The sequence below is a fragment of the Micrococcus sp. 116 genome, assembly GCF_902506395.1.
In the GTDB taxonomy this organism is placed as follows: domain Bacteria; phylum Actinomycetota; class Actinomycetes; order Actinomycetales; family Micrococcaceae; genus Micrococcus; species Micrococcus luteus.
This window is the reverse complement of record NZ_LR732370.1, coordinates 1770468-1827050: the sequence shown is the minus strand read 5'-3', so window position 1 is coordinate 1827050 and position 56583 is coordinate 1770468. Positions and strand designations below refer to the sequence as shown.

Genomic DNA, 56583 nt, shown 5'->3' with positions numbered 1-56583 from the left:
AGGTGTTCGTGCTCGTCCACGGAGGCCACCGCCCGGCCGGGCACGTACGCGAACGTGGAGGAGCGCAGCGCGGCCAGGCGGTTCCAGCCGCGGTGCACCAGGTCGTGCACGTGCTCGTTCTGGTGATGCTCGAACAGGATCGAGTGGAAGCGGCGGTTGAGCTCGGTGAACGCCACCGGGTCCCAGGCCGTCTCCGACTCCGTCATCGCGCGCATGGTCGCGTTCACCTCGCGGGCCGCCGCGAGGTCCTCGGCGGTCACGTGCGGGGCGCACTGGGCGGTGGAGAACCCCTCCACCAGCGCCAGCGTCTCCATGGTGTGGCGGTACTCGACCGGATCGATGCCGACCACGGTCGCGCCCACGTTGCGCTCGTAGGCCACCAGCTTCTCGGACTGCAGGCGGCGGATCGCCTCCCGCACGGGCACCACGGACATGCCCAGCTCCGCGGCGATCTGGGACAGCACCAGCCGGTCGCCCGGCTCGTGGCGCTGGTCCCGGATCCCCTCGAGGATCGCCTGGTAGGCGCGGTCCGCCTTGGAGACGGGGGCGCCTGCGAGGCCGACCGTTCCGATGTCCGTGCGGCGCATGCTCAGGCGTCGCCCTCCGGGGCCGGGGCGTCCGGCAGGGTCTTGCGGTACTCGGCGAACTTGGCCTTCCACTCGGCGTTCGGGGGGAACATCCCGTCCACCGGGTAGCCGGCCTTGACCTGCTCGTACGCCCAGGCGTCCTGGAGCTCCTGCTCGTAGGCGTCGTCCACAACCTCCTGGAGCAGGGACGGCGGGATGACCACCACACCGTCGTCGTCGCCGACGATGATGTCGCCGGGCTGCACGGTGGTGCCGCCGCAGGCGATGGTGCCGCCGACCTCCCACGGGATGTGACGGCGGCCCAGCACCGCCGGGTGCGTGGCGCCGGCGTACACCTGGAGGCCGACCTCGGCGACGGCGGCGGAGTCGCGGATGCCGCCGTCCGTGATCACGGCGTTCGCGCCGTTCACCTGGGCGCGCAGGGCCAGGACGTCCCCGAGGGTGCCGGTGCCGTGCTCGCCACGGGCCTCCATGACCACCACGTCGTCCGGCTGCACCGAATCGATGGCCCGCTTCTGGGCGTTGAAGCCGCCGCCGAACTCCTTGGCCAGGTCCTCGCGCTTGGGGATGTAGCGCAGGGTCTTCGCGTAGCCGAGGACGCGCCGGCCCCGGTGGATCGGGCGCGGGCCGTCGATGGTCGCGTTCTGGACGCCGCGCTTCTGCAGCTGGGCGGTGAGGGTGGCCACCGCGATGGCGTCGATCTTGGCGCGCAGCTCCGGGGTCAGCAGGGAGCGGTCCGGCTGCGGGGCGCTCGCGACCCAGTGGCCGTTCTCGTCCACCGCGGACGACGACGGCGCCGCGGCCTGCGGGGCCAGACCGGCGGCCTCGCGGGAGCCCCAGGCCTCCTCGCGCTGCACGTCGTCCACCTGCGGCTGCGCGCCGAACGGGGCCAGGGAGTGCTCCGAGTCGACGACCGTCGTCACCAAGCGGCCGGTGGTCGGTGCGCCGGGGGCGCTGGGGGCGTCCACCTCCACCTCGACGACGTCGCCCGGCTGGGCCACGGAGGAGCCGGCGGGGGTGCCGGTGAGGATGACGTCGCCCTCCTCGAGCGTCATGAGCTGCGAGAGGTCGGCCACGAGCTGGCCGAACGGGAAGACGAGGCCCTCGGTGGTGTCGTCCTGGACGATCTCGCCGTTGACCCAGGTGCGCACGCGCAGGGCGGCCGGGTCCAGGCCCGCGGCGGAGATCACCGCGGGGCCGAGCGGGGTGTAGCCGTCGCCGGACTTGTTCTTGACGTTGGAGCCCTTGTCCGCGTGGCGGAGGTCGTAGAGGCCCCAGTCGTTGGCGGCGGTGATGCCGGAGACGTGCGACCAGCCCTCCTTCGGGCTGACGCGCCGGGCGGTGCGGCCGATGATCAGCGCGATCTCGCCCTCGTAGGCGAGCAGCTCGGTGCCGGCGGGGCGCTCGATGGTGTCGCCGGTGCGGGCGAGGGAGGTGCCGGCCTTGAGGAAGTAGCCGGGGGCCTGCGGGGACCGGCCGCGCTGGGCGATGCGGGAGGGGTAGTTCAGGTGGACGGCGAGCACCTTGCCCGGCCGGTTCTCCCGGACGGTGAAGTCGTGCTCGGTGACGGTGGGCGTGGGATCCGGTGTGCTCTGCGTCATGGTCGAGATCGTATACGATCTCGCGGGCCCGGGGAAGAGGTCGCACGTCCGGCAGACGCGCCGGGCCGACGTCGTCGTGGGCGCCCGCCGCGGCTCAGCGGGCCCGGTCGATCGACTCGTTCACCGCCGGGGCCAGGCGTCGCACGCCCTCCACGAGCTTCTCGGCCGCCACGAACGAGTACGCCAGGCGCAGGGTGGAGTGCGTGCCCTCGACGGGGGTGAAGGCCGCCCCCGGCACGAACACCGCGCCCGCCTCGATGCCGCGGTGCATCACCTCGAGGGTGTCCACCCCGGCTGGCAGGGTGGCCCACAGGAAGAAGCCGCCCTGCGGGGTGATGAACTCGACCGCCGGGTCCCAGTGCTCACGCACCGCGTCCACGAGCGCCGCGGCCCGCTCGCGGTACAGCCCGGTCACGTGGCGGACGTGGCCCTGCCAGTCCAGCTGCGTGACGAAGGCGGTGGAGAGCATCTGCGAGTACGTGGACGCGTGGATGTAGGCGGACTCCGCGCACAGGTAGAACTCGCGCTTGAGCGCGGCCGGCACGAGCGCCCAGCCGATGCGCACGCCCGGGGAGAAGATCTTGGACATCGTGCCGAGGTGGACCACGTTGTCCCGGTGGTCGGCGGCGATCGGGGCGACGGGCTCGCCGTCGAACGCGATCTGCCCGTACGGGTTGTCCTCCACGATGAGCACGCCGTGCTTCTCGCAGATCGCGCCCACCTCGGCGCGGCGGCCCGGGGGCAGCAGGGCGCCCGAGGGGTTCGCGAACGAGGGGATCGTGTAGAGGAAGGCCACGCGGCGGCCCTCGGCGGCCAGGCGGGTCAGGGTCTCGTCGAGGGCCGCGGGCACCAGGCCGTGGTCGTCGGTGCCCGTGGCCACGGCCTCGAGCTGCCAGGTGGTGAAGGTGGTCAACGCGCCCACGAACGTGGGGTCCTCCACCACGACGACGTCGCCCGGGTTCGCGAACGCCCGGCAGGCGGTGTCGATCGCGGCCTGCGAGCCGGGGGTGATGACCACGAGGTCGGGATCCGCGTCCGGGATGCCGTCGGCGGCCATCACGGCGGTCGCGGCGGCACGCATCTCCTCGGTGCCCTGGCCCGGGCCGTACTGCAGGGACTCCGTGCCGAACCGGGTCATCAGGTCGGAGGCGATCCGGCCCAGCTCGTCGAGGGGCAGGTCCGCGAGCCACGGGTTCCCGCCCGCGAGCGAGACGAGGTTCGGGTCCATCGCGATGTCGAAGACGTCGCGGACCGCGGACTGCTTCACGCCGACGGCGCGCTGGGACAGGTGATCTCGGAGGTTCCGCACGCTCGGCACCCTATAGCACGGCGCGGCCGGGCCCGAAGGTCCGATGACGGGCGACGACGGCGGGTCGCCCGGTCAGGGGGCGCTCGGCTCCTGGCCGGGGGACCACGTGCCCTGGGTCGGCTCGGCGGGACCCCACGACGACTCCTCGTCCGGCGCCCACGTCTGCTCACCGGATCCGTCGCTCGGCTCCCCACTCGGCGCGGGGTCCCCCTGCGGGACGTCCACGGGCTCGCCGAGGCGGAGCGGCTCGAGCCCCAGCACGTCGTCGAGGTCCCGGCCGTCCACCTCGAGCCGGACCTGTCCCGCTGACGTGAAGGCGGCGGCGGTCGCCTGCAGCTGGGCGCGGATCCGCTCGGCCGTGCACTCGTCCTCCGGCGTCACGGTGCCGGTGAAGGTGAAGATCTCCACGTCGCCCTCGCGGCGGTGCCCGGTCGGGGTGAGGGTCTCGCGCACGTCGAACACGGCGTTCCACAGCGACGGGTCGCCGTGCCAGCCGCGCTCGTCCGCGAACAGGAAGTCCAGGGCGGCGTCCGCCTCGTCCTCGGTGTCCGTCGGCACGGTCTGCACGGGCACCAGCAGGTCGCCGCAGCCGAAGGGCCGGCCGCTCGTCCCCGGGACCGCCTCCGGTTCCGCGACGGCGAGGTAGACCGTCAGCGGCTGATACCCCTCCGTCGCGGGCAGGGGCACGCCGTCGTCGGACGCCGAATCCTCGGCCAGTCCGGGGTCGACCGCGCAGCCGGCCAGCAGGCACGCGGCGGCCACGGCACCCGTGATCCGCAGGGCGCGGGAAGGGGAGGGCGGGCGCATCGGGTACTCCTGGCGGTCGGGGGTCGGCGGCGTCGGACGGACCGACGGCCTCTCCATGCTACGGCCGTCCGTCTCGCCCGCCGCGAGCGGATGTGAGGCCTCCCGCGGGTGGGAAGGGGCCCGCGGGCGGACGGCCGCGGCGGGCTAGGCTGGAGGCCATGCCCGTGAGGAACCGTCGCGCCGCCGCCCTGCCCGCCAAGCTCAGCCGCTCCTGGCTGCTGGTCAACGCGGCCACCCCCGACGCGTTCGCCCCCGCCCTGGCCTCCGAGGCCGACTCCGTCATCTTCGACCTCGAGGCCGCCGTGCCGGAGGAGCAGAAGGACGCGGCCCGCCAGCACGTCGTGGACGCCCTCTCCGGCGGCATGACGGCGTGGGTGCGCATCTCCGCGACCTCCACGGACCACTGGCAGCGGGACCTCGAGGCGCTCGCGGGTCTCGACGGCGTGCGCGGCGTCGTGCTGGCCGAGACCGAGGAGCCGGAGCAGGTCACGTTCACCGCGATGCGTCTGCGCGCCGGCACCCCGGTGATCGCCCTGCTGGAGTCCGCCCTGGGCATCGAGAACGCCACGGCCGTGGCCAAGGCGCCGGGCACGTTCCGTCTCGCCTTCGGCGTGAACGACTTCCGCAAGGACGTCGGCGTCGGCGAGGACCCGCTGGCCATGGCCTACGCCCGCTCCCGCATGGTGATCGCCTCCCGCGTGGGCGGTCTGCCCGGGGCGATCGACGGACCGCCCGGCAACGCGGACGGTGAGGACGCGGTCGTCGACTCCAGCGCCGTCACCGCCTCGATGGGCATGACCGGCCGCCTCGTCCTGAACCGGGATCAGGTGGACTGGGTCAACCGGGCGATGTCCCCGTCCGAGGACGAGCTCGCGTGGGCCCGCGACCTGCTCGAGAAGCATGCTCAGGGCGCCGCCGTCGGCGACGGTTCGTACCTGCCCCGCGTGCTGCGCGCCCAGAAGATCGCGGACCTCGCGGACTCGTACGGGCTCTGGAACGCGTGAGCACGGCCGGGGCGCGCGCATGAGTCCCCGCACCGACGGGTGGCTCCGCCCATGATGGCGTGGATCGACGGGCTGCCGCTGCTGTGGTCCATCGGGTTCTTCTGGATGCTGGCGATCCTGCGCACCCTGATCGTGTTCTCGCTCGGGCGGGGGCTGGCCTCCGGCGTCGAGCGGACCCGCTGGTTCGCCCGCGTGATGGAGGGGCCCGTCTATGTCCGCGCCCAGCGCTTCATCCAGCGCCACGGGGTGTGGGCCATCCCGTTCTGCTACCTCACGGTGGGCATCCAGACGGCGGTGATCGGCTCCGCCGGCGTCGCCCGCATGCCCTGGCGCCGGTTCCTGCCGGCGGCCGCGCTCGGCACGTTCCTGTGGGGCGTGGTGTACGGGACCGTCGGGATGGCCGTGGTGTGGGCCGTCATCGGCGCGGCGCTCGGAGAGGGCCGGGGTGTCCTCGCCCTCGTGCTGATCCTCGCGGCCGTGGCTGCGTTCGTCGTGTGGCGCCGACGCCGCACGCTGCGCCGGCACGGGGCCGGGTGACGTCGTCGTCCGTGACGCGGGCCGGGCTGCGCCGCCGGGGGACTAGAGTTGACCGCGTCTTCGCCCCGGCCAGCCGCCCCGCGGCCGGGGCCGCCACCCCTTCGGAAGGACCACCATGAGCGACGAGCGCGCCCGCAGCTTCTCCGCCTCCACCGCCTCCGCCGCCGACGACGGCGCCCGCGGCACCGGCACGACCCGCGTCAAGCGCGGCCTGGCGGACATGATGAAGGGCGGCGTGATCATGGACGTCGTCAACGCGGAGCAGGCGCGCATCGCCGAGGACGCCGGCGCCGTGGCCGTCATGGCGCTCGAGCGGGTCCCGGCCGACATCCGCGCCCAGGGCGGCGTGGCCCGCATGTCCGACCCCGACCTGATCGACGGCATCGTCGAGGCCGTGTCCATCCCCGTGATGGCCAAGGCGCGCATCGGCCACTTCGTGGAGGCCCAGGTGCTGCAGGCGCTCAAGGTGGACTTCATCGACGAGTCCGAGGTGCTCTCCCCGGCGGACTACGTGAACCACATCGACAAGTGGGACTTCGACGTGCCCTTCGTGTGCGGCGCCACCAACCTCGGCGAGGCCCTGCGCCGCATCACCGAGGGCGCGGCCATGATCCGGTCCAAGGGCGAGGCCGGCACCGGCGACGTCTCCGAGGCCGTGAAGCACATCCGCACCATCCGCAAGGAGATCGCCCAGCTCCAGGGCCTGGCCCAGGATGAGCTGTACGTGGCCGCGAAGGAGCTGCAGGCACCGTACGAGCTGGTGCGCGAGGTCGCCGAGACCGGTGCCCTGCCCGTCGTGATGTTCACCGCCGGCGGCGTGGCCACCCCGGCCGACGCGGCCCTGATGATGCAGATGGGCGCCGACGGCGTGTTCGTGGGCTCCGGCATCTTCAAGTCCGGCAACCCGGCCGAGCGCGCCCGCGCCATCGTCAAGGCCACCGCCCAGTTCGACGACCCGATGGCGGTCGCCGAGGCCTCCCGCGGCCTGGGCGAGGCCATGGTGGGCATCAACGTGGGCGACCTGCCCGCCCCGCACCGCCTGGCCGAGCGCGGCTGGTGAGTCCACAGAAGACCGTCGGCGTGTTCGCCCTCCAGGGCGACGTGCGGGAGCACGCCCACGTGCTCGAGTCCCTCGGCGCGCGCACGCGCCCCGTGCGCCGCCCCGCGGACCTCGAGGGTCTGGACGGCATCGTGCTGCCCGGCGGCGAGTCCTCCGTGATGGACCGCCTCGCCCGGATCATGGGGCTCAAGGACCCGCTCATCGCCGCCCTCCGCGACGGGCTGCCCGCCTACGGCACGTGCGCGGGGCTGATCATGCTGGCCCGCGAGATCCGCAACCCGGCGCCGGATCAGGGCGGGCTCGGCGTGCTGGACGTGGCCGTGCGGCGCAACGCCTTCGGCGCGCAGGTGGACTCGTTCGAGGAGGACCTGGACATCCCCGCGGTCGCGGCGGAGCCGGTGCACGCCGTGTTCATCCGCGCCCCCGCCGTCCTCCAGGCGGGGGAGGGCGTCGAGGTCCTGGCGAGCGTGCCGGCGTCGCGTCTGTCCGTGCCCGCGGCGGACCCGGGGCTCGACGGCGACGCGCGGCTGCCCGTGGCCGTGCGGCAGGGCCACCTGCTCGCCACGGCCTTCCACCCCGAGGTGACCGGCGACTGGTCCTTCCACCGGGCGTTCCTCGCGGGGCTCAGGCCTCCGCGAGCACCTCGGAGGTGAGGCGGACGTCCTTCCGGGGGTCCAGGCCGAGCTCGTCGGCCACGGCCGTGGCGACGGAGGGCAGGGTGAGCACGCCGTCGTGGGCGTTAAGGCCCCCGGCGAAGCCCTCGTCCGCGGCCAGCGCCGCACGCCATCCGAGGTCGGCGATGCGCTTGATGTAGGGCAGCGTCGCGTTGGTCAGGGCCGAGGTGGAGGTCTGCGGCACGGCGCCGGGCATGTTGGAGACGCAGTAGTAGATCTTGTCCCCCACGAGGTACGTCGGATCCTGGTGGGTGGTGGCCCGCGAGTTCTCGAAGCAGCCGCCCTGGTCGATCGCGATGTCCACCAGCACGGAGCCGGGCCGCATGGATTCCACCATCTCGGCGGTCACCAGCTTCGGGGCCGCGGCGCCGGGGATCAGCACGGAGCCGATCACGAGGTCCGCGTCCGCCACGGTCTCGCCGATGTTCAGGTGGGACGAGGCCAGCGTGCGGATCCGACCCTGGTGGACGGCGTCCAGCTGCGCGAGCCGCTCGAGGGAGATGTCCAGGACGGTCACGTCCGCGCCCATGCCCGCGGCGATCACGGCCGCCGCCTCGCCGGCCACCCCTCCGCCGATCACGGCCACCCGGGCGCGGCGGGTGCCGGGCACGCCGCCCATCAGCACGCCCGAGCCGCCCTGCGGCTGGAGGAGGTGGTAGGCGCCCGCGGCGGGGGCCAGGCGGCCGGCCACCTGGCTCATGGGGGCCAGCAGCGGCAGGGAGCGGCCGCGGGTGACCGTCTCGTAGGCGATCGCCGTCGTGCCGGCGTCCAGGATCGCCCGCGTGCACGCGGGGGAGGCGGCCAGGTGCAGATAGGTGAAGAGGACCTGGCCGCGGCGCAGGCGGCCGTACTCCTCCGGCTGGGGCTCCTTGACCTTGAGGACCAGCTCGGCGCGCTGCCAGAGCTCGTCGACGTCATCGACCAGTTCGGCGCCGGCGTCGCGGTAGTCCTGGTCCGAGGCGCCGGAGCCGACGCCGGCCCCCGACTGCACGAGGACCTGGTGGCCCGCGCGCACCAGCTCCTGGACCCCGCCCTGCGTCAGGGCGACACGGAACTCGTTGTTCTTCACTTCGGTGGGCACGGCGACCAACATGCGGCGAATCTAGCCGATCCGGCCCGTTCCGGCGAGGGCGCGGGGGCCGCTGCGCGCTCGCCCGTGCATACGTCACCGCGGTGCCCGTCCCGTCATACTGGTGAGGTGACTCCCGCGCTGATCTCCCTCGTGGCCGTGCTCCTGCTCCTGGTGGGGCTGGTGGGCACCGTGTACCCCGTCCTGCCCGGCTCGCTGCTCAACCTCGTGACGGCTCTCGGGTGGGCCGCGCTGCTGGGTTCCCCCGCGTCCTGGACGTTCGGCGTCATCGCGGCCGGTCTCGCCGTGGCGGGGCTGAGCGCGTCCGCGGTGCTGACCGGCCGACGGCTGCGACGTGAACGCGTCACCCGCGGCCCGATCCTGTGGGGGGTGGCCGGCGCCGCCGTCGGGTTCTTCGTGATCCCGGTGGTGGGTCTGTTCCTCGGCTTCGCCGTCGGCCTGTTCGCCTCCCAGTGGGCCCGCACCCGGGACGCCCGGGCCGCGCTCAGCAGCTCGATCGGCGCGCTCACGGCCATGGGCATGGGCATGCTCGTGGAGTTCTGCTGTGCGCTGGGCTCGCTGACCGCCGTGGGCGTGGGCGCCCTGGTGCACGGCGTCACCGCCTGAACCGCCGGAGCCGTCCGTCCGGCGGGACCCCGCGCGCGCCGGACCCTTCGCCGGCTCAGCCGCCGGCGGGCACCCTGCCGGTCTGGGCGAGGGCGGCGAAGCCGAGGACGTGCTCCCGCAGCTCCTGCGCGGCCGCCCGGCCGTCCCCGGCGGCGGAGGCGGCCAGGATCCGCCGATGGTCGGCCTGCAGGCCGGCGCGCACGGCGGGCCAGTCGGACAGCCCGGCCACGGTCTCGGTCACGTAGCCGATGGTCGCCTGACGCAGGGAGTCCAGCATCATCGCCGTCACGACGTTCCCGCCCAGGGTGGCCAGCCGCACATGGAACTCGGTGTCGAGCAGGTGGAAGTCCTCTTCCGGCAGCGCGGGGTCGTCCATCCGGTCCAGCAGGGTTTCCACCTCGGCCAGGACGGCGACGCTCTCGGGGTCGCCGGAGGTGGCGGCGGCCGCCTGCGCCGCATCGGTCTCGAGGAGCACGCGCGCGGCGACGACGTCGGCCATCGGCAGGGACCGGGTGGCGATGTGCAGGCGCAGCGCCCAGCCCAGCGCCGCGGACGGCTCGGAGACGACGACGGCGCCCGAGTTCGGCCCGGAGCCGGCGCTGGCGCGGATCAGGCCCATGGCCTCGAGTATCCGGGTGGCCTCCCGCACGGACGCCCGGGAGATGCCGAAGCGTTCGGCCAGGGTGCGTTCGCCGGGCAGCTTGTCCCCCACGACCACGGCGCCGGAGCGCAGCTCGGCCTCGAGCCAGTCGAGCACGATGGTGTAGGCGGGGGCAGCGGTCATGGACGGACCTTCCGAGGGGGCGGGGCGGCGACCGTCCATCCTACCGATGGACGCCGCCCCGCTCGGGTGGTGCAGGCGGTCAGCCCGCCGCCGGCAGCATCCACGCCAGCACGTTGGACTGCAGGTACACGAGCGTGCACACCGCCAGCAGGAGCACGAGCGACCACACCACCACGCGGCGCAGGATCTCGGACTCCCGGCCCTCCATGCCGACCGCCGTCGCGGCGATCGCCAGGGACTGCGGGGAGATCATCTTGCCCACGACGCCGCCGGAGGTGTTGGCGGCCACCAGCAGGGCCGGATCGGCGCCGATGTTCGTGGCGGCGGTCTGCTGCAGGGTGGAGAACAGGGCGTTCGCGGAGGTGTCCGAGCCGGTCACGGCGGTGCCGAGCCAGCCGAGCACCGGGGACAGGAACACGAAGGCCGCGCCCAGGCCGGCCACCCACGTGCCCATGGCGACCGTCTGGCCCGAGAAGTTCATGACGTAGGCCAGGGAGAGCACGATCACGATCGTCAGGGCGGACCAGCGCATGCGGGCGAAGCAGCGGCCGATCTCGGCGAGCGCGTTCCCCACCGAGAGCGGGAACCGGCCGTCGTGGTCGAACCGGGAGTAGACCACGGCCATGATCAGGCCGGCGATCAGCAGCAGCGTGCCGGGGGAGGCCAGCCACTCGAACTTGTACACGGTGCTCGCCAGGGGCGCGCCGGAGGCGTCGACGAGGTGCCCGTCGAGCCCGGGCCACGGGATCTTGGCGGTGGCGGAGTTCAGGGCCGCGGTGATCGAGGGGACCAGCTTGGCCAGGGCGAACACGGCCACGACCACGATGTAGGGCAGCACGGCCATGAAGATCCGGCCGGGGGTGAGGTCCTGCGCCGCCGCGCGGGCGGGGGCGTCGAGGCGCTGGCGGGCCTCCTCGGCGCCCCGCGGCCGCCAGAAGCGCAGCAGCAGGACGGCGGCGGCGAGGGAGACCAGGGAGGCCACGACGTCGGTGAGCTCGTAGGAGAAGTAGGTCGAGGCCAGCCAGATGGCGACGGCGAAGCTCGCGCCGATCACGATCAGTGCCGGCCACGTCTGCCGCACGCCGCGCAGCCCGTCGATGATGAACACGAGCAGGAACGGCACGAACACGGCCACGAACGGGGCCTGGTGGCCGACGATCGCGCCGATGTGCGTGGCGGGGATGCCGGTGAGCGTGCCCGCGGTGGTGATGGGGGTGCCCACGGCGCCGAAGGCCACGGGCGCGGTGTTCGCCAGCAGCACGGCGGTGGCCGCCCGCAGCGGGGGCACACCCAGGCCGAGCACCATGGTGGCCGTGATGGCCACGGGGGCGCCGAAGCCGGCGAGGGCCTCGAGCAGGCCGCCGAAGCAGAACGCGATGAGCACGGCCTGGATGCGGATGTCTCCGCCGCCGAGCGAGTCGAAGATCGCGCGCATGTCGTCGAATCGCCCGGAGAGCACGGTGACCTGGTAGAACCACAGCGCCATCACGACGATCCAGACGATCGGGAACAGGCCGAAGGTCGCTCCCTGGGCGGCGGCCAGCGCCGCCAGGTGGGCCGGCATGTGGAAGCCCAGCACGGCCACGAGCAGGGCCACCACGAGCGCGGCGAGCCCCGACTGCCAGGCCTTGAGGCGCAGACCGAGGAGGGTGGCGAAGAACGTCAGCAGGGGCAGGACGCCGAGCGCGGCGGAGAGCGCGACGCTGCCGGCGGCATCGGGGGTGGGGGTGAAGGTGTGCACGGGGGTCTCCCGGTGGGCGAGGGGACGGGGCGGGATCCGGTCGGGCCGGTGATGGTCGGACCACTGTGGTCAGACCAAGGAGCGTACTGTGAGGGCGGTCACCTCGCAAGCAGCTGGCATGATATGGTCTGACCACTACGGCACCCGTGTGCTGCGGCACCGCACGGCGCCCCAGGCGCCCCGTCCGGAACGGAGACCGGCATGAGAATCGCCCTGTTCGCCACGTGCATCGTGGACGCGATGTACCCCAAGGTGGCCCTCGCCACCGTCCGCATCCTCGAGCGGCTCGGCCATGAGGTCGTCTTCCCGCCCGGCCAGGTCTGCTGCTCGCAGATGCACGTCAACAGCGGATACATGGAGGACGCCCTGCCCGTCGTGCGCAACCACGTCCGCACCTTCATGAAGGCCGACTACGACCTCGCCGTCGCCCCCTCCGCCTCCTGCGTGGCCTCGCTCGGCCACCAGCAGCCGGACGTCGCCCGCTCCGGCGGGGACGAGGGTCTGGCCCGCGACGCCGAGGTCGTCGCCTCCCGCACCCTCGAGCTGTCGCAGCTGCTCACGGACGTCCTCGGGGTGACGGACGCCGGGGCCCAGCTCGGCTCCTGGTTCCCGCACACCGTGACCTACCACCCCTCCTGCCACGGCATGCGCCTGCTGCGCCTGGGCTCGCGCCAGGAGGACCTGCTGCGCACCGTCGCGGACATCGACCTGCGACCGCTGCCGGACGCCGAGGAGTGCTGCGGCTTCGGCGGCACCTTCTCCCTGAAGAACCCGGACGTCTCCGCCGCCATCGCGGAGGAGAAGATCGAGAAGGTCACCGCGTCCGGCGCCTCCCTCTGCACGGGCGGCGACGCGTCCTGCCTGCTCCACCTGGACGGGGCCATGCACCGTCGAGAGGCGCGCGGCCAGGACGGCCGCCCGCTGCGCACCGTGCACCTCGCCGAGATCCTCGCGGCCACCCGGGAGAACCCGCTCGAGGTCGACGGCCCCGTCGAACTGTCCATCCCCGCGTCCGCCGGCGCCCGCCGCGGACCGTCCGCCCGTGTTGAGGAGGCCCGCCGATGAGCACCGCACCCACCCGCGTGCGCCTGGGAATGCCCACCGTCCGCCCCGTCCACGGCGAGGGCGAGATCCTGCTGAACACCCCGTTCCCCGAGTCTGCCCGCGAGCAGCTGGGGAACGGCCAGATGCGCGCCAACATCCGCCGGGCCACGCACACCATCCGTGCCAAGCGTGCCGGCGTCGTCGAGGAGCTGCCGGACTGGCAGGAGCTGCGCGCCGCCGGCTCCGCGCTGAAGCAGTCCGTCATGGCGGACCTGCCCGCGCTCCTGGAGCGGCTCGAGTCCGAGGTCACCGCGCGCGGCGGCGTCGTGCACTGGGCCCGGGACGCGGCCGAGGCCAACCGCATCATCACGGAGCTCGTCACCGCCAAGGGCGTGGACGAGGTGATCAAGGTCAAGTCCATGGCCACCCAGGAGATCGGCCTGGACGCCGCGCTCGAGCATGCCGGCGTGGCCGCCGTCGAGACGGACCTGGCCGAGCTCATCGTCCAGCTCGGCCACGACCGGCCCAGCCACATCCTCGTCCCGGCGATCCATCGCAATCGCCGGGAGATCCGGGACATCTTCCTCCGGGAGATGCCGGACACGGACGAGAGCCTCACCTCCGAGCCGGCCGATCTGGCCGAGGCCGCACGCCGGCACCTGCGCGAGAAGTTCCTGAGCACGAAGGTGGCGATCTCCGGGGCGAACTTCGGCGTCGCCGAGACGGGCACGCTCTCCGTCGTCGAGTCGGAGGGCAACGGCCGCATGTGCCTGACCCTGCCGGAGACGCTGATCACCGTGATGGGCATCGAGAAGCTCGTGCCCACCTTCGAGGACCTCGAGGTGTTCCTGCAGCTGCTGCCGCGCTCGTCCACGGGCGAGCGGATGAACCCGTACACCTCCATGTGGACGGGCGTCACCGAGGGCGACGGTCCTCAGGAGTTCCACCTGGTCCTGCTGGACAACGGCCGCTCCGCGGTGCTGTCCGACCCGAAGGGCCGTTCCGCGCTGCACTGCATCCGCTGCTCGGCGTGCATGAACGTGTGCCCCGTGTACGAGCAGACCGGCGGCCACGCCTACGGCTCGGTCTACCCGGGCCCGATCGGCGCGATCCTCTCCCCGCAGCTCACCGGTGTGGACGCGGGGGAGAACGGCACCCTGCCCTACGCCTCCACGCTGTGCGGCGCGTGCTACGACGTCTGCCCCGTGGCCATCGACATCCCCTCGATTCTCATCCACCTCCGGGACGAGGACGTGCAGGCCACCCACGCCGCCCGGAAGGCCCTGCGCACGGAGAAGGACGCCGCTGCCGGCCCCCTGGCCCGCGCCAAGGCGGCGGTGGAGTCCGTCACGCCCTCGCAGATGGACGTGGCGATGAAGGGCGCCTCCGTGGTGATGTCCTCGGGTCGGCGCATGTCGCTGGCCGAGCGGGGCCTGGGGCTGGGCCGGGTCGCGGCCGGGCCGGACCGGGTGCTCGGCTGGCTGCCGGGCATCGCCGGCGGGTGGACCGACGAGCGTGACGTGCCGGCGCCCCCGCGGGAGTCCTTCCGCAACTGGTGGGCCCGCCACAAGGATGAGACCGAGCACCGGACCGCCCTGGACGGCGTCGCCGGGCTGGACCGCCAGGAGGACGAGCACGTCGAGGAGGACGGACGATGAGCGAGGCGAAGGCCGAGATCCTGCGGCGCATCCGCGAGGCGACGGCGGACGGGCCGGTCGCGGACCCGGTGCAGCGCACCTACCGGCGGACCTCCTCCCGGGACCGGGCCGAGGTGGTGGAGATGCTGCGCGATCGGCTGATCGACTACCGGGCCTCCGTGCGGGACGAGACCGAGGAGACGGTGGCCGCGGCCATCGCCGAGCTGCTCGGCCCGGACGCCCGGTACGTGGTGCCGGCCGGCCTGGAGCCGGACTGGCTCCCCACGGACTCCCGCGGGGCAGGCCGGGAGCGCATCACGGAGCCCGCGGTGGGCCACACGGGGGAGCGGGCCGCGGTCCGCGGCGCCCACGACGGCGAGCGCGAGCCCCTCAGCGTGGACGCGCTGAACGAGGTGGACGCGGTGGTGACGTCCTCGACGGTCTCCTGCGCGGAGACCGGGACGATCTTCCTCAGCGGCCGCCCGGACGAGGGCCGCCGGGCGATCACCCTGGTCCCGGACCACCACGTGTGCATCGTGCCGCTGGACTCCGTGGTGGAGCTCTTCCCGGAGGCGCTGGCCCGCGTGGAGGCGACGGCGCCGATCACCATGATCTCCGGTCCCTCGGCCACGAGCGACATCGAGCTCGAGCGCGTCGAAGGCGTGCACGGGCCGCGCCGCCTGGACGTGATCCTGCTCGACCGCGCTCGCTGACGCGGGCGCGGTATAGCAGGGGATCGAGCGGGTCAGGCCCCCTCGACGACGGCGCCGCCGGCGCGGCCCGTCTCGAGGTGGGCCTGACGCTCCCGCACGCCGCCGTACAGGGCGACGAACAGCAGCGCGAGACCGGCGGTCACGAGCAAGTGTTCGAGCCCGGCGATGCCCGGGATGGCGGCCGAGGTCTCGGCGGGCGTCAGGCGGAAGACCGTGTCGAGGGCGAGGACCACCAGGGTCACGGGCCGCCCCCGGCGGAGGCCTCAGATGATCGAGCGGCCCTCGCGGCGGGCCGCGGCCCAGTCGGCGACGAAGCCGCGGGCGATCGCGACGAGGACGGCCAGCACGAGGACGGGCCACATCAGGACGTACAGGGTGAGACCGACGGTCATGCGGATGCTCCTTGTGAGTCGGTGGACGGGGGATCAGGACACGGGGGCCGAGGCGCGCTCGACCTGCGGCAGGTCCTCGGTCGCGGGGTCGAAGTCGCCGGTCACGCGCGCGATCCGGTCGAAGTCGAAGTCCTGCCCGGAGCGGACGGACAGCCCCCAGCACACGAGGAAGGACACGGCGTAGGCCACGAGCGAGCCCGTGAGGGTGGCGTAGTCCCGCAGGAAGCCGTAGCCGAGGAACAGCATCACGACCGAGGCGATCGCGCCGACCACGACCGCCGGACGCAGGCCGAAGAAGCCGAAGCACATGATGCCCAGCACGACGCCCACGCCGAGGATCGCGAGGGTCTCCACCACGAACGCCCAGACTCCCTCGATCGGGATCCACTCGAAGCGCACGGGCAGGAACACGGCCAGCGCGGCGAGCACGGACACCGTGAACGCGGCGTTGGTGATCCTGCCCCAGTAGAAGGACGCGATCACGGGGAACACGAGGCAGCCCCACAGGGCGCCCACGAAGACCAGCAGGTCGAGGATGTCGAACTTGGCGGTGGCGAAGTACAGGGCCGCCGCCGTCGCCACGATCATGGTGATGCGGCCGATCAGCAGCATGGTCTTCGGGTCGGCGTTCTTGCGGCCGACCGACTGGCCGTAGACGTCCGTCATCACGATCGACGAGAGGGCGGACAGGTCCGAGTCGGCGGTGGAGGACAGCGAGCCGATGATCATCAGGAACGCCAGGGCCACGAGCGCCAGCGGCAGGTGGTCGGCGACCATCTGCGGCAGGAGGTTGTTGACGTCGCCGTCGAGCGGCTCGACGCCCAGGTAGAGCGCCATGACGCCGAGCATGCCGACGCCGATCACGGTGCCGCCGTAGCCGAGGGTGGCCGTGACGAAGGTGGGCTTGATGAGGTCCTCACGCACGGCGAAGAGGCGCTGGGCGATGGTCTGGTTGCCGATCGCGTAGGCCAGCACGGCGGCGATGTACGGCGCCCCCTGGTTCATGAACGCCTCGGAGGAGAAGAAGCTCTGCTGCTGGGCCGTGACGTGGCCGGCCTCGACGCCGGCCTGGAACATGCCCGGGCCGCCCGCGGCGAAGAACACGGCGGGGATGATGATGACGGTCGCGCCGAGCATGGCCATCACCTGGGCGAAGTCGGTGAGCACGGAGGCGCGGAAGCCGGACCACAGGGTGTACAGCAGCACGCCCGCGGCCACGATCAGGATGCCCGCGCCGAAGGACAGCGGGGACAGCAGGGAGATCAGGGCGCCGCCGGCGATGAAGTTGGAGGTCAGGGAGATGACGGAGCCGAGCACGTTGGAACCGGCCAGCATGAGCTGCGACGAGCGGCCGTGCCGGGCGTACATCACCTCGGCGAGGGTGTGGGCGCGCGGCGCGACCGCGCGGATGCGGCGGCCGAACGGGTAGATGAACAGGATCATCAGGGCGCCCCAGAGGCCGTAGTGGAGGGGGCCGGAGACGCCGTACGTGTAGCCGGCGGTCACGGAGGCGTACATGGAGGCGGCCCAGATCCAGGTGGCCGTCATGGAGGCGGCGGACACGCCGAAGCCGATCTGATTGCCGGCCGTCATGTAGGCGTCGGCGTTCTCCTTCTTCTTGGAGATGGCCACGGACATGATCATGGTCCCGCCGTAGAACAGCGCGACGAGCAGGATCACCCCGATCACGCCGAGCTGGGTCAGGGATGCTGCGTCCTGGGAGGGCGGCATCGGACTTCCTTTCGCACGAGTGACTGTGGACGTCCCGGTCCCCCGGCGCGGTCCGGTCAGGGCACGGCTCCGCAGGGCGGAGGGTGGCGTACCGATCACGTCGCGGCCAGGGGGCCGGGGAGGTGGAGGGCATCCCGCCGGGTCCCGAGTCCACGAACGGCGAGCTCTCTGCTCAAGCCATCGCGGTCCCTCGGCCCTGGGCGGCGCTGTCAACACCGGCATCCTGGCGGAACGAGCCCACCCGGATGGCGCGATCATCACATGATCGGCGCAGAAATGGCAAAAACATAGAGCCTTTTCAGCAGGGCGGGGACCATGAGTGCCCGGCGCAGAAGCCGGACAGAATGGGCGGATGACCGTTCCTTCCGGCTCCCCGGCCGCTCCCTCCGCCCCCGCTTCCCCACGACGGCGCCGCGCCCTGGCGGCGGCGCTGGCCGTCGCCGTCGCGGTGCAGCTGGTGGTGCTGTACCTGCCGGGCGAGCAGGTGCCGGAGGCCGGGTTCACCGTGCCGGGACTGGACAAGGCGATCCACGTGGCCGTGTTCGCGCTGCCCGCGTTCCTCGCCGTGTGGCGGGGGCGGAGCGCGTGGTGGGCGCTGCCGTTCGCGGTGCACGCGCCGGTGAGCGAGCTCGTGCAGCACGCGTGGGTGCCGCTGCGGACGGGGGACCCGGTGGACGTCGTCGCGGACCTGGCGGGTGTGGTGCTCGGCGTGCTCGCCGCGTGGAGTCGCCGGATTGGAGGATCGGGGGCGGCGGGCGTATGATGTTCGGGTGCGCTCCCGCGGGAGGGCATGACCTGGGGCTATAGCTCAGTTGGTAGAGCGTTTCGTTCGCAATGAAAAGGTCAGGGGTTCAATTCCCCTTAGCTCCACGGGCCGTCCCGGTCCGCGATCCTCGAGGTCGCGGGCCGGGACTTTCTCGTGACGGGGGCGTGTGCGCCTGCCCTGCCCTCACCCCCGGGAGGGGGGCCGGCGCTTCCGGGGGGACCCGCCGGGTGTCTACAGTGCCGGGGTACGTCAGCGCGGACGTGATGCGGTCGTGTCACCGCAGGTCAGTCGCGCTTCTGCCGCCCCGCACGGGGCCGTTCGGCCCGGCCCGGGCCGGGAAGGGGACGCCGATGCGCATCAGCGTGCTCACCCACATGCTCCACCCCATTCGTTCGCCCTACGAGGGCGGGCTGGAGATGCACACGGCCATGACCGTGGAGCACCTCGTGCGCCGGGGCCACGACGTCACCGTCTACGCGCGGGAGGGCACCCGGCTGCCGGGCGACGTCGTCGCCGTGCTGCCCGCCGAGGGCGCCGGCCCGGGCCGCGCGGGCGCCCGCGTGCGCGAGGAGGCCGCCCGCCGGGCCTGCGCGCTGATCCTCGACGACGACTCCGACGCCGTCCTGAACAACTCCCTCTCCCCGGCGCCGCTCGAGCTGCTGCGCGCCCGCCCCATGGTCACCGTCCTGCACACGCCGGCCACGCTGGCGGAGGTGCTGGCCGTCGTCGACGCCCCGGACTGGACGGCCCCCCACCACCACCGGTGGGCCTCGGTGTCCGCGTCGAACGCGCTGGCCTGGCAGCACCGGCTGCCCCGGGTGGACGTGGTGCCCAACGGGATCGAGCTGCACCACTGGGTCTCCGACGCCGTCCCCGTGCGTGGCCGCGCCGTGTGGTCGGGCCGGATCACGGCGGAGAAGGGCCTGCACGTGGCGATCGACGCCGCCCGGATCGCGGGCATGGAGCTGCACTTCGCCGGGCCGATCTCGGACGAGGAGTACCACGCCCGCGAGGTCGTGCCGCGGCTCGGCCCGGACACCGTCTACCACGGCCACCTCGACCACCACGCGCTGCCGCACATGCTCGCCACGGGCGAGGTCTTCCTGGCCACGCCCCTGTGGGCCGAGCCGTTCGGGCTCGCCGTGGTGGAGGCCATGGCGCTCGGCGTGCCGGTGGCCGCGCTGCTCAGCGGCGCGATGGGGGAGATCGTCGCCCCGCAGGCCGGCGCACTGGCCGTGCACCACACGGCGCAGGAGCTCGCGGTCTCGATCCGTCACGCCCGCCGCAAGGACCGGGGACGCGTGCGCGCGTGGGCCTGCCGGTTCAGCGCGGAGACCATGGTGGAGGGCTACGTGGACCTGCTCGAGCAGGCCGCCGAGGACGCCCGTGACCTCGCCGCCGCCGAGGACGCGTACGGGTTCGACCCGCAGGGGGTCCCGCGCCCGTCCGCCGATGCGGCGGACCTGGAGTCCCTCTGATGGCTCCGGCCCGCAGGCGGGTCCTCTACTACGCCCACCAGCACGGGGCGGGGCACCTGCGGCACGCCGCCGGCCTGGCGTCGACCGGGGCGTTCGACGTGACGGTCGTGACCGCCCACCCCCGGGCGGCCGAACTGCTGCCCGCGGACGTCCCCGTCATCCCGCTGCCCTCGGACCTCGTGCCCGGCCACCAGCAGCCGGCCCGCTCACCCCTGCACTGGTCCCCGGTGGGGACCGAGATCCGGGCGCGCTTCGACGCCCTCCACGCGGCGGCGCAACGGGTGGACCCGGACGTGTGCGTGGTGGACGTGTCCGTGGAGGCGGCCCTGTTCCTGCGCCTGGCGGGCTGGCCCGTGCTGCACCGCCGCATGCACGGCGAGCGCACCGACCCCGCGCACGCCCTCGTCTACGCCGAGGCCGACGGCCTCTTCGCCCACTACGCCGCCGAGCTCGAGGTCCCCGCCTGGCGCGCCGTCCACGCGGACCGGGTCACCTACCTCGGGGTCGCGGACGTCACCGGCCGGCTCGGCACCCGCGCCACGACGACGGCGTCCGCGGGCGGCGCCCCGCGCGTCGCCGTGATCGCCGGGACAGGCGGCGGCGGGGTGCGGGCCGCGGACCTGGCCCGGGCGGCATCCGCCGTGCCGGAGGCGACGTGGGAGGTGTACGGCCCGATCGCCGGGGTGGGCGATCCGGAGGCGCCGGGCGGGCTCGCGGCGGAGGCGATGCCCGCCACCGTGACGCTGCACGGCTGGGTCCAGGCGCCGGCCCGCCGGGCCGCGGACGCCGACGTCGTGGTGGTCTCGGCCGGGCACAACGCCGTGGTGGACGCCGCCCGCTCCGGCCGCCCTGTGGTGCTCGCCCCCGAGCCGCGGCCGTTCGACGAGCAGCGCGTGTTCGTCCGCGAGATCCACCGGGCCGCGGGTGTGCCGTGGTGCGCGTGGGAGGACCCGGACGCGGACTGGGCCGGCGCGGTGCGCGGCGCCCTCGCGGACCCGGCCGCCGCCGACCGGCTCGCGGGCCTGCTGCTCGTGGCGCCGGGCGAGTACCGGCGGCGCTGGGAGGCGGCGATCGAGGGTGCCCTGGGCTGAGTCCGGCACGCCCCCGGCGCCTCGCCCCTCAGTACGCGGCGTCGTCGCGGCGGGCGGCCGTCAGCTCCGCCTCCGTGGGGTGACGCAGCAGCTCGAGCCGCTCGCCCTCGGGGTCCCACGCGATCAGCCCCGCGTCCGCGAACGCGCGCAGCCACCCCTCCATGGCCCATCGGCCGTGCACCTGCCGGAAGCGGCGGGCGTTGACCAGGATGTCCTCGAGGTGGTGCAGCGGCGGGGTCATCACGCCGTGGTGCTGGTGGAACGCCTCGGCGGGGCTGAACCGCAGCGTCAGGCCGGCGTCGCGGGCGCGGAAGGCCAGGTCCGTGTCCTCGGCGCCGTAGCCGGTGAAGCCCGCGTCGAAACCGCCGATGCGGGCCAGGTCCGCGCGCCGCAGTGCCAGGATCAGCGTCCACACGAGGTGCCACTCGTCCGAGGGGCCGGCGGTCAGGTGCGCGCGTGCCCGGTGGGGCAGGGAGAGGCGGCGCAGCAGGGCGTCGGCGCGGTGCGAGGTCAGGTCGGCCTCCCCGACGTCGCGGGTCCAGCCCGGCCGCAGGTAGCGGGGCCGGCCCATCACCACGGACCCGGGGTGGGCCGCGACCTCGGTGGCCAGCACGCCGACGGTCTCGGCGGCCGGGATGCAGTCCACGTCGAGGAAGACGAGGATCTCGCCGGTGGCGAGCTCGGCCGCGCGGTTGCGGGCCTGCGCCAGGGGCAGCCCGGCGTCGGCGGCCACGTGCCCCACGGTGACGGGCAGGTCCGTGGCCGGGACGCGCCCGTCCGGCTGGCCCATGAACACCACGACCACCTGGTCCGGGCGGCGGTGGGAGCGCTCCAGCCCGGCGATCACGCGGGCCAGGTGCTCGTCCCGGTGCCCCGTGATGACCAGCACGGACACGCTCGGCAACGCTCCGCGCGCCCGGGCGAGGGCCTCGCGGTAGACGGCCACGTGTGCGGCCGCCACGCGACGGCGCTGCCGGGCCCGGGCGGCGGGATCGGCGGGGGCCGTGCGCGCGCGGGCGCGCACCAGCGTCTCGAGCGCGTCGGCGAGGGAGTCGGGATCCTCCGGGTCGAACGCGGCGAGCGAGTCGGGGGTCAACCAGGCGCCGGACTGGTCCGCGATGTGCCCGATGTCCGCGACGGCCACCGGCACCCCCAGGTCCCGGCACATCTCCACCCAGCCCGAGTGGGTGCCGATGCGGTACGGCAGCACGGACACGTCCACGTCGCGCAGCAGCGCGTGCAGGGCGGGGTCGTCGAGCCGGTCGTGCTGCCACAGCTCGAAGCCGTGGTGGGCACAGCCCGCGCGCAGCGCGGCCAGGGCGTCCTCGTCCTGCACGGTGTCCTGGACCTCCACGGTCACCCGCGCGTCGACACCGCGCTCGGCCAGCGTCCCGACGGCGGCGGCGAGCACCGGCAGCAGCGCCACCGGGGCCACCTGGGCGCGCAGGTCCTTGGCGTGCACCAGCAGGCGGGCGGGGGCGGCCGCGCCGTCGCCGTCGTCGGACGCGTCGGGGGGCAGCGCGCCGGGGGCGTCGTCGTCGCCCTGCGCCACGAGGTCCTCGAGCGGGACGATGTGCGGGTGGGGGACCACGAGGGCGCGCACGCCGTAGTCGCGGGCGAGGGTCGCCGCGGCGCCGGGGGTGAGCGTGAGCACGGCGTCCGCGCGGCCCAGCAGCACGGCCAGGCGGTCTCGGTGGGGGCCCTGGTCCGTCAGGTGCGGGTTCTCGAGGTCGTGCACGGTCACGACGACGGCGCCCCCGTGCGCGTGCTGCGCGTCCAGGGCGGCGGCCAGCTGGGCGGGGCTGAAGTGCTCGAAGCCGAAGTGCACGTGCAGCACGTCCGGGCGGTGCTCGGCCAGCCACTCCGCGTGCAGGGCCCGGGGCGGCCACCACTGGTGCGCGGGCGCGCCCGGCACCGGCGGGTCCGGCAGGAACTCCACGTCCGGCGCGGCGCCCGGGTCGAGGGGGCGGATCGCGCGGGTGTACGGGTGCTGCGCGGGCACGTGCTGGACGGTGATGCTCACGGGGGAGGGCCTCCTGACCTGGGGGATGCGATGCCGCGCGGGCGGCGTGTCCCCGTCCCGGGTCGGGGGTCGCGAAATCTAGTCTGTCAGGGCAGGATCGGAGAATCGGAGCAGCGGCATCCTGTCCGTTCCGGCGCGCCGCCGCGTCGAGGAGCGCCGCCGCAGGTGAAGGGGATCGTGGACGTGGACTCGCAGCCGCAGGGGCGTGTGCTGTACGTGACCGTGGGCGCGCCGGAGCACGGCGTGGTGCGCCATGGCCGGCAGACCGCCGCCGCCCTCCGTCGGGTGGGCGCCGAGGTGGAGCTGCTCACGGCGGAGGACGTCGCGGCGTTCCGGGGCCTCGTGCCCGTGCTGGAGGAGGCGCGCGCGCTGGGCGCCGCCGTGCACCTGGACGTCACGGACGCGCTGTTCGGCCCCACCGCGACCGCCGCTGCGGACCTGCTCGTCGACGTCCTGCCCGAGGGCACCACGCTCACCCTGCACGACATCCCGCAGCCCGCCGAGGGCGACGGCCGCTACCGCCGCCGCGGCGAGGCATACGCGCGGCTCGCCCAGGCGGTGGACGGCGTCGTGGTCTCCTCGCAGCACGAGCGGGCGCTGCTGGCGGACCTGGTGGACGTGGCCGCGGACGTGGTCCCGCTGCCCGTTCAGGACCGCCGGGCCGCGGCCGCCCGCGCCGAACCGGTGGTGCCGGAGAGCATGGCCGGCCTCGACCGGGACCTCGTGCTCTTCGGCTTCGTCTACCCGGGCAAGGGGCACGCCCTCGCCCTGGAGGCCCTCACCGAGCTGCACCGCCAGTGGGGCCCGGACTCCGGGGCGCCGCGCCGGCTGACGGCGCTCGGACCCGTCAGCATCGGGCATGACGACCTCGTGGCGGAGCTGACCCGCGACGCCGAGGCGCGCGGCCTGGAGTTCCGCGTCACCGGGTTAGTGCCGGACGAGTTCGCGGACGCGGCCCTGCTCTCGGCGGGCATCCCGTTCGCGGCGCACCGCAACGTGTCCGCGTCCGGGTCCCTGGCGGCGTGGACCTCGGTGGGGCGGCGGGCCATCGCCTCCGCCGGCCGCTACACGGAGGAGATGGAGCGCCTGCGCCCGGGCACCCTGCGGCTCGTGCACCCGAACGGGTCGCCGGCCTTCGCGATGGCCGAGGCGATCGCCGAGGCGGTCGAGGACCCCGAGCGCACGTGGCTGGACCCCGGCGTGGACCTCTCGCCCGGGGCCGAGGACTGTGCGCGGATGCTCTTCGACGTGCTCCGCCGCGTGCACAGGTGGACGTGAGCGCCGCCGTCTCCGTGGTGGTGCCCTACTACCGGGCCCAGGCGGACCTCGACCGGCTCACGGCCGCGCTCGCGGCCCAGCGCGGTGTGACCGGCGGGCTGCAGCTCGTGGTGGCCGACGACGGCTCGCCCGTCCCGCCCCGGGTGGGCCCGGACCTGCCGTTCGACGTGGTGACCGTGCGCCAGCAGGACCGCGGGTTCCGCGCCTCGGCGGCCCGGGCGCTCGGGGCGGAGGCGGCCGACGGCGACGTGCTCGCCTTCCTCGACGGGGACATGCTCCCCGAGCCCGGGTACCTCGCCGCGGCGCTGGCGGCGGTGGCCGAGGCGCCCCGGGACGCCGCGGTGGTGGGCCGGCGGCGGCACCTGGCCGAGGCCTGGCTGGAGCGGGCCTGGGCGGACGGCTGGCGGCCCGGGGGCGAGGTGCCCGCGGACGCCCGCCTGGCCGAGCCGGCCTGGCTGCGCGAGGGGTACCGGGCCACGGACGACCTGCGCCGCGCCGACTCCACCGGCTACCGGTACGTCATCTCGGCCGTGCTCACGGTGGCGCGCGAGGTCTACGAGGACGCCGGCGGCTTCGACCCTGCGTTCATCGGCTACGGCGGGGAGGACTGGGAGCTGGCGCACCGGCTGTGGCGCGTGGGGGCGGCCCTGCGCCACGCGCCGGACGCGGTGGCGTGGCAGGCCGGTGCCGACTTCGGCGGACGCGGCGACGCCGCCGAGGCCGCCCGGGTGAAGGCCCGCGAGGCGCTCGTGCTGGCCTCCCGCATCCCCGCGACGACGGCCCGCGGCCACGGCCTGTCCCTGGCTGGCCCGCTGCGGGTCGGGGCGCGCGTGCGGGTGCCGGAGGGCACGGACGGCGCGGCGGCGGCCGTGGTGGCGGTGGACGCCGTGCTGCGCGCGGCGCCGGGGGCGCGGGTCGGCGTCGTGGGCGGCCTCGACGAGGCGGCGGCGCGGGCGCTCGGCGACCCCCGCGTGCGGCTGCTGGGCGAGCCCGACGGCGGCGCGGCGGCGGCCGAGGACCTGCCGCCGACGCCGGCGCGCGGCGACCTCGACGCCGTGCGGTCGGTGTCCGACTGGTCCGTGGACGTGCGCGTGCCGCTGCGGCCCGCCGGGGCCGGCGCCCGCCCTGACGCGGACGCCGTCGCCGCGTGGCTGCTGCGCCTGGAACGGGCCGGCGTCGAGCGCGTGGAGGTGCTGGGTGAGCCGGGCGAGCGGGGCGAGCGGGGCGTGCTCGCCGTGCTGACGTGCGCACGGGCGCGGTGGCGGCGCCGGCGGGGCGGGACGGCGTGGGGGTGGCGGGTGCCCGCCTCCCGGCCCCGCCCCGGACGAGCCGATCATCCCGGAGTCCCTGCGCCAGCGCCACGGCACGGAGCCATCCGTGCCGCCCGCGGGCGCGCACCGGTGGGCGCCGCCGTCACCGGCACCCGTCGCGGCGTCCGCGGCACCGGCCGCGCGCGGGGGCGGCGTGGTCTGGAAGCTCGCGGGCACGGCCATGGTGGGGATCGCGCTGGGCGCCGCCCTGTTCTTCGTGGCGAGCATCTCGGTGATCATGGAGTACCTGGAGGACGGGCGCGGCTCGGACGCCACCGTGGGCATGGGCATCGCGGCGCTCTCCGCGTTCCTGGCCTGGTGGTTCGGGAAGACGGGCGTCGACTGGATCCGTCGCGAGGACGGCTGAGGAGAGAGGACGCAGGCGTGCACGAGGACGAGGGACGACGCCGGCACTACGGCCACTTCTACGGGCTCGAGGACCTGCCCGAGGGCGACCTGCTGCTGGTGTGGGGCAACTGCCAGGGCGAGTCGTACCGGCGGCTCCTCGGCGGGGAGCCCGGCACACCGCTGCACGGGGCGGACCTGGTGAGCGTCCGCGTGCCGCCCGCCTTCGAGGTCCAGCCGGACGAGGTCGCGCACCTGGAGCGGCTGCTGCCGCGCGTGAAGGCGCTCGTCACCCAGCCGATCCCGCACGACTACCGGGGCATGCCCATCGGCACGGGCCAGCTCGTGGCCCGGCTGCCCGAGGACGCTGCCGTGGTGCGGATCCCCGTGGTGTACGACGTCTCGCGCTTCCCCTGGCAGGTCACCCTCCGCAACTGGAAGTTCGCGCCCGGGGCGGCCGAGCGGCCGGGGGAGGACCCGCCCGTCGTGCCGTACCACGACCTGCGCGTGCTGGCCGAGGCGGCGACGGGCCGTCGTCGGGAGGTGGCGCCGGCGGCGATCCGCGAGGCCGCGGCCGCGTCCGTGCAGGCGCTGCGGGCGAGGGAGGAGGCGAAGGGGACACTGTCCATGGCGGATCTCGTGGCGGCGGAGCGGGGCGTCGGCTTCTACACCGTGAACCACCCGACCAACACGGTGCTGACCCGCGTGGCCGAGCGCGTGGCCGAGCGCCTGCCGGGCGACGTCGCCGTCCAGCCCGTGCCCGCCTCCCGCGTGCTGCTCGGCGGGGTGCGCGCCCCGCTCGAGGCGGTCGTGGTCGAGGCCCTCGACCTCGACGCCGAGCCGACCGAGGACTGGACCGTGGCCGGACAGACCGTTCCGGCCGAGCAGCTGCGACAGACCCACCTGGACTGGTACGCGCAGAACCCGCAGGCCGTGGAGGTCGGGATGCGCAAGTACGCCGACCAGCTGCGGCTGCTGGGCCTCGCGGGCTAGCGCCGGCTCCGGCCCCCAGTGGAGGATGGGCGGCACGTCCCGTCCACCGCGGAGCACGTCTGCGGGGGCGGTCGTACCGTTCCCTTGACCCCGTTACCCCACGGAGGACCACGTGACCGAGCAGTACGACATCCTGATCGTCGGTGGCGGCAACGCCGGCGTGTCCTTGGCCGCCGCACTGCGGCGGAAGCGGCAGGGCCGGGTCGCCATCGCCGACGGCCAACAGCTGCACCGCTACCGGCCGATGCTGAACTACGCGGCGGGCGGGCAGGCGGACATGGCCCGGTTCGAACGGCCGATGCGATCCGTCATCCCGGACGGGGTCGAATGGATCCCGGACCACGTCGTGGCCGTGGACGCCGAGGAACGGACCGCGGTGACGACCACCGGGCTGACCGTGGGCTTCCGCCACCTGGTGCTCTGCCCGGGGCTGACCCCGTGGTGGGGTGCGATCGACGGGCTGCGTGAGGCCTACGCCGCCGGATGGGCGGCGAGTGCGCACGTGCCCGAGCACGTGGACGCCGCCCGGGCGCTGCTGTCGCGTGTGGCCGCGGGGGACCGTGTGGTGGCGAATGTGCCGGCTGAGCCCTCCTCGTGCGGCGGCACCGTGCTCAAGGCGCTGTTCCTGGCCTGCGCGGCGTGGGAGCGCAAGGGGATCCTGCCGGACGTGGACGTCCACCTGGTGACCCCGTACGGCCGGATCCTGGACCGGCAGACCATCGACCCCGCTCTGGCCGAGGCCGTGGCGAGGTACGGCGTCCACGTGCACGCCGGCGCAGAGGTGAACGCCGTGGACCATGAGGCCCGCGAGGTGGTGCTCAACACCGGTGAGCGGATCACCGACGTGGCGGCCGCGTACATCACGCCCGTGGTGCGGGCCCCGGAGTTCATCGCCGAGGCGGGCCTGGCGGACGACGGCGAGGCCGGCCTGGCAGCCGCGGATCCCGAGACCCTGCGGCATCCCGTGCACCCGCACGTGTGGGCGCTGGGCGACGCCGCCGCCCTGGGCACACGGCCCTCCGGCGGTGCCCTGCGCCGGCAGGTCAAGATCCTGGCCCAGAACATCCAGGCCGCGGACGCGGGGAAGCCGCTCCAGAAGTACGACGGCTACACCGTGATCCCCGTGATGGTCAGCCGGGACGAGCTGGTCCTGGACGAGCACGTCCGCGACGGCTCCGAGGACCGGTCGATCCCCGGCGTGGACCTGACGACGCCGCGGAAGAGCACGGCGGCCTTCGACCGCTTCGGCCAGCCCCGGATCTACTGGCACCGACTGCTCAAGGGGAAGGTCTGAGCCCAGCGTTCTCGCCGACGCGACACATGCGGCGGACGTGCTGTCGTTCGGGAAACGGCGCCCTGCCGACGACGCCGCCCTCAGTCGTCGCGGCCCCGCACCGGGCGCTCCTCGAGCGTGGTCTGCACGACGCGCCCGCGCTCCCAGCTGTTCGCGCCCGGCACCACGTCCGGGACCGGGATGTCCGCGCGGTTGCGCCGCTTGGCCGCGGTGTCCACGCCCACGCGCTCGTCCCGGGCGCGCAGGAGGGCCTCGTCCACCTGGCCGTCGCCGGTGAGGCCCATCATCAGCTGGGGGATGCCGTACGGGAAGTCGTCCCGGTCGTACTGCCAGGTGTGGAACGTCTTCCCGTAGGTGTGGATGAGGTCTTCGAAGTAACTGTGCTCGGCCAGCTCGGGCACCCCGGGGGCCGTGAGGGCGCCGGAGCTCACCTCGTAGTGGTGGCTGTGCCACAGGCGCCGCTCCTCGTCGGGGAGGCTGCGGAACCGCTCCTCGCTGATGATGTACTCGATGCCGATCAGCCGCGCGTCCGGCGCGTTGCGGTCGAAGATCACGCACTGGTGCAGGTCGTGGCGCAGGTGGATGCAGAAGTGGCTGGCTTCGACCTGTCGGCCGAGGTCGTCGGCGTAGAAGTGCAGTCCGTTGAGATAGGTGCTCATCGCGCCCATGGGGTACTTCGGCTGGACCAGGCCGGATGCCGCGTCCAGGAGGCGGTGCTTGAGCGGGTGGCCCTTCCCGACGGCGGCCATGAGGGCGATCTTGCGGGTTGCGGTGACGGCGGCCGCGGTGCCCAGTCCGGCGGCGAACCCGAGGGCGGTGGAGGACAGGCGATGGGTGCTCATGGCCTCACGCTAGGAGCGCGGGGCGGACTCGGCCAGGGTGGTGGAGCTGCCGGATGCCGCGTCCAGGAGGCGGGCCCGACGACGGCCCCCCGCCTCAGGCGATCCGGTGGAGCCGGTGCTCGCCGTCGCCGACGCCGAAGACCGCGCGCGTGCGCACCGACGAGCCCAGCTCGCTCACGTAGTCGACCACGCGGAAGCGGGCCTCGAGCATCTGGGCGGAGAGGTCCACGCGGAGGTAGCCGCGCAGGTCGTTGTTGAACTTGATGTGCGGGTTCCACGCGAGCGCCTCCGCGGCGGCGTCCGAGCCGTCGCCGCCCGAGGTGATCGACGTGGTGATGAGCTCGACGCCCACGGACTCCGAGGAGAGGTCGTTGAAGTCCTGCTTGATGTCCGAGGCGAAGGCCTCGTGGATGTCGCCGGTGAGCACCACCGGGTTGCGGACGCCCGCCGCGGTCCACGCGCTGACCACGCGGTCGCGCGAGGCGACGTAGCCGTCCCACGTGTCCATGTCGCCCCACAGCAGCGGGCCGGAGGTGCGGTCGTACTGCACGAACGGCACCTGCTGCGTGATGAGGTCCCAGCGGGCGACCGAGGTCTCGAAGCCCTCGCGCAGCCACGCCTCCTGCGCCGCGCCCGTGATGGTGCGCCGCGGGTCCCGTGCGTCGGCGTCGACGACCTTCACCAGGTCCAGGTTGGCCTGGTCCGAGCGGTACTGGCGCGTGTCCAGGAGGTGGAACGTGGCGAGGTCGCCCCAGTGGACGCGGCGGTAGAGCTGCATGTCGATGCCGCGGGGCACGGACGACGCGCGGAGCGGCATGTTCTCGTAGTACGCCTGGAACGCGGCGGCGCGGCGCGCGAGGAAGTTCGGGTCCCAGATCTCCGGGGTCTCGTCCGCCCAGTTGTTCTCGAGCTCGTGGTCGTCGAAGATCACGAGCCACGGGGCGGCGGCGTGCGCGTCCTGCAGGTGCGGGTCCGTCTTGTACTGCGCCATGCGGGCCCGGTACTGGGCGAGGGTGCGGGACTCCCCGTTCCTGTGGGCGCGCGGGACGCCCGAGGAGACCGGGTACCCGTACGGCATGATCTCGTAGTAGTAGTCGCCCAGATGGACCATGAGGTCGGGACGCTCGGCGGCCATGTGGCCGTAGGCGGTGAAGTAGCCGTGCTCCCAGTTGGCGCACGAGGCGACCGTCATGGTGAGGCGGCCCGGGTCCGAGCCGCGGGCGGGCGCGGTGACCGTGCGGCCGACGCGCGAGAGGTGGCCGAGCGCGCGGAACCGGTAGAAGTACTCGCGGCCGGGCTTGAGGCCGGTGAGCGTGACGTGCACGGCGTAGCCCTGCGACCGGTCCGTGGTGACGGCGCCCGACCGGACGACCTTGCGGAAGCCCTCGTCCGTGGCCACCTGGTACTCCACCCGGAACGCCTGGTCCGGCATGCCGCCGAGGCCGTCGAGCGCGAGCGGGTCCACGGCCAGGCGGGTCCAGATCACCGCGCCGTCGGGCCACGGGTCGCCCGAGGCGACGCCGAGCGTGAACGGCGTGGGGCCGGTGGCCGCGTGGGCGGTGCCGGCCGGCGTGGACAGCAGCGCCGCGGAGGCGACGACGAGGCCGGCCCCGCCGAGGAGGGTGCGGCGGGAGACGGGGTGGGCGGTCGGGTGCGCGGGATCAGTGTGCGAGGTCACCCGTGCAGGGTGGCAGGGGCGGGTGACGCGGACGTGACCGGGCGGTGACGGCGGGGTGGGGCGGCCGGCGGGCGCGACGTCGGTCCATACGGCACGCGACAATGCGCAAAATTCATTTGCGCTAATCGTCTATAGACTAAGGCTCACCCCTCTTGTGCTATTCGCAGGCCGGAGTAATCTCGATTCCAGCAGCACCGTCCCAGTCCGGGGCGGGCCCTAACCGGGAGGATCACGCCATGACCACCGCCGTCCGCACCTGCGCCGCCAGTGCCTGCGCCTTCAACGCCGAGACGTCCTGCAACGCCCTGGCCATCACCGTCGCCGGCTCCGACCGCACGCCCGGCTGCGGCACCTTCGTCCAGCTGGACGTCCGCCGCCCGGTGACCGAGGGCGCCTCGACCGTCGGTGCGTGCCACCGCCTCGAGTGCACCTACAACGCCGACCTCGCCTGCACCGCCGAGGGCATCGAGGTCACGGACGTGGCCACCTGCGCCACCTACACGATCGGCTGACGCCGCCCCTCAGGGGTGGGAGACCCGCGCCGGGATCGCGTCCAGCAGGCGCCGCCAGGCGTGCCGGGGGCTGTGGTCGAGCCGGCCCGCACCGGGCAGGGCCACGTGCACCGCAGTGGTCTCGCCGTCGCGGACGCGCAGCAGGGTCACCCCGGCTTCGTCCGCGTCGAGGGCGTGGGCGGGGGACTCGGACAGGGGTTCGGTGCCGACCTGCAACGGGGTGCTCGCGCCCGGCAGCAGGCCCAGGGCGACGGCGTCAGCCAGGTCCGCGAGCACCTCGGGGGCGGTGCCCAGCACGTCGTCCGCCAGGTCTGCGAGCTCGGCCCGGTCGACGAGCCCGCGCGACGTGAGCGGCAGGGTGTGGCGGCAGAACACGGCGACGCCGTCGACGTCGTGCAGCAGGATCCGCTGGGTCTCGACGACGCCCACGCGCACCCGCGGGCCGACGTCGGCGACGAGGTCCGCGACGCGGCCGCGCAACCCCAGCTCCGCGACCTCGGCCGAGTCCCGGCACCAGCGCAGGGTGCCGAGCAGATGCACGGACGCCAGGCGGGTGGGGAGCGTGAGGTCCAGGGCGTCGCGCAGGACGTCCACGCGCACGTCCAACGGCGCGGGCGTGTGGAACGCACCGAGCGAACCGAGGAGGTTGGGGACGTGGGCGACCACGAGACGGCCGTCCGCGCTCACGCCGTGGACGGCCGTCGTGAGCGTCTCGCCGGCGCGGAAGGCCGTGACCTCGACGGAGCCCTCGCCGCGGAGCAGCCGCTGGGCCAGCAGCAGACGACGGGACGCCACGGGCGGCAGCGGATGGGCGGGGTGCGTGGAGGCGTGGGCCATGGGGGTCCTTCCGGCGGGGGTCCGTGAACCAGTAAGGCACACCTCAGTGAGATACGCAAGGCAAGTGTTGTGTATTTGTCACGTGTGGGGCGGTGAGGGCATGTGTCAGGGATCCTCTGCGGATCTGACCCTTCTCGGTGGCCGTGGCCGGGTCAGAAGGGTCAGACGCGCAGAAGATTTCCCCCGGGAGTAGGGGCTGTCACTCCCGGGTCCGCTGCCGGGAACGGCGGAGCTCCTCAGCGCGACGACGGGGTTGGCTTCGCGCGGGTGGTGCGCCCGGGGCGCCGCCGTCGTCGCGTGCTGCCGAGAGCAGGGCGAGATGGAGGTCGAGCGACCGCGGGGGCGTGTGCCAGTCGGGCCCAAGGACGGCGCCGAGCTGCTCCAGTCGTTGAAGGACCGTGTTGCGGTGGAGGAAGAGCCGACGGGACGTCTCGGCCACGTTCATTCCCGCGTCCAGGTAGGCCAGTGCGGTCTCGCGGAGTGCCGAGGCACGCTGGGGCGGCAGGTCGCGCAACGGCGCCAGCGGGCGGGCCGTCACGTCCTTGCTCGCCTCGCCGGCCCCGGCGAGGACCATGCCCACGGCGCCCACGGTCGACGCGTCCACGGCGTGGAGCCCTCCGGCCACCCGGCTGACGGCGAGGGCGTTCTCCAGCGTGTGGAACGCTCCCGGCAGATCGCGGAAGTGCTCGCCCGGCCCAAGGAAGGCCATCTGCCAGACGGCCTCCGTCGCATGCCGAACTGCCGCCTCCACGCGGGCAGGCACATCCGGGCGGTCACCGACCACGCACCATGTGCCTCCCCGCGGGGCGCTGAGGCGCACTCCCGCCACGGGTGAGAGCACTCGTTCGGCGAACTGGGGTTCGGGTACGGCGGCGAGATCGATGACGACCAAGCTGACCTGTGAATCCTCGCGCAGGCCGAGCTCGGCGAGCGCCCGACGCCGTCGCACGCTTCCACCGGCGGAATCGTCGACGAGTTCGGCCAGCAAACCGGCGCCCGCCTCGAGCTCGGTGGCGCGCCGCGCGCTGCGGAGCCGTCGTGCGAGCAGGAGGTGCTGCGCGGTCCTGAGCAGGGCCTTCTCCTCGGCAGGGTCGAGGGCGCGGCGGACGGCGAGCCAGTCGCGCGCGTCCCGATCTGCGGGAACGAGCGTCCAGGTGCAGCCGTCCGGCGCCACGACCTCGTGGGCCACGCCCGCGGTGTGACGCGAGGGGAGGGCGGGGGCGGGCCGCAGCGGCGACGTCGGACGTTCGGGGGAGAGGAGTTCCACCTCCACCCCCAGGTGCTCGGCGGCCCGATTGAGCACGGCCGTCTCATTGGGCTCTTCCAGCAGGGACTGGCATTGGCGCGAGGAGAGCTCATCCAGGCGAGTGAGCTCACGCAGGGACTGGCGCTCGTGATCCCGGTCTGCGTCCGCGCGCCCCACGGCGTTGAGTGCCTCCGTGTAGCGATGTGCGTTCTGGATCGCGATGGCGGCATGTTTGGCGAGTGACTCGACGATGGTCATCTCGGAGTGGGTGAACCTCCGGGCGCGACGTTCGGCGACCATCAGGGCGCCGAGCGGTCGGCCGTCGACGACGAGGGGTGAGCCCATGATCGCGTGGACGCCCTCGGCCTGCACCGCGTGGTCCACCTGGGGGATGTGGGTGATCGTCGGGTCGTTGGAGTAGTCGAGGCTCTGGAAGGGTGCCAGACCCTCCGCCACCTTCCCGAGCACTCCTGTGCCGATGGGCATGCGGATCGTCCGGTAGGCGTGGGTCACGACGCCCTCGGCCCGGCGGATGTACGTCTCACCTGCTGCGTGGTCATTGAGGCTGAGATAGGCCATGTCCGTCCCGACGAGGGCTCGAGTGCGCCGAACGATGGACGCCAGGACGGATTCGGTGTCGGCCAGTTCCGCCAGGTCGGCAGCCGTGTCGAGCAGGGCTCGGAGGAGGCGGTGGTCGAGGGCGTCAGTGGTCACTCTGCCAACTTTATTCGGTGAGAGATGGACTGGATGTCTATAGCGCTGGACGGGGAGCGCTGGTGGGATGGGACGAGGCCCTGAGGCCTACATCACACATCCCCGTCGTGGAAGGCGCTCACATGCAGATCCGTGGAGCTGTTCTCGAGGAGATCGGCCGGCAGAGGCCGTACGCCTCGTCCCGTCCCCTCACCATCTCGGACCTGGAGCTCGATCCCCCGGGCGCAGGCGAGATCCTCGTCCGCATGGAGGCCTCGGGCGTGTGCCACTCGGATCTGTCCGTGGTGAACGGTCATCGCGTTCGGCCCGTCCCCATGCTGCTCGGCCACGAGGCCGCCGGGATCGTCGAGGAGCTCGGTGAAGGTGTCGACGACGTGGAGATCGGCCAGCGGGTCGTCATGACGTTCCTGCCTCGATGCGGCGAATGCGATGCGTGCAAGACCGACGGTCGCCTGCCCTGCACACCCGGCACGGAGGCGAACAACGCCGGCGTCCTCCTGGGCGGCGGGGTCCGACTCCACCGCGACGGCGACGAGGTGTTCCACCACCTGGGCGTCTCCGGATTCGCGACCCACGCGGTCGTGAATCGGAAGTCCGTGGTGCCCGTCGGCTCTGACGTGCCGGCCGCCGTCGCTGCGGTCCTGGGATGTGCCGTGCTGACCGGCGGCGGCGCCCTGCTCAATGCCGCGGCCCCGGAGGGCGGCGACTCCATCGCGATCGTCGGCCTCGGCGGCGTGGGGGTCGCCTGCCTTCTGACGGCGGTGGCGAGCGGTGTGCAGGAGATCATCGCCGTGGACATGTCCGAGGAGAAGCGGGAGCTCGCCCTCAGCTATGGCGCGCATGCCGCCTACTCACCCGAAGAGATGGCGGAGCGCGGCATCAAGACCACCCACGCCGTCGAGTGCGCCGGCCATCCGGCGGCCTTCACAACGGCGTTCAACGCGACGTCGCCGGGCGGCAGGACCGTCACGGCAGGGCTTCCCTCGCCGGAGCAGACGGCGGAGATCTCACCGCTCACCATCACGGGTGAGGCCCGCACGATCATCGGCTCGTACCTGGGCACCTCCGTGCCCGCTCGCGACATCCCGCGATACGAGCAGATGTGGCGTGAAGGTCGGCTGCCCGTGGAGAAGCTCGTCTCCGCGACCATGCGGCTCGACGACATCAACGAAGCGATGGACCAGCTGGCCGATGGCCGTGCGGTCCGTCAGATCATCGAATACTGAAGGCCACGGACATGACGACTACTGCGCATCACTCGCTGGACGAGGAAGGCATCGGGGAAGTCTCCCCGCACTGGAAGGCAGGGCCCTTCCAGATCCGCCTGCCGTTCGTGCACTACCGCTTCGAGTGGCCGGACTACGTCCAGGGCCTCTTGATGTGCGCCGTGGACCTGGCGGCCATCCCTCTGATGATCGAACTGCTCGGCATGCCGTTCGAGGTGGCCCTCGCCGTCGTCGTGTTCAACGGCCTCCTGTACCTCACCCATCACCTCCTCGGTGACCCGGTGGTTCCCGGGTGGATCACCCCGGCGATCCCGCTGGTCATGGCCTACTGCTCAGCGTTCCCCGAGGGGGAGGAGCGTGTGCATGCACTCATCGCGTTCCAGTTCATGCTGGGCGTCTTCTCCATCACGTTGGGTGCGACGGGACTCGCCTCCAAGGTGGTCTCGCTGATCCCCTCCGCCATCAAGGCGGGCGTCCTGGTGGGTGCGGGAATCGCCGCCGTCCAGTCACTCTTCGTCGCCGGAGGGCGTTTCGAGACCTTCCCGGTCACCATCACGATCGCGGTGGGGATCGCCTTCCTCCTGCTCTTCTCCAGCCGGTTCACCGCGATGCGGACCAAGAACCCGATGTGGCGCACGATCGGCAACCTGGGCATCCTCCCGGTGATCCTCCTGGCCGTGGTCATCGCACCCCTGGCCGGCGAAGCGCCCTGGCCGACCATCGAGTGGGGGTTCAACACCCCGGACTTCGCAGGCCTCTTCGCCGGGTACACGATCTTCGGCATCGGCCTCCCGCCGGCCTCGATGTTCCTCACCGCGCTGCCCACCGTCCTCGCGACCTACATCGTCGTGTTCGGCGACGTCCTCCAGGCCCGGGCGATCCTCAAGGAGGCCGACCAGATCCGCACGGATGAGGCGGTCGTGTACAACCCGGACCGTGCCCACCTGATCTTCGGCGGCCGCAACACCCTCATGTCCATGATCGGTCCGGACGTGGCCATGTGCGGACCGATCTGGTCTGCCATGCACGTCGTGATCGTGGAGCGCTACAAGGAGGGCCGCAAGGCCATGAAGTCGATCTTCGGCGGGGCAGGGTCGTTCCGGTGGGGCACGAACACCGGGCTCCTGCTGCTGCCGATCGTGACGCTGGTGCAGCCGGTGCTCGGGGTGGCTCTGGCCCTGACCCTGCTCATCCAGGGATTCGTGTCCGTGAAGGTCGGCATCATGGAGGCCCGCAGCGTCAAGGATCTGGGAATTGCGGGAGTCACCGCGGCGGTGCTGGCGTCCAACGGTGCCGCATGGGGCCTGGCGACGGGCGTCATCCTCTGCCTCGTGATCTACGGCCGGGACTTCTTCCGCGGTGAGCCAGATGCCACCTTCGAGGCCATGCTCCGCGCGGAGGAGGGCCAGGCCGCCGAGAGCTGACGTCTCACGGGCCGCAGCCTTCGACCGAGGCCCCGGGATGCATCGTTCACTGTGATGCAGACCGGGGCCTCGGTGCGTGAGTCTGGCCGCCGGAGGGTCTGCCATCTCCCCGGGGAACACCCAGTCCAGATCCCCGGCCGCCTGGGCCATGGGCTGGGTCTTCTCCAACACCCGCTCTCATCTGGTCTGAGCGGCCTTCATCGGGTCCGAACCGGAGCCGGAATCTTCTGCGCATCTGCCCCTTCTGGCGGCCGCGGGCCTGGTCAGAAGGGTCAGATGCGCAGATGATTCCCGAGGTTGCCGAGCATCACTCGCCGGTCCGCCTCCGGGAACGGCGGAGCTCCGCAGCACGACGACGGGCCTGCTCGAGGTCGTCCGTGGAGAGGATGAACTCGGTCTCCGCCGAGTAGCCGACATCGACGGCGCGCAGGACCTCGCCCGGACGGCCACCCGGAGGGACGCCGAAGGCCGCTGACGTCACGCCGAGTTCGTCGATGCCTGGGAACCAGCGGGCGAACTGCTCCTGGAGACCCTCGTCCACGACGTACAGGTAGGTCCCGCGGACGCCGCGCGTCAGGAGCACGTTGTAGATGTTGATGACGTACTCGCGCAGGTCCTCGTCCGAGTAGGTGCGGCTGAGGTAGCCGTTGTTCTTCTTGCCACCCGTGTCCGCATAGTCGGCACGGGAGAAGACCACCCGCTGGGCCGTGTCGTCCCACTGCAGGTCGGGGCCGATGACGACGCCGGCGTAGTTGAGGTCGTACCCCTGGAGGGTGTGGATGGAGCCGATCTCGTCGAGTGAGCCGGGGGAGTCGACCCAGTCGGTGTCGGCGACGTTCCACGGCATCTGTACCCCGTCGAGCTCGATGTCCCAGTCCGGCTTCGACGGATTCGTGCGGAAGCCCTTGCTCTGCCACTTCCAGGCGAACCCGGCGGCAAGACGGGCGAGGGTGAACTCGGTGTCGCGCGCACGGATCGCCTCACGCATCGCGCCGAAGTCCGTGAACAAGCGCAGGTCGTACTCGCCCAGGTCCGGGGCCGGGGGGTGCTCGCCTCGGAGGAGCTTCCCGAAGAAGTCGACGTATGAGTCGGACGCCTTGACGCGGAGCTGTGACACCAGCGCGTGGTGACGGTGTTCGGCGTGCGCCCGCGCGAGGAGGGCGTCCATCGTCGCGGCGTCGAGGTCGGCCGGACGCACCGTCTGGCGCGGGTCCACGAGCAGGACGACGTCCCTGGCCTGCTGGGTGATCCAGTCGAGCTGGGTGTGGGAGACGTCGTCGTCGCCGAAGAGCCGCTGGTTGATGGCCGTGTACTTGTTGTTGAGGGCGCCGTTGGACTGCGCCGAGCGCAGACCGAGGCGGTGGGCCTCGTCAACGATCAGGATGTCGTAGCGCTCCTCCGCGTCTCCGACGTTCCACACGGACAGCACCATGGACGGGTGCAGCCCAGGCGTCCGGCGGAAGACACGCTTGAGGGACTGGCGGAGGGACTGCTGCGGGACGACGATCCCGATGCGCAGACCACGGCCCTCGGTGCCGCGCAGCAGGGCGTTCCGGTTGGCGTGGGTGAACAGGTCGAAGAAGTCGTGGTCGGAGCTGAGGTCCACCTCGACGTCTTCCTCCGTGAGGTTCGCGAGGTCCACGAGCAGTTTCGCCAGGAACACGCCCACCACCGTCTTGCCGGTGCCGGGGCCGCCCTGAATGACGAGCGGGCCGCGATCGACGTCGTCATCGGCGACGAGCAGCTGGATGATGTGCCGCAGCGATGCCTCCTGCTCCGGCGTGAGCACCTTGAAGGGAGAGAGCTTGAACAGGGTGCTGTTGAGGATCTGCTCGCGGGAGCGGCTGAACACCTTCTCCGCCCGCAGCCGCTCGAAGATGTCCGCGAACATCTCCTGGTAGCGCGTGCGGTCGTAGTAGTCCGACTCCGTCATGCCGGCGTTGCGGTTCAGGACCTCGCGAGCGCCGTCGCCGCTGAGCATCTGGATGAGGTAGCGCTCCAGGTCCAGGGCGGCGGACTTGTTGAACTCGTCATGGAGCACCACGCGCATCGTCGTCAGGCGAGCCTTGCGCGGATCCATGTGGTGCTGTCCTCGTCGGGCGACGATGTTCGTCGTCTCGCCGACGTAGACCTGCTTCTCATTGTCGATCACGTACACGGCGGGCCAGTCCCGCATGCGCGCGTTCTTCTCCTGCTCGGGGGGAAGGGCGCCCTTGAACGGCAGGCGTTCCAACGTGTACCCGGGGTTGTGGTCGGTCATGACGACGTCGCCTCCTCGTCCCCGCCTGTCGGCACCGGGTGCTTGATCCGCGTCTTCACCAGCTTGGCCTGGATGATCTCATCCACGTCCCAACCCATGTGGTCCGCGAACATGAATGCGTAGGTCAGCACGTCCGCCAGCTCGTCCTGCACCTCGTCCATGTCCGCGCCGTCCTCCGTCCACTGGAAGTGCTCGAGCAGCTCCGCGGCCTCGATGCTGATGGACTTGGCGAGGCTGGCCGGGGTGTGGAACCGGGCCCAGTCACGTTCGGCGATGAACTCGCGCAGCTGGGCCAGGGTCTCGTCGTGAGGGTCGGTCATGGGTCCTCCAAGGGTGGCACGGTACGACGTCGGCCGATTCAGTACCGCGGGGCCGCCTCGTAGAGGGCCTTGGCGTCCTGGGCTCCTCGCACGGCATCGCGGACGGCGGGTTTGGTCAGGTCCAGGACCCGGAGCTCGCCGTCGGTCTCCGCAATGGACTCGATTCGGCGGACGTCGCTGCTGTGCTGTTCCGCAAAGTCGGCCAGACCGCGCAGCTTCGGCAGGGCGTCGGACAGGTGGTGGCCGTGGGGGTCCACGATGTCCGCGACGATCTGCCCGCCCGCGGTCTCGTGGAAGAACACGAAGTCCGGACGCAGGGCCTGCCACTGACCGGTCCCGTCCCGGTAGGCGACGGCGAGCGACTCCCGGGTGGCCCGGGAAGGGTTGCGGTACCACCCGCGGAAGCTCTCCTCGCGTGCCTCCTGGTCCAGGACGCGAGTCTCCCAGTCGTTGAGGTTCACGGGGAAGGTGCCGTCCGGAGCGGACATGAGATGACCGGTCCGCGTCGGAAACTCGTGTTCGGCGCGGTCCGCGCCCCGCCACCGGCGGTCCGCCTGTGCCACCTTCGGGCGGGAGACCGTGATCTCCTCCGGTGTGCGGGAGGCGCCCTCGATGGTGTCGTACTCGGCCTGTTGCTCGTCGCTGAGCCCTCGGCGGGCCACGCGTGTCTCGTCGAGCCACTGCCGGACGAGCGCATCTGCTGCATCCTCCGCGGCCTGGACGACGTCGGACGTGCGGCCGAGCGCCGCCACCACCAGGTGGGCGTCGGCGAGTGTGGTCGTCTCGTCTCCCGGGGGCGCGATGTGATCGACGTAGGCGCCGGCGAGCCAGTCGGACAGCGCGCGGGAGGCTTCGGAGTAGGCGTGTTCGATGGCGCGGGCGTCCGCGTCCAGGGTGAGGGATGAGCTCGCCACCGGCGCGTCGGTGCCGGCCCGGCCGCGCAGCACCTCGGCAGACATGCGGAGGACGTCTTCGCGGGAGTCCGCCACCGCCTTCTTGAACTCCACGGCACGCCCGTCGAGGACGGCGCACATCCGCTCGGTGGCGGCCTCGAAGGCGTCGTCCTTGACCCCGTCGAGGGTCAGCCGTGCGGCCAGGCGGTCGAGTCGCTTGATCGGCTTGAGGCGCGAGCCTGGGATGGTGACGGAGGGGAGTGCGTCGAAGGCCGCCCACACTTCCGGGGAGAGGGCCTCGTTCGGTTCCAGCCGGACGGGGTCGAAGAGCACGCGACGGAGGGGGTCGGGGCTCGGGCCAGGGGTGGGGTCGTCGAGGTCACTCTGACCGCGCATGAGCTTCTCGGCGATCGTGGTGGCCGTGTCGCGGTCGAAGTGGGGCAGCAGGCAGTCGACGGAGTTCAGCACCTCGTTGCCGGGGATCCGGCGGGCGAGCGGCGTGCGCATCATGCGGCCGAGAAGCTGGTGGACATAGGTGGCGTCCTGGTAGGTACGGAAGGACATGAGCACCTCGGCGCGGGGGCAGTCCCAGCCGGTGGAGATCGCCTCCATGGCGAGCAGCACGCGGATGTGCGTGGCGTCCTGGACGCGCTGCGGGGCGATGTAGTTGACCACCTGGCCGGGCAGGTGGCGGTCCGCGTGGGTGCCGAAGACGTGGGCGATGTCCTGCGGGCGCAGCTCGGGCCACTCGTCGTGGATGACGTCCAGGATCTGGCTGAGGTGGTCGTCCGAGGGCTTGTCCGCCACCTGCACCACCAGCAGCGGGACCACGGGGTCGGCCTCGCTCTGTTCGACTGCATACGCAGCCCAAGCCTCGGTGGAGGCCTTGGTACGGCGCACTGCTTCGCGTAGCAGGGTGGTGTCGAACACGCCGGCCTCAGCTGGGATGACGAGCACGATGTCGTCCTTGAGCAGCCCGGAGGCCTGCACCCGGACCGGGTCGACCTGCACGGGGGAGAGCGCGTCGCGGCCCTGGGCCTGGGCCATGGCCTGTGTGAACCGCTCCACGGTGGCGGAGATGCCGAACACGATCGGCATGGGCGGGGCCCCCGCCGTGCCGTTGATCAGGCGCTGGACGATGGTCTGGCGGTCCCGCTGGGGCTTCATGCCGCGGTGGGCCTCGTCCAGGATGAAGTAGAGGGTGCGCCCCTCCCGGGCGACCGTGGCGGCGATGACGTCGTAGAGGGTGCGCTGAGCCATGTCCGGGGCCGCCAGCACCGGTGTGCGGCTGTTCGTCGGGGCTGTGGCCCCGCGCACCAGGCGGCCGCCCTCGCGCAGCTTCTGGGCGTTGAGGAAGTAGACCATCCCGGGCGCGAAGCTCTCCTCGCTAAAGGAGGCCTCCACCGTGCGGAGCCGGCTGCCGAGTTCGCTGGAGGCGGCGTTGATGCGGATGCGGGACTGCTCGTTGAGGGACGGGTCGTCGGAGAACCAGAGCACGGTCGCCCCGGGGTCCGGCTCGAAGTCGAACTCATCGGATCCGAAGAAGAGGGCCTCGATGACGGCGGCCACCATCACGGTCTTGCCCGCACCGGTGGTGGCCGCGAGGGCGAACTGGGAGAGCGCCTCGTAGCGCTGGTAGTTGTCCCGGGCGCGGTGCAGGTGGCGCAGGACGTCGGCGACGGCGTCCACCTGGTAGTCCTTCAGGGTGTAGCGCATGCTCTCAGTCCCTCCGGTTGATCTGGAAGTTGTGGAGGTAGGACTCGTAGAGGCGCACCGGGGTGACGCGCTCGGGGAGTGCGCGGGCCACGTTCTGGTAGGCGGCCGCGGAGTCCGTGACGATGTAGGCCGTCTCCACCGTGTCACGGGACTCGAGTGCCTCGAGGAAGTGAGCGGCCTGGTCGATCGACTCCAGCACGCCGTAGGCCTCCGCGACGTCCCAGCCCCGGGCTCCGAGGTTCATGATGATGCGGCCACGGGACCCAGCCCGCATCCACAGCAGGGGTGCGATGCGCTCGAACGCACGGTGATGGCGCACCTCGAGGGGAGCCTCGTAGGTCAGGGTGAAGAACGCCGCGTTCTCCGCGAACCCGTCGGCCATGGGGAACTCGTCCGTGAATTTGTAGTCGCCCTTGATCGGGTCCCCGGCCGGGGTCTCGCCCGTGATGGCCGCGGTGATGCGGGGCTTGGTGATGTAGTCGCAGATGCCCCACTGCTCCCACTCTGGGTCACCCGGCCGGAGTCCCTTGGCCCGCAGACCCTTCTGCTCCTCAGCGGAGACCTCATTGTTCGTCACTGAGATGCACTGGCGGCGCCCGCCGTCCTGCTTGTTCAGGCGCATGACCGCGTGGGCTGTAGTGCCGGAACCCGAGAAAAAGTCGAGAATGACGGCGTCGGGCTTAGTTTTGATGAAGAAGCGCAGTGCGTCTTCCACCGCATACAGAGACTTCGGAAAGGGGAATCTGCGATCCGGCATGAGCGCACGGATAATATTCGTCCCAGACCGATACGCCTCATGCGATGGACGTGCCCACTGGGTTGTGGGAGGCTTGCGTTTTGTCCTCTGGTAAGACACTAGTGCGGACCCGTCCTCGCGATAGCCGGTAACCTCCGCGAGGCCACTGTCGATCTCTTTTTCCCGGCCTCCGGTGATGTACCTAATGATGAAGGGCTGCGGCTCATTCGGTGACGGCTTCACACGGATAAAACCTTTGGCGAGTTTCTCCCTCGCGGCACTGGGGATGAGGGACCACATCATCTCCGTTCCGTCGGGCCTGATCGGCCAAACAGTAGCGCACCCCTCACGGGACGGCTGACGACGTCGATCTACTTCTGGTCCAATCGGTTCACCGATCTCCTCGATCTTATGAGTCTTCTCATTCACATAAATCGGGTAGAACTGATTGGGGCGCGTGTGACGGAGGTTGCTCGCGCCCTGCCGACGAAAAGTTCGCCAATCCATCTCCTCGGAGGTACTGCCCTCGACCTCCTCCGGGCAAATCTCTGCTTTACCTAGACGCACGAAGTAGATGAACTCATTGGTCCTGTTGAACGAGTCTGCACGAGCCGTCCCAGCCGGGTTGATGAGTGTAGAGATCATCTGAATCCGCGCCTCGGGAAATGTCTGCTCGAGGAGCATTCCAAGTCGGAGGTACTCCTTCTCGTCGATGGTGACGATCAGGACCGAGTCCTCGGGGTTGAGGAGTTCGCGGGCGACCTGGAGGCGGCGCTCCATGAACGACAGCCACTTGGAGTGGCGGTAGTCGTCGTCGGACTCGACGTAGTCGTTGTTGTACTTCCAGTCCTTGGCGCCCGTGTTGTAGGGCGGGTCGATGTAGATGCAGTCCACCTTGTGGCGGTGGGTGTAGGTGAGCATCTCAAGGGCGTGGAAGTTCTCCGCGTTGATGACCGTGTGGAACGGCTTGTCCCCGCCGCGTTCGACGCGGCCGGTCTCGACCAGCCCCGGGAAGATCCGGTCCTGGATGCCGGCCACAGCCACCAGATCCGCGGTGGAGACGGACCGGGTCTCACGCTCGGCCTCGTCGCCCTCCGATTCCAGGTTCGCCAGCACTCCATCGGACGTGCGCCGAAGACTGGTTACGCGCCACCGCACGGAGTCGCCCCCGTGCGTCGAACCACGGGGAGGGAGCACCCGCACCGTGTCTCCCACGCGGATCGGCCGTCCGGGCAGCTCCACGCCCTCCGGCTGATGGCGTTCGAAGACCAGACCGAACCGCCGGCCCTGGGTCAACTGCCGGATCTCACCCTCCAGACCGGCGGCCAGCTGAGGGTCCTTGGCGCGCGCCTGAGCCAGGAGGTCGGTGAGCCGGGACACGATGGATCTCCCTCGTCGACGGTGCGGACGGCTTCGTCCGCCGGAAACTCCAGCAGTCTATGGTGTGCATGGGGCGGTCAGGGGTGGTACCAGAGTCCCCCGTTAGGCTCCTTCCATGGTCGCCGCGCGTGAAGTCACCCTTCAGGAACTCCTCGGGGGCTCCTACCAGTACACGGTCCCGCTCTATCAGCGGACGTACTCCTGGGGCCGCCCGCAGTGGCAGCGACTGTGGGAGGACGTCGTGGATGTCGCCGACCATCGGCGGGACAACCCTTCGGCGACTCACTTCATCGGCTCCCTCGTTCTCGCCGGCTTCCGGGACAACGGGCCCGGTGGCGTCCAGCGGTGGCTCGTGGTGGACGGGCAGCAGCGGCTGACGACGCTGACGCTCCTCCTCACCGCTGTCCGCGACCACCGGGCTGAGCACGAAGGCCCCGTGCACGCCGATCGGGTCAACGAGAAGTACCTGGTCAACAAGTGGGAGGACGGCGATCTCCGGTACAAGGTCCTGCCCACCCAGGCCGACCGTGCCGCCTACCGCGGGCGGGTCGAGCACGCCCCGGACGCTGCCGAAGGCTCCAGGATCAGCGAAGCCCATCAGTTCTTCCTGACGAAGCTGCTCGGGTTGAGCCAACCGTCGGCTGACGGTGAAGAGGAGCCGCTGACCTTGGCGGAGGTCGAGTCCGCCGTCGTCGCCGGCCTGTCGATCGTGTCCGTGACCACCGGGGAGAACGACAACGCCCACCGCATCTTCGAGTCGCTGAACAACACCGGCCTCAAGCTCACCCAGGGCGACCTGCTCAGGAACTACCTGTTCATGCAGCTGCCCACACGGGCGGATGAGGTCTACACCACCCTGTGGCTCCCGTTGCAGAACCTGCTCTCCAATGAGGAACTGGAGACCCTGTTCTGGCTCGACCTGGTGCAACAGGATCCCAAGATCCGCCAGACGGAGATCTACGCGGGGCAGCAGCGGCGCATGCGTGGCCTGCAGGACGAGTCGCAGGTCAGGGCGGAAGTCGAGCGGTTCCTGGCGTTGGGGCGTCTCTACGACGTGATGCTCCGCCCGGAGAAGGAGAAGGACGCCGCAGTGCGGTTCCGCTTGGCGCGCCTGCGCGCCTGGCGCACGACGACGACGTTCCCGATCACACTGCACCTGATGGAGCGCCGGTCGTTGGGGGACATCGACTCGGACGAACTGGCCCGTGCGCTCCTCTACCTCGAGTCGTACCTGGTCCGGCGCCTCGTCTTCGGCCGCTATTCCGACGGTCTCAACACCACCTTGCTCGCGGCCACGGCCGACATCCAGGGTCAGGACGACCCGGCGGATGCCCTGCAGCGCTTCCTCTCCAGCGGACGGAAGCACTTCGCCTCCGACGATCAGATCCGCCAGGCCGTGATGACGGCACCCTTCTACACGACGGGCCGGGCGGCCCACCGGAAGCTGATCCTCCGGTGGATCGAGGAGTCCTACGGCAGCAAGGAACCGGTGGACCTCGACAGCGCGACCATCGAGCACGTCTTGCCGCAGACCCTCACGGAGGAGTGGGAGCGCGCTCTGGCCGGCCAGCTCGAGGCGCACCAGGACCTTCGAGAGGTGCACACCGAGCTCCTCCACACCTTGGGCAACCTCACCCTCACCGGGTACAACAGCGAGCTGAGCAATGGGCCCTTCGCGGTCAAGCGTGCGGAGCTGGCCAAGAGCGGCATCCGCATGAACCAGGAGATCTCCGCTGAGCCGGTATGGGGTCCCGCGCAGATCCGTGCTCGCGCCGAGCGGCTGGCGGACCGGATCGTCGGTATCTGGCCGGGACCCTCAGCAGAGGCCGCCTCGGGAGTCGCCCACACGGCCTGGCAGACGCTGACGGACGCCGTCGAGGCCATTCCCGACGGGTCCTGGACCTCCTACGGCGAACTGGCACGGCTGATCGGAAGCCATCCGGTCCCCGTGGGGACCTACCTCGCACGGACGGCGCTGCCGCACGCTCATCGTGTGCTCCAGGCGGGTGGCACCGTCTCTCCGTCCTTCCGGTGGTCCGACGTCCACCGCACGGACGATCCGCATGACGTCCTCGCAGCCGAAGGCGTGCGCTTCTCCGAGGACGGACGGGCCGACGGCGGCCAGCGGCTGCTGGCGGAGCAGCTCGCCGAGCTCATCGACGTTGACGTCGACCTGACCGATCCCCGGTCACTCGCCGCCCCGGGCAACGACCCTGCGCTGCGGGACCGCTGGGTCGACCGACTTCACGACCACAACGATCCCGAATCGGCCCGCGCACTGATCGAGGTCCAACGAGGCTGGGTCGAGCGCGGTGGCCGGGCGGAATTCGCGGACAATGCTGCCGGCGGTTGTTTCCTGGTCGTCCCGCGCACGTCAGCACGCGCCATCTGGCCGGTGATCCTGTACCCGACGTACGGCGTCGAGGTCGTCCTCTATCACCTGGCGAAGTGGGCTCCCTTCACGGACGAGACGCTTCTCGACGAATTCCGGGGACGTCTGAATCTCATCCCCGGGGTGGAATTCGGCCCTGAGTCTCTCCGCCGACGCCCGAGCATCAAGCCGCAGACCCTTCAGCCGGCCGCGGCGCAGGAGGCGTTCCTCGACGCGCTGGAATGGTTCCTGCGCACCGTCCAGGAGGACGACAGGACTTACTAACAGCCCTGCCAGGGGCAGGCCCTGGCGAGGCGCTGACCCCCTCACCCCGTCCACCCCACCCAGTACGCTCGCCCCATGAAGATCGGTCTCCGCAAGCCCAGCCTGAAGAAGTCCATCAAGGCCCGCACCACGGGCCGTGCCAAGCGTGCGATCAAGCGCAAGGTCATCCCCGGCTACGGCCGCAAGGGTATGGGCTGGCTGCGCGATCCGAAGCGCGCCGCCTACAACGCCGTCTACCGGCGCACCACGGTCGGCCTGGGTGACGTCCTGAAGATGTTCAAGTGACCTCCAGGCCCTCGCGGACCTGACCGGGGCGGCCCGGTGGAGGCGCGCAGCCGGCCTGCGCCGCCGGCCTGGCCACTGACAGCCTGGGCCGCCGCCGCCCCTCACCGGCCCGCGAACGCCTCCACCCGCCGCACGGCCTCCGGGTGCTCGGACGCCGCCGCGATCGACGCCGCCTCCTGCCGCACATGCGCGCGCAGCGCCTCGACGTCGGCCCCGCGCGCCAGCGCCTTCGTCGGCCCATAGGTGTGCGCCGGACCGGCCACCAGCTCGTCCTCGAGCTCCGCCAGATGCGCCGCGAACGCGTCCCCGGCCACCGCCTCGGTCGCCAGGCCCCACGCGACGGCCTCGGCCCCGTTCAGGCGCCGCCCGCCGAGCAGCAGCTGCGTCGCGCGCACCGGCCCCAGCACCCGCGGCAGCCAGTAGGACACGCCCGTGTCCGGCGTCATCCCGAGCGAGGAGAACGCCGTCACCAGCTGCGCGTCCTCGCGCACCAGCACGACATCGCCGCCCAGCATGAGCCCGAGCCCCGCCCCGGCGGCCGTCCCGTTGACGCCGGCCAGCACCAGCAGGCGAGAGCCCGTCAGCGCCACCGCGACCTCGCCCGCCGCCTCGCCGAGCTCCTGGATCATCGCGCGCCGCTCCGGCCCGGCGGGGGAGGCGGCCATGGCCTGGACGTCCCCGCCGCCGCAGAAGATCCGTCCCGCGCCGGTCAGCGTGAGCACGTGCACGGAGTCGTCCGCCTCGGCCGCGGCGATCGCCGCGAGCACCTCGCGCGCCATCGTCAGTCCGAGCGCGTTGCCCTTCGCGGGCCGGTTCAGCGTCAGCCGCACGACGCCGGGCCGCGTCTCGACGAGGACGGCGGGGGCGTCGTCGGAGGAAGAAGGGGTGGGTGCGGTGGTCATGTCAGCTCCTGGGGTTGGCGGGTGCGGTGCACGGGTGCCGGCCGCGAGGACGGCCGGCCGGGCATGGGGTGGGTGCGCGATCCGAAGCGCGCCGCCTACAACGCGGTCTACAAGCGCACCACGTTCAGCGTCTGGGACCTGTTCCGCTGAGTCTGTTCCTCACGCGGGCTGGTCCGCCTCGTCCTCGTCATGCTCCTCCACGCTGCGGATCAGGGCCCGCAGGAACGCGGCCGCGCCGGCGAGCTCGGCCGGGGTGAGGCCCTCCACCGCGGCGAGCATACTGCGGTGCATGGCGCCCAGGGTGGCGCGGACCTCGTGGTCCGTCTTGGCCGTCGGCTCCACCACCACGGATCGGCGGTCCTGTGGGTGGGGCGCCCGTCGGGCGTAGCCGTCTCGGACCAGTCGGTCCACCAGGGCGCTGGCGGAGGCCGGGGTGATCTCCAGGGCGCTGGCCAGATCCCGCTGACGGACCTTGTGGCCGCGTCGGTCGGCCCGCAGCAGGTAACGCAGGGCTGACAGGTGGGTCTCTCCCATCCCCATGCTGTCCCGGGTGCGGGCGCGCATGCGCCGTTCGGCCTCCCGGTAGCGTCGCAGCAGGTTGAGCACGTCCACAGGTTCGATCTCGCGGGCGCCGCGGGTGTACCAGTAGCCCGACGTCGGTTCGCCATCCGTGCTGGTCAGCGTGGAGTGCTCCTCACCCATGCGCTCTTGAACCTCCCTGTTCACGTCACACCGAAAATTTGGTTAGTCTTCCTAACGCATAGTTAGACTAACATTTTCCAGGTCACGGCGATCTCTGTGAGGGGGCGCCCGGGCCGCGGCGAGAGGAATGTCATGACAGCAACGCTGGAGGCCCCCCAGGCCATGGGGCGGACCCTGTCCGCCGTCCCGCCCATACTCGAGTCCCCGGCGCCGCAGCCCGCCGCCTTCCGTGAGCGCTGCGCCCGCCTGGCCATGAGTGCCGCGCGGGCCGTCACCGTGTTCCCCGAGGTCGCTGAGGCCAGGTTCGCCATCACCGGCACCCCCTCCGCCCCCGCGCTGGAGGTGGACTGCATCCTGCGGGACGGAGAGGACACCGCGGCGGTCATCGAGACCATCACGGTGCACCTCGTCGAGGACCTCGAGGAGCTGCTCGGCGCACGGTTCCACGAACGTCGGCTGGAGCTGGTCGTGGACCGCAGCCTGCCCCGGGTGGGCGTGGGGGTCGTCTCCGCGCCCTGAGGGAGGCGCTCACGCGAACGCGCTCATCCCGGTCAGGTCCCGGCCGAGGATCAACGCCTGCACGGACTCGGTGCCCTCGTAGGTGTGCAGCGCCTCGACGTCGGCGAAGTGCCGCATCACCCGGTGCTCGAGGAGGATGCCGTTGCCGCCGAGCATGTCCCGGGCGATCTGCGCCACCCGGCGCGCGCCCCGGGTGCAGGCGTACTTCAGCAGGGAGGCCTGCTCGTCACGCAGCCGCCCGGCCGCCTGCAGGCGGGCCACGGCCACGCAGCGGGTCTGCATCGCGGTCACCTCGTCCAGCATCTGCGCGAGCCGTTCCTGCACCATCTGGTGCGCTCCCAGCGGCTTGCCGAACTGCTCCCGCTGCCGGGCGTAGGCCAGCGCGGCCTCGAACATGGCGGTCGCGTGGCCCAGCGCGGACCAGCCCACGTTCACGCGGGTGGCCACCAGCACGCGCGCGGCGTCCTTGAACGTCGCCACGTCCGGCAGCCGCGCGTCGTCGCCGACCCGCACGTCGGTCAGCGTGATCTCGGCCTGGTGGATGGCCCGCAGCGCGCCCTTGCCCGTGATCACCTCGGCCTCGTAGCCGGGCGTGGACTGCTCCACCACGAACCCCTTGACCTGGCCGTCCTCGGTGTCGCGCGCCCACACGATCGTGATGCCCCCGGCGGCCCCGTTGCCGATCCACTTCTTGGCGCCGTTCAGCACCCAGCCGCCGGCGCCGTCGGGCCGCGCGGACGTCTCGAGGGACACCGAGTCCGAGCCGTGCAGCGGCTCCGTGAGTGCGAACCCGCCCGGCAGCGTGCCGCGCGCCACCGGTTCGAGGTACCGCTCCTTCTGCTCCGGGCTCGCGCAGTGCACCAGGGCGCGCAGCACGAGCCCGCCCTGCACCGCCGCCGCGGCCGCCATCGACCCGTCCGCCCGGGAGATCTCCATCGCCACCAGGCCCGCGGCCAACGGGGACATCACCGGGTGCCCCGGCACCTCCAGCCCGTCGGTGAGCAGGTCCAGCTCGCCCGCCCGCGCCACCAGGTCCAACGGGTACTCCGCCCGGTCCCAGTGCCCGTCGATCCGCTCGAGCACCTCGCGGCCGTAGGCGCGGGCGCGGTCCCAGTGCGCGCGGTCCTCGTCCGTGGCCTCCCCGAACGCGTCCAGGTAGTCCACGTCCAGGGGCGTGACGACGTCGTAGGTCGGCTTCTGCCTGCGCGTCACCGGGCCTCCTGCGTCCGCTCGGTGCGCAGCGCGCGCTTGAGGAGCTTGCCCGACTGGTTCCGCGGCAGCTCCGCCACGAAGTCCACGCGCTTGGGCACCTTGAAGCCCGCCAGCCGCTCCTTCACGTGGGCGCGCACGGTCTCCGCGGTCAGCTCGGCGCCCTCCTTGAGCACGACGACGGCGGTCACCGCCTCGATCCAGCGCTCGTCCGGCAGGCCGATGACGGCGACCTCGGCCACCTCGTCGAGCTCGTAGATCGCGTCCTCGACCTCGCGCGGCGCGACCAGCACGCCGCCCGTGTTGATGACGTCCTTGATGCGGTCCACCACCTGGATGTAGCCGGCGGCGTCCTGGGTGACCTGGTCGCCGGAGCGGAACCAGCCGTCGTCGGTGAACGCGTCCGCGGTGGCGTCCGGGCGGTTCCAGTAGCCGGAGAGCAGCTGCGGCGAGCGGTACTGGATCTCGCCGGGCTCTCCGGGCGCGGCGGGGGCGCCGTCGGCCGTCATCACCCGCGCCTCCACGTGGAACACGGGGCGGCCGCACGAGGCCGGCCGCGCGTCGTGCTCCTCGGGGCGCAGCACGGTGCACAGCGGGCCCAGCTCGGACTGGCCGAAGCAGTTGTAGAAGCCGATGCCCGGCTGGCTCTGACGCAGGCGCTGCAGCACGGTCACCGGCATGATCGAGGCGCCGTACTGGGCCTTGCGCAGCGAGGAGAGGTCGCGCGTGGCGAGGTCCGGGTGGTTCGCCAGCGGCACCCAGACGGTGGGCGCCAGGAACAGGGAGCCGATGTGCTCGGTCTCCACCAGCTCGAGCATCCGGGGGATGTCCGGGGCGGCCAGCAGGCGCACCGTGGCGCCGAGGCTCAGGTAGGGGAGCAGGAACACGTGCATCGCGGCCGAGTGGTACAGCGGCATGGCCACGAGGGGGCGGTCCTCGGCCGTGAAGTCCAGCGCGATGATCGAGGAGAGGTACTCCGCCACGAGCGCCCGGTGGGACATCATGGCGCCCTTGGGGGTGGAGGTGGTGCCGGAGGTGTAGAGCAGCTGGGCCAGGTCGGTGGCCGACACCTCCGTCTCCGGGGCGGCGGCGTCCAGCGTCTCGTCCTGGGCGGTCTGAAGCACGGAGGGCTCGGCGTGGCCGGCGGGCAGCATGGTCCACACGTGCCGCAGAGCCGACGCGCGGCCCTCGGCCCGGACCTGGTCGACGCGCTCGAGCATGCCGGCGTCGGCCACGAGCAGCTCCGCGCCGGAGTCCTCGAGGGCGTGCGCGAGCTCGCCGCCCTTGAGCGCGAAGTTCACGGGCACGTGCACGTAGCCGGCCGTGACGCAGGCCAGGAAGAGCAGCGCATAGGCGTCCGAGTTGGTGGCGTAGGCGGCCACCCGGGTGCCGGCCGGCAGGCCGGTGTCCTGGAGGCGGCGGGCCACGCGGTGCGCTCCGTCCCGGAGCTGGGCGTAGGTCCAGTCGCGGTCCTCGAAGCGCAGGGCGACGGCGCGCGGGGAGCGGGCGACCGCGCGTGCGAACACGCGGCCGATCGTGTCCTCCGGGGCGGGGGAGAGGCGGGCGGCGGCGTCGGTGGGGTGGGTGATCTGGTCTGGCATGGGAACCTCCGGGGGATGGGTCAGAGACGTTCGATCACGGTGACGTTGGCCTGGCCGCCGCCCTCGCACATGGTCTGCAGGCCGTAGCGGCCGCCGCTGCGCTCGAGCTCGTGCAGCAGGGAGGTCATCAGGCGGGCGCCGGTGGCGCCGATGGGGTGGCCCAGGGCGATCGCCCCGCCGTTGACGTTGACCTTCGCCGGGTCCGCGCCGGTCTCGGTCAGCCAGGCCAGCACGACGGCGGCGAACGCCTCGTTGATCTCCACGAGGTCCATGTCGTCGATGGTCAGGCCCATGCGGTCGAGCGCGTACGCCGTCGCCGGGATGGGGGCGGAGAGCATCATGACGGGGTCGGCGCCGCGGGCGGAGAGGTGGTGGATGCGGGCTCGCGGGGTGAGACCGTGGCGGCGCACGGCCTCCTCGGAGGCGAGCAGGAGGGCGGCCGCGCCGTCGGACATCTGGGACGCGGTGGCCGCGGTGTGCAGCCCGCCGGGGACGATCGGGTCGAGCGAGGCGATCTTCGCGGCGTCCGGGGTGCGGGGTCCCTCGTCCGCGGTGAGGCCGGCGAGGGGCAGGATCTCGCGGTCGAAGCGACCGTCGGCCTGGGCGGCGAGCGCGCGCTCGTGGGAACGCACCGCGAACTCCTCCAGGGCGTCACGGTCCAGGTTCCAGTGCCGGGCCATCATCTCGGCCCCGCGGAACTGGGAGATCTCCTCGTTCCCGTAGCGGGCGGCCCAGGACTCGGAGCCGGTGAACGGGTCGGGGAAGCCGAGCTCGCGGGCGGCCGTGTTGGACCGGGAGAGCGGGATCGCGGACATGGACTGGACGCCACCGGCGACGACGAGGTCCGCCGTCCCGCTCATGACGGCCTGCGCGGCGTAGTGGACCGCCTGCTGGCCGGAGCCGCACTGGCGTTCGACCGTGGTGCCGGGGACGTCCTCGGAGAGCCCGGCCGCGAGCCAGGCGTTGCGCGCCACGTCCATGGCCTGGGGGCCGAGCTGGTCGATGCAGCCGAGGATGACCTCGTCGTATCCGGCCGAGTCGATGTCCTGGCGGGCGACGATCTCGCGCAGCGGCGCGGCCGCCAGATCGAGGGGATGCACGCCGGCAAGCCCCTTCCCTCGGCGACCCACGGGGGTGCGGACAGCGTCGATGATGTAGGCCTCGGGCATAGGGGCTCCTCCGGACGGCGGGGACGTGACGCCGATCACGCTATTGCTTGGACGTCCAACGATCAAGAGTGTGACGGGATCCGTCGGGCGGCGTGGAGGAGCGCCGTTTCGTCAACGAAAGCGGCTCGGGGCGCGCCGTTTCGGCCACGAAAGCGCTGGGGCCGGGCGTCGCCTCGCCCTGGTCAGGACCCCCTGCCCCGGGCCTACCGTGAGGGCCAGCGGCGCGCACCCGTGCCGCCGAGACGAGAGGAGCCGTCCATGGCCACCCCGCACACCCCCGACCCCCAGGACGCCCGGCGCGCACGCGAGGCGACGGACGAGACCTCCGGCGCCGCGTTCGACGGCGACACGCCCCCAGCCGAGGGTGCAGGCGTCGGCCCGACCAACCCGGGCATGGACGTGGAGCAGACCGGCGAGCGCTCGGCCGGCAAGATCGTGCTCGGGCTGATCATCGCCCTCGTGGTCATCGGCGTCCTGCTGTTCATCCTGGGCCGCGTCGCCGGTCTCGGCTGAGCCGCGGCGCAGACGCCTCGGGCACGCCACCGGCCCATCACGACCACGGGGCGGGCACCGATCCGTCGGTGCCCGCCCCGTGGTCGTGTCCGCTCTGCGGTGATGCCGTTCAGCGGCGACTCCGCGCCGTCGCAGCGGTCAGAAGCCGCCGCCCATGGTCCGGCGGCCACCCGCCGTGCGTCGGCCGACGGCACCGGACCGGCCGCGGGAGGCGAGGGCCCCGCCGAGCAGCCCGCCCAACAGGCCGGTGCCGAGTCCGCCCGTGGACCGGGCCGAGGGCCCGAAGCCGCCGCGGTACGCACCGGGGCGGCGCCCGCGCGTCGTGCCCCCGGCGCCGCGGCGCGAGAGCTCACGCAGCGCCAGACCGCCGAGCGTGCCCACGAGGGCACCGCCCAGGCCGCTGGAGCGGCGTCGCTGAGAGCGGGCCTGCCGGCCGAAGCCTCCGGACCGGCCGACGTGCGCACCGATGGTGGGTCGGCTGGAGCGGCGGTCACCGCCGCCGAGAGTGCGGGTGATGCTGGAGAGGATGCCCATGGTGTCCTCCTCGGACGTCGTGCCGGCCACTCGTGCGTGGCCGGTCGGGTGCGCCTCAACGTAGGCGCCGACCCCCGCACGGTGTCCAGACCGCACCTCCTCATGCATCGAGGCGGGATATCCACCCCACGGCCGCCCGCGGCAGCCGGATGAGGTCGATATCCCGCCTCGAAACGCGCGGGCGGGGGCGTCAGTCCTGGAGCGGGGAGGTCTTCGGCTCGTCCCTCCAGAGGGCCACGTTCCGCGCCTCGGGCAGGTCGGAGATGTGGAAGCCCGGATCCATGCCCGCCTTGAGCTTGCGCTCGTAGTCCCGGAGCAGCTTCACGGCCAGCCCGCCCAGCGGGATGATCGCCACGAGGTTGATGGTCGCCATGAGGGCCGCGAACGTGTCCGCGAGGTTCCACACCAGCGCCACGGAGCCGAGCGCGCCGCCGACCACGCACACCAGCACGAGCACGCGGAACACGCTGATGGCCCGACCCGCGTGGCGGCCGGCCAGGTACCGGATGTTGGCCTCGCCGTAGTAGGTGTTGCCCAGCACGGAGGACCAGGCCAGGAAGAAGATGATGACGGTCAGCGCCGGGCCGGCCCACGCGCCCACGGCCTGCTGGAGCGCACCCTGGGTCACCTGCATGCCGAGCGCCTCCCCGCGTCCGTAGGCCGGGTTGGAGAGCAGGATGACGAACGCGGTGGCCGAGCACACGATCAGGGTGTCGAAGTAGACGCCCAGGGACTGCACGAAGCCCTGCTTGGCCGGGTGGGAGACGGCCGCGGTGGCGGCGGCGTTCGGGGCGGAGCCCATGCCGGCCTCGTTGGAGAACATGCCGCGGCGCACGCCCTGCATCACCATCGTCATGCCGACGGCGGCGCCCGCGACCTCGCGCAGGCCGAAGGCGTGGCCCACGATCAGCGCGATCATGCCCGGGACCTCGGTGATGTTGACGACCATCACGATCAGGGCCAGGAAGATGTAGAACGTGGCCATCACGGGGACCAGCACGTTGGTCACGGCCGAGAGCCGGCGCACGCCGCCGAAGATCACGAGGCCGGTGAGGGCGGCCAGGCCCAGGCCCACGATCCACGCGGTGGTGGAGGACGCGCCCCAGTTGGCCTGCACGGACTCGGAGATCGAGTTGGACTGCACGGCGTTGAACACGAAGCCGTAGGTCACGGTGATGGCGACGGCGAACACGGCCGCCAGCCACTTCGCGCCCAGACCGTCGCGGATGTAGTACGCGGGCCCGCCGAAGTAGCCGTCCGCGCCCTTCTGCTTGTACAGCTGGGCCAGCGTGGACTCGACGAACGCGGTGGCGCCGCCGATGATCGCCAGCAGCCACATCCAGAACACGGCGCCCGGGCCGCCGATCACGATCGCGATCGCCACGCCGGCCACGTTGCCGGTGCCCACGCGCGAGGCCGCCGAGATGGTGAAGGCGCGGAACGGGCTCACGCCGTCGTTCTCGAATCCGGTCTGGGACTTGGCCGTCACCGACCGGAGCATCTCCGGGAGCATGCGCACCTGCACGCCCACGGTCCGGATGGTGAACCACACCCCCGCCACGAAGAGCAGCGCCATCACGACGTACCAGTACTTGTCGTTGAAGGCGGTGACGGCCGCTGTGATCTGTTCCACTGTCGCTTCCACAGCCCCACCCTAGAGGCTGGGGCGGAGGACGCGGAATCGGGGCCGGGGTCAGCCGGCGGCGGCGTCGTCCTCGACGCGGAGCTGGATCAGCTGCCCCATCCGCTCGGGCAGGTCCCCCTCGGGGGTGCCGACGCTGGCGTGGCGGGCGGCGGCCCGGGCGAGGTCGTCGGCCAGTTCGTTGCCGTGCACGCCCACGTGGCCCTTGACCCACGTGGTGTCCACCTGGACGTCCGCGGCCTGCGCCAGGTCGACGGCGGCCAGCAGGCGCCGCAGGGTGCGGCGGATGCGCTCGCCCCGGGCGCCGCCGAGGGTGAGCCGCTCGCGGCGGGCGGCGTTGAGCAGGGCCAGCGCGGCGCGCGAGTCCGAGTGGATGGTGACCCGGCCGCCGGGGGTGCCCGCCCACGCGCAGATCACGTGCCCCAGCACGAGCGCCTCGAGTTCCACCTCGAGCGGCATCGTGGCCCCGGCCACGGCCTGCACGGCCCACATGCTCGGCCCGGCGACGGCGGCCGCCCCGCCGATGCGGGAGCCGCGCAGCACGGAGCCGTCCACGTACACGTCCGTCACGTCCGCCTCGTCCGCGAACGTGAGGCTGTGGGTCACCCCGGGCAGGTTGCGGCGCAGGAAGCGGTCCGTGCGGCGGCGGGAGAGGAAGACGCCGGAGGAGCGGCGCAGCGCGTCCTCCTCCTCCTGGGCGGCCTCGATGGCCTCGAGCGGGATCCGGGCCGCGCCCGTCTGGGCGACCGTCTCCGGGTCCACGTCCGGCAGCAGGTAGCTGGAGCGCTGCGTGCCCACGGGGGACTCGTCGAGCCGGTAGGAGACCACGCGCGTGTCCACGGGGGCGAGGACCTCGAGCAGGGAGAGCAGCTCGGCGTCCCGGTCCGAGCCCAGCCGCACGATCACCGGGCGCTCCGGCGGCAGGTCGACGGTGACGGTGGACCAGAAGGCGCTCAGATGCGCCGTGCCGACCATCCCGGTGTAGACGTGGCCGCGGACGTCGTCGCCGAGCTCGCGCAGCTCGAGCTCGCGGGCCACGTAGACGATGCCCCCCGTCGTCGGATGCAGGTCCAGGCGGAGGGCGGGGCCGTGGTCCACGCCGGGCAGCATGGCCAGCGGGCTGGCCACCACGCGGACGCCGTCCCGGCGGATCCGGGTGCGCGGCGGGGAGG

49 protein-coding genes and 1 tRNA gene (1 of these 50 cut by a window edge) are annotated in these 56583 nt (G+C 72.4%); 23 read left to right on the top strand and 27 right to left on the bottom strand.

Translation table 11 applies throughout. From position 1 onward, the window contains the following. The 4 genes from CITRIK5_RS08470 to CITRIK5_RS08455 form a co-directional block, all read right to left on the bottom strand. Positions 1–587: the 5' portion of a GntR family transcriptional regulator gene (locus CITRIK5_RS08470; RefSeq protein WP_041102616.1), read on the bottom strand. It extends 115 nt beyond the left edge of the window; 587 of the gene's 702 nt are visible here — the first part of the coding sequence; its start codon is at positions 585–587; its stop codon lies beyond the left edge, outside the window. A 2-nt stretch (positions 588–589) separates the two neighbouring features. Continuing rightward, entirely contained in the window at positions 590–2188 is a 1599-nt protein-coding gene (locus CITRIK5_RS08465) for a fumarylacetoacetate hydrolase family protein (protein WP_049146557.1), read from the bottom strand. A gap of 94 nt (positions 2189–2282) precedes the next feature. Further along, positions 2283–3497, bottom strand: coding sequence for a PLP-dependent aminotransferase family protein (locus CITRIK5_RS08460; protein WP_134377408.1), 1215 nt, complete (start codon positions 3495–3497; stop codon positions 2283–2285). Between the two features lie 72 nt (positions 3498–3569). After that, positions 3570–4304, bottom strand: a complete 735-nt coding sequence (locus CITRIK5_RS08455) for a hypothetical protein (protein WP_159833532.1) — start codon at positions 4302–4304, stop codon at positions 3570–3572. 158 nt (positions 4305–4462) lie between these two features. Between CITRIK5_RS08455 and CITRIK5_RS08450 the strand changes: the two genes are divergently transcribed. The 4 genes from CITRIK5_RS08450 (at position 4463) to pdxT (ending at position 7558) form a co-directional block, all read left to right on the top strand. Then, positions 4463–5308 carry a CoA ester lyase gene (locus CITRIK5_RS08450; RefSeq protein ID WP_113914326.1) on the top strand — a complete coding sequence of 282 codons (846 nt, stop codon included), beginning with the start codon at positions 4463–4465 and terminating at the stop codon, positions 5306–5308. A 51-nt stretch (positions 5309–5359) separates the two neighbouring features. After that, positions 5360–5845 (top strand): DedA family protein, encoded by a 486-nt coding sequence (locus tag CITRIK5_RS08445; RefSeq protein WP_041102620.1) that lies wholly within the window; start codon positions 5360–5362, stop codon positions 5843–5845. A 115-nt stretch (positions 5846–5960) separates the two neighbouring features. After that, complete coding sequence (gene pdxS, locus CITRIK5_RS08440) at positions 5961–6905, top strand: pyridoxal 5'-phosphate synthase lyase subunit PdxS (protein WP_036313496.1); 945 nt, start codon at positions 5961–5963, stop codon at positions 6903–6905. Further along, a complete protein-coding gene (pdxT, locus tag CITRIK5_RS08435) occupies positions 6902–7558 on the top strand; it encodes a pyridoxal 5'-phosphate synthase glutaminase subunit PdxT (RefSeq protein WP_201294450.1) in 657 nt (218 codons plus the stop codon). The genes pdxS and pdxT overlap by 4 nt, the downstream gene beginning before the upstream one ends. Here the strand turns inward: pdxT and ald are convergent. After that, the gene (gene ald, locus CITRIK5_RS08430) at positions 7530–8672 is read right to left on the bottom strand and encodes an alanine dehydrogenase (protein ID WP_159833530.1); all 1143 of its coding nucleotides are present in this window, start codon (positions 8670–8672) and stop codon (positions 7530–7532) included. The genes pdxT and ald overlap by 29 nt on opposite strands. A 105-nt stretch (positions 8673–8777) precedes the next feature. Here ald and CITRIK5_RS08425 point away from each other — a divergent pair, with 105 nt between their 5' ends. Beyond that, the gene (locus tag CITRIK5_RS08425; protein WP_036339666.1) at positions 8778–9275 is read left to right on the top strand and encodes a DUF456 domain-containing protein; all 498 of its coding nucleotides are present in this window, start codon (positions 8778–8780) and stop codon (positions 9273–9275) included. Between the two features lie 55 nt (positions 9276–9330). On the opposite strand, the gene CITRIK5_RS08420 is transcribed toward CITRIK5_RS08425, so the two are convergent. Further along, positions 9331–10059: a FadR/GntR family transcriptional regulator gene (locus CITRIK5_RS08420; RefSeq protein ID WP_159833528.1), complete on the bottom strand. Its 729-nt coding sequence runs from the start codon at positions 10057–10059 to the stop codon at positions 9331–9333. A gap of 79 nt (positions 10060–10138) precedes the next feature. Continuing rightward, positions 10139–11800 carry an L-lactate permease gene (locus CITRIK5_RS08415; RefSeq protein ID WP_020628227.1) on the bottom strand — a complete coding sequence of 554 codons (1662 nt, stop codon included), beginning with the start codon at positions 11798–11800 and terminating at the stop codon, positions 10139–10141. Positions 11801–12001: 201 nt separating this feature from the next. On the opposite strand from CITRIK5_RS08415, the gene CITRIK5_RS08410 reads away from it, so the two are divergent. The 3 genes from CITRIK5_RS08410 to CITRIK5_RS08400 are packed head-to-tail and all read left to right on the top strand — an operon-like array spanning position 12002 to position 15194. Then, positions 12002–12865, top strand: coding sequence for a (Fe-S)-binding protein (locus tag CITRIK5_RS08410; protein ID WP_036339657.1), 864 nt, complete (start codon positions 12002–12004; stop codon positions 12863–12865). Then, positions 12862–14502: a LutB/LldF family L-lactate oxidation iron-sulfur protein gene (locus CITRIK5_RS08405; RefSeq protein WP_060974161.1), complete on the top strand. Its 1641-nt coding sequence runs from the start codon at positions 12862–12864 to the stop codon at positions 14500–14502. Before CITRIK5_RS08410 ends, CITRIK5_RS08405 begins: the two co-directional genes overlap by 4 nt. Beyond that, a complete protein-coding gene (locus CITRIK5_RS08400; protein ID WP_020624126.1) occupies positions 14499–15194 on the top strand; it encodes an LUD domain-containing protein in 696 nt (231 codons plus the stop codon). The genes CITRIK5_RS08405 and CITRIK5_RS08400 overlap by 4 nt, the downstream gene beginning before the upstream one ends. A gap of 32 nt (positions 15195–15226) precedes the next feature. Here CITRIK5_RS08400 and CITRIK5_RS08395 read toward each other — a convergent pair whose 3' ends face one another. The 3 genes from CITRIK5_RS08395 to CITRIK5_RS08390 are packed head-to-tail and all read right to left on the bottom strand — an operon-like array spanning position 15227 to position 17317. Then, positions 15227–15436 (bottom strand): hypothetical protein, encoded by a 210-nt coding sequence (locus CITRIK5_RS08395; RefSeq protein ID WP_020624127.1) that lies wholly within the window; start codon positions 15434–15436, stop codon positions 15227–15229. Between the two features lie 21 nt (positions 15437–15457). Then, entirely contained in the window at positions 15458–15586 is a 129-nt protein-coding gene (locus CITRIK5_RS12220; RefSeq protein ID WP_036339645.1) for a putative transporter small subunit, read from the bottom strand. Between the two features lie 33 nt (positions 15587–15619). Beyond that, complete coding sequence (locus CITRIK5_RS08390; protein WP_159833526.1) at positions 15620–17317, bottom strand: sodium:solute symporter family protein; 1698 nt, start codon at positions 17315–17317, stop codon at positions 15620–15622. Between the two features lie 352 nt (positions 17318–17669). Between CITRIK5_RS08390 and CITRIK5_RS08385 the strand changes: the two genes are divergently transcribed. The 4 genes from CITRIK5_RS08385 (at position 17670) to CITRIK5_RS08370 (ending at position 20652) form a co-directional block, all read left to right on the top strand. After that, positions 17670–18080: a VanZ family protein gene (locus CITRIK5_RS08385; RefSeq protein WP_101967614.1), complete on the top strand. Its 411-nt coding sequence runs from the start codon at positions 17670–17672 to the stop codon at positions 18078–18080. 34 nt (positions 18081–18114) lie between these two features. Further along, positions 18115–18187 (top strand) — tRNA-Ala (locus CITRIK5_RS08380). Between the two features lie 246 nt (positions 18188–18433). Further along, positions 18434–19561, top strand: coding sequence for a glycosyltransferase (locus CITRIK5_RS08375; protein ID WP_044658799.1), 1128 nt, complete (start codon positions 18434–18436; stop codon positions 19559–19561). Then, on the top strand, positions 19561–20652 hold the full coding sequence (locus CITRIK5_RS08370) for a glycosyl transferase (RefSeq protein ID WP_101967613.1): 1092 nt from the start codon (positions 19561–19563) through the stop codon (positions 20650–20652). Before CITRIK5_RS08375 ends, CITRIK5_RS08370 begins: the two co-directional genes overlap by 1 nt. A 28-nt stretch (positions 20653–20680) precedes the next feature. Here CITRIK5_RS08370 and CITRIK5_RS08365 read toward each other — a convergent pair whose 3' ends face one another. After that, a complete protein-coding gene (locus tag CITRIK5_RS08365; RefSeq protein WP_159833524.1) occupies positions 20681–22675 on the bottom strand; it encodes a glycosyltransferase in 1995 nt (664 codons plus the stop codon). 165 nt (positions 22676–22840) lie between these two features. Between CITRIK5_RS08365 and CITRIK5_RS08360 the strand changes: the two genes are divergently transcribed. From CITRIK5_RS08360 to CITRIK5_RS08345, 3 genes are all read left to right on the top strand, one after another. Further along, on the top strand, positions 22841–23953 hold the full coding sequence (locus CITRIK5_RS08360; RefSeq protein ID WP_159833522.1) for a hypothetical protein: 1113 nt from the start codon (positions 22841–22843) through the stop codon (positions 23951–23953). Next, positions 23950–26601, top strand: a complete 2652-nt coding sequence (locus CITRIK5_RS12215; protein ID WP_236557166.1) for a WcbI family polysaccharide biosynthesis putative acetyltransferase — start codon at positions 23950–23952, stop codon at positions 26599–26601. The genes CITRIK5_RS08360 and CITRIK5_RS12215 overlap by 4 nt, the downstream gene beginning before the upstream one ends. Positions 26602–26713: 112 nt before the next feature. Next, positions 26714–27895, top strand: coding sequence for an NAD(P)/FAD-dependent oxidoreductase (locus CITRIK5_RS08345; RefSeq protein WP_159833520.1), 1182 nt, complete (start codon positions 26714–26716; stop codon positions 27893–27895). Between the two features lie 80 nt (positions 27896–27975). Here CITRIK5_RS08345 and CITRIK5_RS08340 read toward each other — a convergent pair whose 3' ends face one another. After that, on the bottom strand, positions 27976–28737 hold the full coding sequence (locus CITRIK5_RS08340) for an OBAP family protein (protein WP_159833518.1): 762 nt from the start codon (positions 28735–28737) through the stop codon (positions 27976–27978). A gap of 94 nt (positions 28738–28831) precedes the next feature. Further along, positions 28832–30415, bottom strand: coding sequence for an alkaline phosphatase (locus CITRIK5_RS08335; protein ID WP_201294449.1), 1584 nt, complete (start codon positions 30413–30415; stop codon positions 28832–28834). A 236-nt stretch (positions 30416–30651) separates the two neighbouring features. Here CITRIK5_RS08335 and CITRIK5_RS08330 point away from each other — a divergent pair, with 236 nt between their 5' ends. Then, the gene (locus CITRIK5_RS08330) at positions 30652–30927 is read left to right on the top strand and encodes a DUF1540 domain-containing protein (protein ID WP_159833514.1); all 276 of its coding nucleotides are present in this window, start codon (positions 30652–30654) and stop codon (positions 30925–30927) included. Positions 30928–30936: 9 nt separating this feature from the next. Here CITRIK5_RS08330 and CITRIK5_RS08325 read toward each other — a convergent pair whose 3' ends face one another. Further along, positions 30937–31764, bottom strand: a complete 828-nt coding sequence (locus CITRIK5_RS08325; protein ID WP_159833512.1) for a hypothetical protein — start codon at positions 31762–31764, stop codon at positions 30937–30939. A 199-nt stretch (positions 31765–31963) separates the two neighbouring features. Further along, on the bottom strand, positions 31964–33724 hold the full coding sequence (locus CITRIK5_RS08320) for a helix-turn-helix domain-containing protein (protein WP_159833510.1): 1761 nt from the start codon (positions 33722–33724) through the stop codon (positions 31964–31966). A 122-nt stretch (positions 33725–33846) separates the two neighbouring features. On the opposite strand from CITRIK5_RS08320, the gene CITRIK5_RS08315 reads away from it, so the two are divergent. Together CITRIK5_RS08315 and CITRIK5_RS08310 are read left to right on the top strand one after the other, a co-directional pair. Beyond that, positions 33847–34950: an alcohol dehydrogenase catalytic domain-containing protein gene (locus CITRIK5_RS08315; protein WP_159833508.1), complete on the top strand. Its 1104-nt coding sequence runs from the start codon at positions 33847–33849 to the stop codon at positions 34948–34950. 11 nt (positions 34951–34961) lie between these two features. Next, positions 34962–36374: a hypothetical protein gene (locus CITRIK5_RS08310; protein WP_159833506.1), complete on the top strand. Its 1413-nt coding sequence runs from the start codon at positions 34962–34964 to the stop codon at positions 36372–36374. Positions 36375–36681: 307 nt separating this feature from the next. Here CITRIK5_RS08310 and CITRIK5_RS08305 read toward each other — a convergent pair whose 3' ends face one another. Genes CITRIK5_RS08305 through CITRIK5_RS08290 form a run of 4 tightly spaced genes read right to left on the bottom strand, consistent with a single transcriptional unit; the run spans position 36682 to position 43679 of the window. Continuing rightward, complete coding sequence (locus CITRIK5_RS08305; protein ID WP_159833504.1) at positions 36682–38634, bottom strand: DUF2075 domain-containing protein; 1953 nt, start codon at positions 38632–38634, stop codon at positions 36682–36684. Continuing rightward, on the bottom strand, positions 38631–38954 hold the full coding sequence (locus tag CITRIK5_RS08300; RefSeq protein WP_101967490.1) for a nucleotide pyrophosphohydrolase: 324 nt from the start codon (positions 38952–38954) through the stop codon (positions 38631–38633). Before CITRIK5_RS08300 ends, CITRIK5_RS08305 begins: the two co-directional genes overlap by 4 nt. Positions 38955–38992: 38 nt before the next feature. After that, a complete protein-coding gene (locus CITRIK5_RS08295; RefSeq protein ID WP_159833502.1) occupies positions 38993–41563 on the bottom strand; it encodes a DEAD/DEAH box helicase family protein in 2571 nt (856 codons plus the stop codon). Between the two features lie 4 nt (positions 41564–41567). After that, positions 41568–43679, bottom strand: a complete 2112-nt coding sequence (locus CITRIK5_RS08290; RefSeq protein ID WP_159833500.1) for a site-specific DNA-methyltransferase — start codon at positions 43677–43679, stop codon at positions 41568–41570. A 115-nt stretch (positions 43680–43794) separates the two neighbouring features. On the opposite strand from CITRIK5_RS08290, the gene CITRIK5_RS08285 reads away from it, so the two are divergent. Further along, positions 43795–46335, top strand: coding sequence for a DUF262 domain-containing protein (locus tag CITRIK5_RS08285; RefSeq protein ID WP_159833498.1), 2541 nt, complete (start codon positions 43795–43797; stop codon positions 46333–46335). 75 nt (positions 46336–46410) lie between these two features. After that, entirely contained in the window at positions 46411–46620 is a 210-nt protein-coding gene (locus CITRIK5_RS08280) for a hypothetical protein (RefSeq protein WP_002857973.1), read from the top strand. Positions 46621–46721: 101 nt separating this feature from the next. Here CITRIK5_RS08280 and CITRIK5_RS08275 read toward each other — a convergent pair whose 3' ends face one another. Next, positions 46722–47522, bottom strand: coding sequence for an enoyl-CoA hydratase/isomerase family protein (locus CITRIK5_RS08275; protein ID WP_159833496.1), 801 nt, complete (start codon positions 47520–47522; stop codon positions 46722–46724). A 21-nt stretch (positions 47523–47543) separates the two neighbouring features. Between CITRIK5_RS08275 and CITRIK5_RS12330 the strand changes: the two genes are divergently transcribed. Next, positions 47544–47672 (top strand): hypothetical protein, encoded by a 129-nt coding sequence (locus tag CITRIK5_RS12330; RefSeq protein ID WP_255351296.1) that lies wholly within the window; start codon positions 47544–47546, stop codon positions 47670–47672. 9 nt (positions 47673–47681) lie between these two features. Here the strand turns inward: CITRIK5_RS12330 and CITRIK5_RS08270 are convergent, their stop codons facing one another. Beyond that, positions 47682–48224 (bottom strand): MarR family winged helix-turn-helix transcriptional regulator, encoded by a 543-nt coding sequence (locus CITRIK5_RS08270; protein ID WP_159833494.1) that lies wholly within the window; start codon positions 48222–48224, stop codon positions 47682–47684. Between the two features lie 132 nt (positions 48225–48356). Here CITRIK5_RS08270 and CITRIK5_RS08265 point away from each other — a divergent pair, with 132 nt between their 5' ends. Further along, positions 48357–48743, top strand: a complete 387-nt coding sequence (locus tag CITRIK5_RS08265) for a hypothetical protein (protein ID WP_159833492.1) — start codon at positions 48357–48359, stop codon at positions 48741–48743. 9 nt (positions 48744–48752) lie between these two features. Here CITRIK5_RS08265 and CITRIK5_RS08260 read toward each other — a convergent pair whose 3' ends face one another. From CITRIK5_RS08260 to CITRIK5_RS08250, 3 genes are read right to left on the bottom strand one after another with little or no spacing between them, the layout of a single operon-like run. Next, complete coding sequence (locus tag CITRIK5_RS08260; protein ID WP_159833489.1) at positions 48753–49955, bottom strand: acyl-CoA dehydrogenase family protein; 1203 nt, start codon at positions 49953–49955, stop codon at positions 48753–48755. Beyond that, the gene (locus CITRIK5_RS08255) at positions 49952–51553 is read right to left on the bottom strand and encodes a fatty acyl-CoA synthetase (protein ID WP_159833487.1); all 1602 of its coding nucleotides are present in this window, start codon (positions 51551–51553) and stop codon (positions 49952–49954) included. The genes CITRIK5_RS08260 and CITRIK5_RS08255 overlap by 4 nt, the downstream gene beginning before the upstream one ends. 20 nt (positions 51554–51573) lie before the next feature. Continuing rightward, positions 51574–52722 carry an acetyl-CoA C-acetyltransferase gene (locus CITRIK5_RS08250; protein WP_159833485.1) on the bottom strand — a complete coding sequence of 383 codons (1149 nt, stop codon included), beginning with the start codon at positions 52720–52722 and terminating at the stop codon, positions 51574–51576. A gap of 258 nt (positions 52723–52980) precedes the next feature. Here CITRIK5_RS08250 and CITRIK5_RS08245 point away from each other — a divergent pair, with 258 nt between their 5' ends. Further along, positions 52981–53235: a DUF6480 family protein gene (locus CITRIK5_RS08245; RefSeq protein ID WP_159833483.1), complete on the top strand. Its 255-nt coding sequence runs from the start codon at positions 52981–52983 to the stop codon at positions 53233–53235. Between the two features lie 138 nt (positions 53236–53373). Here the strand turns inward: CITRIK5_RS08245 and CITRIK5_RS08240 are convergent, their stop codons facing one another. From CITRIK5_RS08240 to CITRIK5_RS08230, 3 genes are all read right to left on the bottom strand, one after another. Further along, positions 53374–53769, bottom strand: a complete 396-nt coding sequence (locus CITRIK5_RS08240) for a hypothetical protein (protein WP_159833481.1) — start codon at positions 53767–53769, stop codon at positions 53374–53376. 190 nt (positions 53770–53959) lie between these two features. After that, the gene (locus CITRIK5_RS08235) at positions 53960–55402 is read right to left on the bottom strand and encodes a sodium:alanine symporter family protein (RefSeq protein ID WP_159833479.1); all 1443 of its coding nucleotides are present in this window, start codon (positions 55400–55402) and stop codon (positions 53960–53962) included. 60 nt (positions 55403–55462) lie between these two features. Beyond that, on the bottom strand, positions 55463–56583 hold a 1121-nt coding region (locus tag CITRIK5_RS08230), incomplete at its 5' end, for an RNase H family protein (protein WP_159833477.1).

Excerpts from the sequence above, each read along its gene's own strand:
- CITRIK5_RS08445 (WP_041102620.1), top strand. The coding sequence starts at position 5,360 with ATGATGGCGTGGATCGACGGGCTGCCGCTGCTGTGGTCCATCGGGTTC.
- CITRIK5_RS08325 (WP_159833512.1), bottom strand. The coding sequence starts at position 31,764 with ATGGCCCACGCCTCCACGCACCCCGCCCATCCGCTGCCGCCCGTGGCG.
- CITRIK5_RS08300 (WP_101967490.1), bottom strand. The coding sequence starts at position 38,954 with ATGACCGACCCTCACGACGAGACCCTGGCCCAGCTGCGCGAGTTCATC.
- CITRIK5_RS08255 (WP_159833487.1), bottom strand. The coding sequence starts at position 51,553 with ATGCCAGACCAGATCACCCACCCCACCGACGCCGCCGCCCGCCTCTCC.
- CITRIK5_RS08270 (WP_159833494.1), bottom strand. The coding sequence starts at position 48,224 with ATGGGTGAGGAGCACTCCACGCTGACCAGCACGGATGGCGAACCGACG.
- CITRIK5_RS08405 (WP_060974161.1), top strand. The coding sequence starts at position 12,862 with ATGAGCACCGCACCCACCCGCGTGCGCCTGGGAATGCCCACCGTCCGC.
- CITRIK5_RS08285 (WP_159833498.1), top strand. The coding sequence starts at position 43,795 with ATGGTCGCCGCGCGTGAAGTCACCCTTCAGGAACTCCTCGGGGGCTCC.
- CITRIK5_RS08465 (WP_049146557.1), bottom strand. The coding sequence starts at position 2,188 with ATGACGCAGAGCACACCGGATCCCACGCCCACCGTCACCGAGCACGAC.
- CITRIK5_RS08420 (WP_159833528.1), bottom strand. The coding sequence starts at position 10,059 with ATGACCGCTGCCCCCGCCTACACCATCGTGCTCGACTGGCTCGAGGCC.
- CITRIK5_RS08455 (WP_159833532.1), bottom strand. The coding sequence starts at position 4,304 with ATGCGCCCGCCCTCCCCTTCCCGCGCCCTGCGGATCACGGGTGCCGTG.
- CITRIK5_RS08275 (WP_159833496.1), bottom strand. The coding sequence starts at position 47,522 with ATGACCACCGCACCCACCCCTTCTTCCTCCGACGACGCCCCCGCCGTC.
- CITRIK5_RS08265 (WP_159833492.1), top strand. The coding sequence starts at position 48,357 with ATGACAGCAACGCTGGAGGCCCCCCAGGCCATGGGGCGGACCCTGTCC.
- CITRIK5_RS08330 (WP_159833514.1), top strand. The coding sequence starts at position 30,652 with ATGACCACCGCCGTCCGCACCTGCGCCGCCAGTGCCTGCGCCTTCAAC.
- CITRIK5_RS08280 (WP_002857973.1), top strand. The coding sequence starts at position 46,411 with ATGAAGATCGGTCTCCGCAAGCCCAGCCTGAAGAAGTCCATCAAGGCC.
- CITRIK5_RS08375 (WP_044658799.1), top strand. The coding sequence starts at position 18,434 with ATGCGCATCAGCGTGCTCACCCACATGCTCCACCCCATTCGTTCGCCC.
- CITRIK5_RS08305 (WP_159833504.1), bottom strand. The coding sequence starts at position 38,634 with ATGACCGACCACAACCCCGGGTACACGTTGGAACGCCTGCCGTTCAAG.
- CITRIK5_RS08315 (WP_159833508.1), top strand. The coding sequence starts at position 33,847 with ATGCAGATCCGTGGAGCTGTTCTCGAGGAGATCGGCCGGCAGAGGCCG.
- CITRIK5_RS08340 (WP_159833518.1), bottom strand. The coding sequence starts at position 28,737 with ATGAGCACCCATCGCCTGTCCTCCACCGCCCTCGGGTTCGCCGCCGGA.
- CITRIK5_RS08245 (WP_159833483.1), top strand. The coding sequence starts at position 52,981 with ATGGCCACCCCGCACACCCCCGACCCCCAGGACGCCCGGCGCGCACGC.
- CITRIK5_RS08390 (WP_159833526.1), bottom strand. The coding sequence starts at position 17,317 with ATGCCGCCCTCCCAGGACGCAGCATCCCTGACCCAGCTCGGCGTGATC.
- CITRIK5_RS08250 (WP_159833485.1), bottom strand. The coding sequence starts at position 52,722 with ATGCCCGAGGCCTACATCATCGACGCTGTCCGCACCCCCGTGGGTCGC.
- CITRIK5_RS08295 (WP_159833502.1), bottom strand. The coding sequence starts at position 41,563 with ATGCGCTACACCCTGAAGGACTACCAGGTGGACGCCGTCGCCGACGTC.
- CITRIK5_RS08240 (WP_159833481.1), bottom strand. The coding sequence starts at position 53,769 with ATGGGCATCCTCTCCAGCATCACCCGCACTCTCGGCGGCGGTGACCGC.
- CITRIK5_RS08450 (WP_113914326.1), top strand. The coding sequence starts at position 4,463 with ATGCCCGTGAGGAACCGTCGCGCCGCCGCCCTGCCCGCCAAGCTCAGC.
- pdxS (WP_036313496.1), top strand. The coding sequence starts at position 5,961 with ATGAGCGACGAGCGCGCCCGCAGCTTCTCCGCCTCCACCGCCTCCGCC.
- CITRIK5_RS08385 (WP_101967614.1), top strand. The coding sequence starts at position 17,670 with ATGACCGTTCCTTCCGGCTCCCCGGCCGCTCCCTCCGCCCCCGCTTCC.
- CITRIK5_RS08370 (WP_101967613.1), top strand. The coding sequence starts at position 19,561 with ATGGCTCCGGCCCGCAGGCGGGTCCTCTACTACGCCCACCAGCACGGG.
- CITRIK5_RS12220 (WP_036339645.1), bottom strand. The coding sequence starts at position 15,586 with ATGACCGTCGGTCTCACCCTGTACGTCCTGATGTGGCCCGTCCTCGTG.
- ald (WP_159833530.1), bottom strand. The coding sequence starts at position 8,672 with ATGTTGGTCGCCGTGCCCACCGAAGTGAAGAACAACGAGTTCCGTGTC.
- CITRIK5_RS08400 (WP_020624126.1), top strand. The coding sequence starts at position 14,499 with ATGAGCGAGGCGAAGGCCGAGATCCTGCGGCGCATCCGCGAGGCGACG.
- CITRIK5_RS08310 (WP_159833506.1), top strand. The coding sequence starts at position 34,962 with ATGACGACTACTGCGCATCACTCGCTGGACGAGGAAGGCATCGGGGAA.
- CITRIK5_RS08410 (WP_036339657.1), top strand. The coding sequence starts at position 12,002 with ATGAGAATCGCCCTGTTCGCCACGTGCATCGTGGACGCGATGTACCCC.